Raw genomic sequence first — 53960 nt, forward strand, 5'->3', positions numbered from 1 at the left:
CAGCCCGCATCCTGCCCGACGCATGGCGGGTGCGGTGTATGTCAGCTGCGCGGGGCGCGGCGGCCCGCACTTTGGCGGGCCCAGTGCCGAGCTGCAAATCGTGCGTCGTGCCTTGGGCGATGTGCCGCTGGTGGGCTTTTTTGCCGGCGGCGAAATTGCGCACCAAAACCTGTATGGCTACACCGGTGTGTTGACGGTGTTCACCACCGAGGCTTGATCTGCTTGCGGCTCAAATACCGCGTGCCCGGTCTTGTTTGAACTTGGTGCGAAACGCGCCAAACTGACCCGTCTCCAAGGCCTCACGCACTTCGCGCATCAGGTTCAAGTAGTAGTGCAGGTTGTGGATGGTGGTGAGCATGGGGCCGAGCATTTCGCCGCAACGGTCGAGGTGGTGCAAGTAAGCGCGGCTGAAGCCGCCGCTCAGACTGCCATCGGCCCGTGTGTGGCCATGGCAGGTGTAGCAGGTGCAGGTGCTGTCGAGCGGGCCGTGGTCGGCCTTGTGGCGGGCGTTGCGAATTTTCAGGTCGCCAAAGCGGGTGAACATGGTGCCGTTGCGGGCGTTGCGGGTGGGCATGACGCAGTCGAACATGTCCACGCCGTCTGCCACGCCTTGCACCAAGTCTTCGGGTGTGCCCACGCCCATCAGGTAGCGCGGCTTGTGGGCGGGCAGGCGGTGTGGGGTGTGGGCCATGATCTCCAGCATCTGTTCTTTGGGCTCGCCCACGCTCACGCCACCAATGGCGTAGCCCGGAAAATTCATCTCCACCAAGGCGTCGAGCGACTCTTGGCGCAGGTTGGTGAACATACCGCCTTGCACAATGCCAAACAAGGCGTTGGGATTTTCCAAGCGTGCAAATTCAGCCTTGCTGCGTACCGCCCAGCGACGGCTCATTTCCATGGATTTACGGGCTTCGGCTTGCGTTGTGAGGTGGCCTTTGGTTTCATAAGGCGTGCACTCGTCGAGCTGCATCACGATGTCGCTGTTGAGGGTGGTTTGAATTTGCATGCTCACCTCTGGCGACATGAACAGCTTGTCGCCGTTCACGGGCGACGCAAAGGTCACCCCTTCTTCGGTGATCTTGCGCATGGCACCGAGTGACCACACCTGAAAGCCGCCGCTGTCAGTGAGGATGGGTTTGTTCCAACGCTCAAAGCCATGCAAGCCGCCAAAGCTTTGCATCACGTCTAGACCGGGGCGCATCCACAAATGGAAGGTGTTGCCCAAGATGATTTGGGCGCCCATGTCTTCCAGGCTGCGTGGCATCACACCTTTGACAGTGCCGTAGGTGCCCACAGGCATGAAGATGGGGGTTTGCACCACGCCATGGTTGAGCGTGAGCTGGCCTCGGCGTGCATGGGTCCCTAAGTAAGACCCGTCGGCAGAAGGGGGGTCGGTGGCAAGGACATCAAACGTCAGCATGGGGTGTCTTTCTTTCTGAATTTTTCTCGAGCAGCATGGCGTCGCCGTAGCTGAAAAAACGGTAGTTCTGCGCAATCGCATGGCGGTACAGCGCATGCATGTGGTCGAAGCCGGTAAATGCGCTGACCAGCATCAGCAGGGTGCTTTTGGGCAAATGAAAGTTGGTGATGAGCACGTCCACCACCCGAAAGTCAAAGCCTGGTGTGATGAAGATTTGGGTGTCACCTTGTGTCTGCCCACTGCGCGCCCAGCTCTCTAAGGTGCGCACGCTGGTGGTGCCCACGGCCACCACACGACCGCCGTGTGCTTGGGTATGCGCAATCGCTTCCACGGTGGCGGCGGGAATGTTGTACCACTCGCTGTGCATGCGGTGTTCCGCCAGGTTCTCGGTCTTGACGGGCTGAAATGTGCCGGCGCCTACGTGCAGGGTGACGCTGGCGGTGTTGACGCCGCGAGCAGCCAAGCCGTCGAGCACGCCCTGGTCAAAGTGCAAGGCTGCGGTGGGCGCAGCAGCAGCGCCTGGGTGTTTGGCGAACACGGTTTGGTAGCGCGTTTCGTCTTCGGCTTTGTCCGCGGCACTTTCGTGCTGCGGATCGGCGGTGTTCTGGTGGCGCTCAATGTAGGGCGGTAGCGGCATGTGACCGTGTTGCTGCATCAGCATGTGCGGCTCATCGCTGAACTTGAAGCGAAACAGTTGCCCCTCTTCATCTGGCCAACGCCCGAGCAGGGTGGCGCTGAAGCCGCCGGTCATGTGCAGCACGGTGCCCACGGGCGGCTTTTTACTCACCTTCATGTGCGCCACCACCTCGTGGTTGGTTAGCACCCGCTCGACCAAGAGCTCCAACTTGCCGCCAGTGGGTTTTTCGCCAAACAGGCGAGCTTTGACCACCTCGGTGTCGTTGAATACCAGCAAGTCGCCCGCGCGCAGCAGGCTGGGCAAATCTTTGAATGTGCGGTCGATGAAGGGGCTGCTGCGGCCATCGAGCAAGCGCGAGGCGCTGCGTTCAGGGGCGGGGTGCTGGGCAATCAGGGCTTCGGGGAGGTGAAAGTCGAAGTCGCTGAGCGTGTAGGTCTGGGGCATGTGCTTGAGGGCCGGACGGGCCCGTTCCAAGTGAAAAGAGCCACGATTTTGGCACGGCTGTTTGATACGAACCGATTCAGTGAAAGTCTTCTTCGCGCTGGTGCCGGATGGCCAACACGGTGACGGTGGTGGCATCGTCAATTTCAAACAAGGCCACATAACCCGTCGCCCCAAATGACATGACGAGTTCCCTCAGCCTGGGGCCGTGCGCGCCGTTGGCGGCTTTGCGGCAGGTGAACGGGAACTGCTCTAAGAGTTGGAAGCTGTCTTCGATGGCTTGGCGAGCACCCAAGGCCACATCGAGGTCGAATTGCAGCAAAAAGTCGAACAACCGAAGCAAGTCTTCTTGCGCTTCTTCTGTGAAGCGCAGGGCATAACGCGTCATTTGCGTTTGGCCGTGGCGATGCGTTCGTCGAGTTTGGCCAGCACATCGGAGGCGCTGACATAGCGGTTGGTTTGGCGTGCCGTGTCTGCGGCACGCAGGCCACGCGCAATGAAGTCATCTTCTGCGGCGCGGTGTGCGATGAAACTTTCTAGTGACGACTCCATTAGTTTGGACAAGGTTTCGTTGGGACGCAAAGCGCGCTCCGCGGCTTCGCGCAGCTCAGGTTTGACGCGCAGCGCTGGCAGCGTGGAAGTTTTCAAGGTGAGACTCCAAAAAACGTGTGATGCAATTGTAATGCGCGCGTGCTCGGGTTGCGCGCGGGCACAATCTGGCGCCATGCCACCCGCTTCCAAGTCTGCCGTTGCGCCGCAAGCCAAGACGGCTTCTATCCCTCTTTCCGCACCTCAAAAAGCGTTGCGCAAACTCGGGCTGGATCGCGACATCGATTTGGCACTGCACTTGCCGTTGCGCTACGAGGACGAGACGCGCTTAGGACGCCTGGCGGATACCCGCGATGGCGACTCGGTGCAGGTGGAGGCCACGGTGGTGTCGTGCGAGATCACTTACAAGCCGCGGCGTCAATTGCTGGTGGTGGTGGACGATGGGTCTGACACGTGCACCTTGCGTTTCTTCAGTTTTTACCCGGTGCAGCAAAAAGCCTTGGCGGTTGGCAACCGTGTGCGTGTGCGCGGGGAGGTGCGAGGCGGGGGCTTCATGGGGCGCACCATGATGCATCCGCACTTCCAGGCCGCAGGCACGCCGTTGCCGCAAGCGTTGACGCCGGTCTATCCCACCTCGGCGGGTTTGGCTCAGGCGTATTTGCGCCGTGCGGTGCACAGTGGCTTGGTGCATGCGGGTCGCAAAGGCGCGTTTTCAGAAACCATTCCGGCCCAACACCTGCCCCCGCACAGCTGGGCGCTCGAAGCGTCGTTGCATTTTTTGCATCACCCTGCACCCAATGTGTCGTTGACCCAGTTGGAGGATCGCACGCATCCGGCCTGGCAACGGCTCAAGGCCGAAGAGTTGCTGGCGCAGCAACTTTCGCAATTGCAGGCCAAGCGTGAGCGTGATGAATTACGGGCACCAGCCTTGACACTCAAAGCGGGCGGCTTGCATGAGCAATTGCTGGGAGCGCTGCCCTTTGGGTTGACCGGCGCACAGCGGCGCGTGGGCGAAGAAATTGCCCGCGACTTGATGCGCCAAGTGCCCATGCACCGTTTGTTGCAGGGCGATGTGGGTTCGGGCAAAACGGTCGTGGCGGCCTTGGCCGCTGCGGTGGCCATGGACAGTGGCTGGCAATGCGCATTGATGGCACCCACAGAAATTTTGGCCGAGCAACACTTTCGCAAACTCATTGGTTGGTTGGAGCCTTTGCTGACCCCGCTGGGCAAACGTGTGGCGTGGTTGACGGGCAGTCAAAAGAAAAAAGAGCGCACCGAAATGCTGGGCCTGATCGCCAGCGGTGAAGCGGCGCTGGTGGTGGGCACGCATGCGGTGATTCAAGAGCTGGTGGTGTTCAAGAACTTGGCCTTGGCCATCATCGATGAGCAGCATCGCTTTGGCGTGGCGCAGCGTCTGGCGCTGCGCGAAAAAATGCAAACCCAGACCCAGACCCAGACGTTGCCGGGGGAGGGGGAGGGGCCAGATTTGGCGACATTAAAAGCGCAGCGCGGAGCCGAATCTGGCCCCTACCCCTCCCCCGGCACACAACAAGAGCCCCATATGCTCATGATGAGCGCCACCCCCATTCCGCGCACGCTGGCCATGAGTTACTACGCCGACTTGGATGTGTCCACGCTCGACGAGCTGCCGCCTGGGCGCACACCCGTGGTGACCAAGTTGGTGTCTGAGAACCGCCGCGACGAATTGATTGAACGCATCCGTCACCAGTTGGCGCAAGGCCGTCAGGTGTATTGGGTCTGCCCGCTGATTGAAGAGAGCGAGGCCTTGGACTTGACCAACGCCACAGAAACACATGCCTTGCTGAGCGAGGCCTTGCAAGCGCGTGATGGGCAGCCGGCGGTGCGGGTGGGCTTGCTGCACTCGCGCATGGCGCCGGTGGACAAAAAAGCAGAGATGGCGCTGTTTGAGAGTGGCCAAATGGGCGTGTTGGTGAGCACCACGGTGATTGAGGTGGGTGTCGATGTGCCGAACGCTTCGCTGATGGTGATTGAGCATGCCGAGCGGTTTGGCTTGAGCCAACTGCACCAGTTGCGTGGGCGTGTGGGGCGGGGTGCTGCGGCATCGGCTTGTGTGCTGATGTATTCCACCGGCGAGCACGGGCGTTTGAGTGAAACCGCACGCGAGCGCTTGCGTGCCATGGTGGAGACGTCAGACGGGTTTGAGATTGCGCGCCGTGACTTAGAGATTCGTGGGCCCGGTGAGTTCTTAGGGGCCCGTCAGTCCGGCGCGCCTTTGTTGCGCTTTGCCGATCTGGTGGAAGACGTGGCTTTGCTCGATTGGGCGCGCGCGTTGGCGCCCAAGATGCTCGATCAGTACCCCGAGCTGGCCGAGCGTCATGTGGCGCGCTGGTTGGGTGGAAAATCAGATTTCTTGAAAGCATGAACCCATGACCCTGACCGAACTCAAATACATCGTGGCTGTGGCGCGTGAAAAGCACTTTGGCCGCGCGGCTGACGCGTGTTTTGTGTCGCAGCCCACGCTGTCGGTGGCCATCAAAAAACTCGAAGAAGAGTTGGATGTGAAGTTGTTCGAGCGCAGCGCCAACGAGGTGACGGTCACCACCTTGGGTGAGGAGATCGTGCGTCAAGCGCAAAGCGTGTTGGAGCAAGCGGCCAACATCAAAGAAATTGCCAAGCGCGGCAAAGACCCACTGGGCGGACCTTTGAAGCTGGGTGTGATCTACACCATTGGTCCTTATTTGTTGCCGAGCTTGGTGCGTCAGGCCATTGCCAAGACACCGCAAATGCCGCTGATGTTGCAAGAGAATTTCACGGTCAAGTTGCTGGAGATGTTGCGTACCGGCGAGATCGATTGCGCCATCATGGCCGAGCCTTTTCCGGACACGGGCTTGGCCACCGCAGCGCTTTATGACGAACCATTCATGGCCGCGGTGCCGAGCAACCATCCCTTTGCCAGCCTCAAGCGCGTGAGTGCCGAACAACTCAAGAGCGAGACCATGCTGTTGCTGGGCAATGGCCACTGTTTCCGAGACCACGTGTTGGAGGTGTGCCCTGAGTTTGCACGCTTCTCGAGCAGCACCGAGGGCATCCGCAAGAGTTTTGAAGGCTCGTCTTTGGAAACCATCAAACACATGGTGGCCGCAGGCATGGGTGTGACGTTGGTGCCACGCCTGAGCGTGCCCAAAGAGGCGCTGGACAGCCAGGCCAAGCGCAAAAAAAGCGAAGAGACTTATGTGCGCTACGTGCCTATTGCCGATGCTGACGGAGGCGAGCCGCCGATGCGTCGCGTGGTCTTGGCATGGCGGCGCAGTTTCACCCGCTACGAGGCGATTGCTGCGTTGCGCAATGCCATTTACGCCTGCGAGTTGCCAGGTGTGAAGCGTTTGTCTTGAGGGGGCACGCATGCGCGAGCGTCTGGCCCTTTATTTGGATTTGATCCGCTGGAACCGGCCCGCAGGATGGCTGCTGTTGCTGTGGCCATCGCTGTCGGCGTTGTGGGTGGCTGCACAGGGCTGGCCCGGGTGGCATTTGCTGGGGGTGTTCGTGCTGGGCACGATCTTGATGCGCAGCGCAGGTTGCTGCATCAACGATGTGGCGGATCGTGAGTTTGACCGACACGTCAAGCGCACTGCCAACCGTCCTGTGACTCGCGGCGCGGTGTCAGTGCGCGAGGCTTTAGGGGTGGGGGCTGTGCTGGCACTGCTCGCGTTTGGATTGGTGCTGACCACCAGTGTGACGGCGGTGCTGTGGTCTTTTGCGGCGCTGGCGGTGACCTTGGTGTATCCCTATGCCAAACGCCATGTCTCGATGCCGCAGGCGGTGTTGGGGGTGGCGTTCAGCTTTGGCATACCGATGGCGTTTGCGGTGGTGCAGGGGCAAGGCCTGTCCTGGCGTGATCTTGACGGGGCTGCTTTATGGGGGGCGGTGCCAGGCTTTGCTTGGGCCATGCTGGCGGTGAATTTGTTTTGGGTGTTGGCGTATGACACCGAGTACGCCATGGTCGATCGCGATGACGACTTGCGCATTGGCATGAAGACTTCAGCCATTACCCTGGGGCGTTGGGATGTGGCGACCGTCATGTCGTTTTACGCCTTGCATGTGGCCGGCTGGGGGGTGTTGCTGTACGACCAAGGGTTGGCATGGCCCTGGTATGCGGCACTGGTCTTGGCCGCGGTTCAGGCGGGCTGGCACTATCGGTTGATCAAAGACCGTACACGCGAAGGCTGCTTCCAAGCCTTTCGTTTGAACCATTGGTTGGGGGCGACGCTATTTGCAGGGGTTGCTGTGAGCTACGCTTTGCGGTGATTCATTTGCCCAAATAAAAAAGAGCTTGGCATGCCAAGCTCTTTTTGTTTCAGCCGTGAGCCAATCACTTGGCTTTGTGCTTTTTCGATTTTTTCTTGAGTTTCTTTTTCTTGGCCTTGTTGTCTGCCTTGGCGGGCGTGGTTGCAGTGTCGGCAGGTGCAACAGCTGGGGCTGCCTGGACTGCTGGCGCGACAGGCGGAGCGACTGGGGCTGCGGTTTGAGCCGAAACAGCCATAGAGAAGGCCATGGTGGCCGCAGACAACAAAGAGATCAGTAGTTTGTTCATGAAAAAGTCTTTCGAAAGCGTGACATCAAGATTGTCTCACCAAGTGATGGCCGGTTCAGCCGCCAAATGCATCGCCGAGTTCGTGCGCACGTGCCCGGGCGGCCTCTAGCGCGGCTTGGAACAGGGCTTGCACCTTGCTTTCTTGCATGGCCGTGATGGCGGCATAGGTGGTGCCTCCTTTGGAGGTGACGCGTTCACGCAAGACGGCGGGTGACTCGCTGGCGCTTCGGGCAAGTTCGGAGGCGCCGACAAATGTCCCCACCGCGAGTTGGTGGGCTTGCGCTTGTGTCAACCCCATCTTCACACCTGCTTCGACCATGGCTTCAATGAAGAAGAAGACGTAGGCAGGGCCTGATCCTGATATAGCCGTGACTGCATCGAGTAATGCCTCTTCTTGGACCCACAGGTATTGGCCTGTGGTAGCGACCACCTGCTCAATCCACGCTTGGTCGGCGGCGCTCACGCTGGGGCGGGCAAACAAGCCGGTCTGCCCCAGGCCCACCAAGGCGGGGGTGTTGGGCATGGCGCGCACCACGCGCTGCGTACCTAGCCAAGCGGCAATGCTGTCGCTGCGGATGCCTGCCGCGACACTCAGGTGCAAAGCGTGTTTGCAAAATGCCTGTGCGGTCTGCGCGGCTTCTTTGAAGACCTGGGGTTTGACGGCCCAAACCACCAGCCCTGCTTCTTCGAGGGCCGTGCTGGCTTGAGGGAGTGTGCGAATTTGAAATTTAGCTTCCAGTTGTTGCCGTGTTGCTTCAAAAGGTTCCACCGCCACGATGTGTTGGACTGGGGTGCCTTGTTGAATCAGTCCGCCAATGATGGCGCTGGCCATGTTGCCGCCGCCAATAAAAGCCAGGGTTTGGGAGGGGGTGTGGTGTGTCGACATGGGGGGCATTGTCGGGCCAGTCAGATCGGTTTGAAAAAATATTTGCCAAGTGATCCAAAGCTGTGGCATAATTTGTGGCTCCGCTGAAAAAGCGGGGTTTATCTGCCCCAAGTTGAAGCGTCGCGAGTGGTTCGTGGCGTGGATGACGGGCCCAAGACTGATCGACTCTTTGTGTGGCTTTGCTGCATGGAGATTTGGTGCAAGTTGGGAATATTTGAAATGATCCAAACTGAATCTCGGTTAGATGTGGCCGACAACACCGGTGCGAAATCCGTTTTGTGCATCAAGGTGCTCGGCGGTTCTAAGCGTCGCTATGCAAGTGTTGGCGACATTATCAAGGTGAGCATTAAAGAAGCCGCTCCGCGTGGCCGCGTCAAAAAAGGCGAGGTCTACAGTGCTGTGGTGGTTCGTACTGCCAAGGGCATTCGTCGTGGCGACGGTTCGCTCGTTAAATTCGATGGCAACGCAGCTGTGTTGCTCAACGCCAAGTTGGAGCCTATTGGCACCCGCATCTTCGGCCCAGTGACGCGTGAGTTGCGCACTGAGAAGTTCATGAAGATCGTGTCTTTGGCTCCTGAAGTTCTGTAAGGTCAGACCATGAACAAGATTCGCAAAGGCGACCAAGTCATCGTCCTCGCTGGGCGTGACAAAGGCAAGCGTGGCGTTGTGTCGCTGCGCAAAGATGACGCACACCTGGTGGTGGACGGCATCAACTTGGTGAAAAAGCACACCAAGCCCAACCCCATGGCTGGCACGCAGGGTGGCATCGTTGAAAAGACCATGCCTATCCATCAGTCCAACGTGGCGATTTACAACGCGGCGACCGGCAAGGCTGATCGCGTTGGTATCAAGACCCTGGCAGACGGCAGCAAAGTGCGTGTCTTCAAGTCCAGCGGCGAAGAAATCAAGGCGGCATAAGCATGGCACGACTGCAACAACACTATCGCGAAAAAGTGGTCCCTGAGTTGACCGCTAAGTTCGGTTACAAGTCTCCAATGGAAGTCCCCCGTCTGACCAAGATCACCTTGAACATGGGTGTGAGCGAAGCGGTTGCCGATAAAAAGGTGATGGACAACGCCGTGGGTGATTTGACCAAGATCGCAGGCCAAAAGCCCGTGGTGACCAAGGCTAAGAAAGCTATCGCTGGTTTCAAGATTCGCGAGCAGCAGCCGATTGGTTGCATGGTCACTTTGCGTGGCGTGCAAATGTATGAATTCCTGGATCGTTTCGTGACTATCGCTTTGCCGCGTGTGCGTGACTTCCGTGGTATTTCTGGTCGCGCTTTCGATGGCCGTGGTAACTACAACATCGGCGTGAAAGAGCAGATCATTTTCCCTGAGATTGAGTACGACAAAGTCGACGCACTGCGCGGCCTCAATATCAGCATCACCACGACGGCCAAGACCGACGACGAGTGCAAAGCGCTCCTCGCAGGCTTCCGTTTCCCGTTCAAGAACTGAGGTGGCACGTGGCTAAAGTAGCTTTGATCGAGCGAGAGCTCAAGCGAGACAGGCTGGTGGCTAAGTACGCAGCTAAGCATGCGGAACTGAAGGCTATCGCTAATGACTTCAAGCGTAGCGACGAAGAGCGCGCAGCTGCCCGTTTGGGTCTGCAAAAGCTTCCCCGTAACGCGAACCCTACGCGTCAACGCAACCGTTGCGAAATCACCGGTCGTCCCCGCGGCACATTCCGCCAATTTGGCCTCGGCCGCGCCAAGATCCGTGAACTTGCCTTCCAAGGCAATATTCCCGGCATCACCAAGGCCAGCTGGTAATCGGGCAGGAGATATTCAATGAGCATGAGTGACCCAATCGCCGATTTGCTGACCCGTATTCGCAATGCGCAAATGGTGGCTAAACCTACTGTTTTGGTGCCTTCTTCCAAAGTGAAGATCGCCATCGCGCAAGTGTTGAAAGACGAAGGCTATATCGACGGTTTTCAAATCAAAAAAGACGCTGGCAAGACTGAGCTTGAGATTTCTCTCAAGTACTACGCAGGTCGTCCAGTGATCGAACGTATCGAGCGCGTGAGCCGTCCAGGCCTGCGTGTGTACAAAGGCTGCGGCGCCATCCCCCAAGTCATGAATGGCATGGGTGTGGCAATCGTGACCACGCCTAAGGGCGTGATGACAGATCGCAAAGCACGCGCTACCGGTGTCGGTGGCGAAGTGTTGTGCTACGTCGCTTAAACGCCGACTAAAGGAAAGACTGAAATGTCCCGAGTTGGAAAAATGCCTGTGATCGTCCCCCAAGGTGTGGACGTGTCAATTAACAGTGCCAACATCAATGTCAAAGGTACCGGCGGTTCGCTGTCGGTGGCTTCTCATGCGCTGGTGAAGGTTGTCAACGACGCTGGTAAGGTGACTTTCACCCCAGTAGATGAGTCGCGTGAAGCGAATGCCATGAGCGGCACATTGCGCCAGTTGGTGAACAACATGGTGTTGGGTGTCTCGAAGGGTTTCGAGAAGAAGTTGACTTTGGTCGGCGTGGGCTACAAGGCCCAAGCACAAGGCTCTAAGCTCAATCTCGCGGTGGGTTTTTCTCACCCCGTGAACAAAGACATGCCTGAGGGCATCAAGGTTGAAACGCCTGCGCCAACGGAAATCATCATCAAAGGTGCTGACCGTCAACGCGTGGGACAAGTGGCCGCTGAGATTCGTGCAATTCGTCCTCCTGAGCCTTACAAAGGCAAGGGCATCCGTTATTCGGATGAGAAGATCACGATCAAAGAGACCAAGAAGAAATAAGGAGCTGCAACATGTTGACCAAAAAAGAGCAGCGTCTTCGCCGGGCCCGTCAGACACGTATCCGTATCGCCAATCAAGGCGTTGCGCGTCTGATGGTGAACCGTACCAATTTGCACATTTACGCCAGCGTGATTTCTGGTTGCGGCACCAAGGTGTTGGCAGCCGCATCTACGGCCGAAGCCGATGTGCGCAAAGAGCTTGGCGCGACTGGCAAAGGCGGCAACGTCAATGCAGCCCAAGTGATTGGCAAGCGCATTGCTGAGAAAGCAAAAGCAGCTGGCGTTGAGAAGGTGGCGTTTGATCGCTCCGGCTTCGCCTACCACGGCCGTGTCAAAGCACTCGCTGATGCCGCTCGTGAAGCTGGCTTGCAGTTCTAATCGAATTGGATATTACAAATGGCTAAATTACAGGCAAATACCAAGAGTGACGGTCCTGAAGACGGTCTGAAAGAGAAGATGATCGCGGTGAACCGCGTCACCAAGGTCGTCAAGGGCGGCCGTATTCTCGGTTTCGCCGCACTCACCGTGGTGGGTGACGATGATGGTCGCGTTGGCATGGGCAAGGGCAAGTCAAAAGAAGTGCCTGCTGCTGTGCAAAAAGCGATGGAAGAAGCCCGTCGCAACATGATCAAAGTGTCTCTGAAGAACGGCACCATTCACCACAAGGTGCATGGCAGCCACGGCGCAGCCAATGTGATGATGATTCCAGCCCCAAAGGGTACCGGCATCATTGCAGGCGGTCCAATGCGCGCTGTTTTCGAAGTGATGGGCATCACCGATATCGTGGCGAAAAGCCATGGCACGTCGAACCCTTACAACATGGTTCGCGCCACGTTGGATGCTTTGAAGAACTGCACCACCCCTTCGGAAGTGGCTGCTAAGCGCGGCAAAAATATCGAAGACATCTTCGCTTGATCTCGGAGCATTCGATGAGCAATACACAAACTGTCAAAGTCCAACTGGTTCGCAGCCCGATTGGTACCAAAGAATCGCACCGTGCCACCGTTCGTGGCTTGGGTCTGCGCAAACTCAACTCTGTGAGCGAGTTGCAAGACACGCCCGCAGTGCGCGGCATGATCAACAAGATCAGCTACCTGGTCAAAGTGCTGTAAAGGTTGAAGATGGAACTCAATAACATCAAACACGCCGATGGCGCCAAGCACGCAAAGCGTCGCGTGGGCCGTGGCATTGGCTCAGGCCTGGGTAAAACCGCAGGTCGTGGCCACAAAGGTCAAAAATCACGTTCGGGTGGTTACCACAAAGTGGGTTTTGAAGGCGGTCAAATGCCTTTGCAACGCCGCTTGCCCAAGCGCGGCTTCAAGTCCACCACGTTGAAATACAACGCGGAAGTGACGCTGGCTGCTCTGGAGCAATTCGGTGCTGCTGAAGTGGACATGAACTCCCTCAAGGCCGCTGGTCTGGTGGCTCATATTGCTCGCGTGGTCAAAGTGATCAAGACGGGTGAGATCACCAAAGCGGTGAAGCTCAACGGCATTGGTGCGACAGCCGCTGCAAAGGCTGCCATTGAAGCCGCTGGCGGCTCGGTCGCCTAAGGTCTGACTGTTTAGGAATAGCACCTCGTGGCAACGAAACCTTCATCGATGGGTAACAACGACAAGTTCGGCGATTTGCGTCGTCGCTTGATCTTCTTGCTGCTCGCCTTGGTTGTTTACCGCGTGGGTGCGCACATTCCTGTGCCTGGCATTGATCCCAATCAGCTGCAGCAGCTGTTCAAGGGTCAGCAAGGCGGAATTTTGAGCTTGTTCAACATGTTCTCTGGTGGCGCCTTGTCGCGTTTCACCGTGTTCGCGTTAGGCATCATGCCGTACATCTCCGCATCGATCATCATGCAACTGATGACCTATGTGTTGCCAGCGCTTGAGCAGCTCAAGAAAGAGGGCGAAGCAGGTCGCCGCAAGATCACGCAGTACACCCGCTATGGCACCTTGGGTCTGGCCTTGTTCCAATCGATGGGCATCGCTTTGGCGCTGGAGGCTTCTGCTGGTTTGGTGAATGCACCGGGCTTTGGCTTTCGCATGACAGCCATGATTACCTTGACATCGGGCACGATGTTCTTGATGTGGCTGGGTGAGCAGATCACCGAACGTGGGCTGGGTAACGGTATTTCGATTCTGATTTTTGCTGGTATTGCGGCAGGTTTGCCCAATTCAGTCGGTGGCTTGTTGGAGCTGGTGCGCACAGGTGCCATGAGCATTTTGGTTGCTCTGGTGATTGTGGTGGTGGTTGCCTTGGTGACCTACTTTGTGGTGTTTGTCGAGCGTGGCCAACGCAAAATTTTGGTGAACTATGCGCGTCGCCAAGTGGGCAACAAAGTGTATGGGGGTCAATCCTCACATTTGCCACTGAAATTGAATATGGCAGGTGTGATTCCTCCCATCTTCGCGTCGTCCATCATTTTGTTGCCAGCAACCGTGGTGAGCTGGTTCAGCTCTGGCGATAGCATGTTGTGGTTGAAAGATATTTCTGCGGCATTGGCACCTGGACAGCCCGTCTATGTGATGTTGTATGCCGCTGCGATTGTGTTTTTCTGTTTCTTCTACACGGCACTGGTTTTCAACAGCCGTGAGACCGCAGACAACCTGAAGAAAAGCGGTGCGTTTGTTCCTGGTATTCGTCCAGGAGATCAAACCGCCAAATACATTGACAAGATTTTGGTTCGACTGACATTGGCGGGTGCGGTGTACATCACATTCGTTTGTTTGTTACCTGAGTTTCTGATTTTGAAATACAACGTGCCTTTCTACTTCGGTGGTACCTCGTTGCTGATCATTGTGGTGGTGACCATGGATTTCATGGCCCAAGTACAAAACTACATGATGAGTCAGCAGTACGAGTCGCTGTTAAAGAAGGCAAGTTTCAAAACAACGCTGGGTTGATAGCCCGGCGATCGAGAAACAAAGAGTCGCGTTCGGTGCCTAGGTTGGTGCCGGATAAAATGAGTTTTAGGAGAGTGAAATGAGAGTTTCGGCTTCGGTCAAAAAAATTTGCCGCAACTGCAAAATCATCCGCCGCAAGGGCGTGGTTCGTGTGATCTGTACAGATCCACGCCACAAACAGCGTCAAGGCTGATTGAACTGGTTTAAAGAGGACGCACATGGCACGTATCGCTGGCATTAACATTCCGCCGCACAAACACGCAGAGATTGGCTTGACAGCTATTTTCGGCATTGGTCGCACACGCGCTCGCAAAATTTGCGAAGCTTGTGGCATTGAATATTCAAAGAAGATCAAAGATCTGACGGACGGAGATCTCGAAAAGATCCGCGACCAGATCGCTGTCTTCACCATTGAAGGTGACTTGCGTCGCGAGACGACCATGAACATCAAGCGTTTGATGGACATCGGTTGCTACCGTGGTTTCCGTCATCGCCGTGGCTTGCCCATGCGTGGTCAGCGTACGCGTACCAACGCACGTACGCGCAAGGGCCCACGTAAAGCAGCCCAGGCATTGAAGAAATAATCGGATTGAGGCACAACAATGGCTAAATCACCTTCCAACAGCGCCGCACAACGTGTCCGCAAAAAAGTTCGCAAGAACATTGCTGACGGTATCGCGCACGTGCACGCTTCGTTTAACAACACCATCATCACCATTACCGATCGCCAAGGCAACGCTTTGTCATGGGCCTCGTCGGGTGGTCAAGGTTTCAAAGGCTCACGCAAATCCACACCTTTCGCTGCCCAGGTGGCATCGGAAGTCGCGGGTCGTGCTGCTGTTGACCAAGGCATCAAGAACCTGGACGTCGAAATCAAAGGCCCAGGTCCTGGTCGTGAATCTTCGGTGCGCGCCTTGGCCGCATTGGGCATTCGCATCAACTCGATTGCTGACGTGACACCGGTGCCCCACAACGGTTGCCGTCCACAAAAGCGTCGTCGTATCTAAGCGTTTTCGCTTTTTACTGTTAACCACAAGCCCACCGCCGCTGGTATTGCACCAGCGGCTCCTCACTTTCAGTGAGCAGATGATCAAAGAAGGAAATTCAAGTGGCACGTTACCTAGGCCCCAAGGCTAAACTCTCCCGCCGCGAAGGCACAGACTTGTTCTTGAAGAGCGCGCGCCGCTCGATTGCAGACAAGTCTAAATTTGATACCAAGCCTGGCCAACATGGCCGCACCTCGGGTCAGCGCACGTCTGACTTCGGCTTGCAATTGCGCGAAAAGCAAAAGGTCAAACGCATGTACGGCGTGTTGGAGCGTCAGTTCCGTCGTTACTTTGCTGCTGCTGACCGCCAAAAAGGCAACACAGGTTCCAACCTGCTGACCATTTTGGAAACGCGTTTGGACAACGTGGTGTACCGCATGGGCTTTGGCTCTACACGCGCTGAAGCACGTCAGTTGGTGTCTCACAAAGCCATCACTGTGAACGGTCACCCAGTCAATATTCCGTCTTATTTGGTGAAAGCCGGTGACGTGATTGCTGTGCGTGAAAAGTCTAAGAAACAAGGCCGCATTTTGGAAGCCTTGGAGTTGGCCAAACAAGTTGGCATGCCAGCTTGGGTGGAAGTCAACGCAGACAAAGCCGAAGGCACTTTCAAGAAGTCGCCCGACCGCGACGAATTCGCGGCTGACATCAACGAATCGTTGATCGTCGAACTGTATTCGCGTTAATCCTGGTTGAGTTTCAACCGAACGCACCCCACGCTGCCTGCTCGCGCAGCGTGGTCCAGACAGCCTGCCTTACCGGTGTAACGAGCCGGGGGTATTGAGAGGAAATCTGAATGCAAACTAATTTGCTGAAACCAAAAAATATTCACGTCGAGCAAGTGGGCCACAACAAGGCCAAGGTCACTTTGGAACCTTTTGAGCGTGGCTATGGTCACACGCTGGGCAACGCACTGCGTCGCGTTTTGCTGTCTTCCATGGTGGGTTATGCCGTGACAGAAGTCACCATCGCCGGCGTGGTGCATGAATACTCGTCCATTGATGGCGTGCAAGAAGATGTGGTCAACATTTTGTTGAACCTCAAAGGTGTGGTTTTCAAGTTGCACAACCGTGATGAAGTCACCCTGAGCTTGCGCAAAGACGGTGAAGGCGCTGTGACGGCTGCTGACATCCAAACGCCTCACGACGTTGAAATCATCAACCCTGAGCACGTGATTGCCAATTTGTCGCAAGGCGGCAAGATTGATATCCAACTCAAGGTGGAAACGGGCCGTGGCTATGTGCCCGGTACTGTGCGTCGCTACGGTGAAGAGCCAAGCAAGTCGATTGGCCGCATTGTGTTGGATGCATCTTTCTCGCCCGTTAGCCGAGTGAGCTACAGCGTTGAAAACGCCCGTGTGGAACAGCGTACCGATTTGGACCGTTTGGTCATGGAAATCGAAACCAACGGTGCCATCACCGCTGAAGATGCTGTGCGTGCTTCTTCCAGAATTCTGGTTGAACAACTGGCCGTGTTTGCACAACTGGAAGGCGATGTGTTCAGCGCCGTTGGCGGTGCACATACACCCGCTGGCAGCTCGCAACAGTTTGACCCCTTGTTGTTGCGCCCTGTGGACGAGCTCGAGCTCACCGTTCGTTCCGCCAACTGCTTGAAAGCAGAAAACATTTACTACATCGGTGACCTGATTCAGCGCACCGAAAACGAGTTGCTCAAGACACCTAACCTGGGTCGCAAGTCACTCAACGAAATCAAAGAAGTTCTGGCTTCACGTGGTTTGACCTTGGGCATGAAGCTCGAGAGCTGGCCACCTGCTGGTCTAGAGCGTCGTTGAATTTAAAATAACTAACCCGACTCAACAGTCCCCTGGCCGTACCTGATACGGCGGCCGGCAAAACATCAAAGGAAATCACCATGCGTCACGGACACGGACTACGTAAACTTAATCGCACCACATCACACCGTTTGGCGATGTTGCGCAACATGATGAACTCGCTCATTGAGCACGAAGCCATCAAAACCACTTTGCCAAAAGCCAAAGAGTTGCGCCGCGTCATCGAACCGATGATCACTTTGGCGAAAGAGCCCACCGTGGCCAATCGTCGTTTGGCATTTGATCGCTTGCGTGATCGTGACAGCGTGGTCAAGCTCTTCAATGAATTGGGCCCACGTTTCAAAACCCGTCCAGGCGGCTATACACGCATCTTGAAAATGGGTTTCCGTGTTGGAGACAATGCACCGATGGCTTTTGTTGAACTGGTGGATCGTCCTGAAATTAAAGATGCTGATCAAGAGCAAGCAAGCGCTTAATCAGCTACAATAACCCTCTTACCGCGCGATGGAGCAGCCTGGTAGCTCGTTGGGCTCATAACCCAAAGGTCGCAAGTTCAAATCTTGCTCGCGCAACCAGATCAAAAAGCCCGCTGAATTTTCAGCGGGCTTTTTTCTTGGTGTTTTATGACACGCACAGAAAACGTTTTAGAGCGATCACAACGCATCATCCAAACCCACACCTGGGGCGATGTGGTTTGGCATGTCTGGGGGGCAGCACAGTTGCACCAGCAAACGCCCTTGGTGCTGCTGCACGGGGGATCGGGCAGTTGGACTCATTGGGTTCGTAATGTGGTTCATTTGTCGTCGGACAGGCCTGTTTGGGCACTCGACTTGCCAGGTTTTGGAGACTCGGCGTTGCCTCCCGAGGTTCGCGATGCAGACAGCCTTGCGCCTTATGTCGGGGAGGTGCTGCAGGCTGCTTTCCATGGCCAGGCGGTGGATGTGATGGGGTTTTCGTTTGGTGGCCTTACTGCTGGATTGTTGGCGGCTGCTCGGCCCGAATTGGTCGCCCGTTTGCTGTTGGTGGGCGTGCCTGGGCTTGGCTTGATGCGTGAATCTTTGCCCATGCGCGGCATGCTGGCTGACATGACACCCGCACAACAACGTGACGTGCATCGACACAATCTGCGCGTGATGATGCTGAGTGACGATGCGGTGATCACCGACGAAGTGATTGACATGCAAGAGGCCAATGTGGCGCGTGATCGCATGCGTCGTCGGCGTATTGCACGAACCGATGTGTTGGCTCGGGTGCAAAGCCAATGGCAGTGTCCGGTGCACGGTATCTGGGGCGCGAAAGATGCGCTGTATCAGAGCAATTTGCACCGTGTGCCAGAAATACTGCATCGGCTCAACAGCTTTGATGTGATTGCCCACGCAGGCCATTGGGTCGCCTATGAACAAGCGGATGCTTTCCACCGCGTGTTGGGCCAAATCCTGTGAGACAGAGTCAATAAAACTGGTGATTGCCAACACATCGGCGCACAATGAAACCATGTTGTACAAATTCAAATCCAAAGCGACCGGCGACTTGATCATGCTTGAGCCACAAGGCCGACAAATTTTGCAAATCATGGGCAAAGAGCCGAGTGCAAAAGGCATCGTGTTGGCGTCTGAAATGCCCCAAGCCATCAAAGCCTTGCAAGAGGCGGTGGTTCGTGAAGAGGCCGAGCTAGAAGCTGCGCAACAGGCCACGCAAGATCAAGCGGCACAAGAGACAGCGCACAAATCAAGCGCACACCACATCAGCTTGCGCCAACGTGTGGTGCCGTTCATCGACATGTTGCAGCGCGCGCATGCCGAAAACGTCGACGTGGTCTGGGGTGTTTGAAGCGTCGCGTGTGCCGCACGCCTTTGAAACCCTGACCCCTGATGTGGTGCTTGATGCGCTGTCTGATTTAGATTTGGCAGTAGACGGCCGACTCACCGCATTGAGTTCGTACGAAAACCGCGTCTACCAAGTCATGCTCGATGATGACCAAGCCTTGGTGGCCAAGTTCTACCGGCCCGAGCGCTGGAGCGATGCGCAAATTCTGGAAGAGCATGCGTTTGCCGCCGAATTGATGGCGCAAGAAATTCCCATGGTCGGCCCCCTGATGTTGCATGGCAATACCTTGCACCATGCCCATGGTTTCGCCTTCAGCGTGAGCCCGCGACGTGGTGGCCGGCCTCCTGAGTTGGATGATCCCGAGGTGCTGGAATGGATTGGACGCTTCATCGCCCGCCTGCACAACGTGGGGGCACGCCGACCGTTTGAGACACGTCCAACGTTGGATGTCACCACCTTTGGTGAAGACTCACGTGATTGGTTGTTGGGCCAGCAGATGATTCCTATGGACCAACAACATGCATGGTTGGATGTGTGCAACCAGGCTTTGGAGATGGTGCGCCAAGCCATGCAAAACACGCCAGTGCAAAGCCTGCGTTTGCATGGCGACTGCCATCCCGGCAACATTTTGTGGACCCCCACTGACTTGCCCCAGGGCGGCCCACATTTTGTCGACCTAGATGATGCCCGCATGGGGCCCGCCATCCAAGACCTGTGGATGTTGCTCAGCGGCGACCGTGCGCAACGCACACGCCAGCTTGGCGTCTTGGTTGATGGCTATGAGGAAATGCGCGAGCTAGATCGCCGGGAGTTGGCTTTGATCGAGCCTTTGCGAACCTTGCGCTTGATTCACTACAGCGCCTGGTTGGCGCGGCGTCGTGATGACCCCGCATTCATCCAGAACTTTTCTTGGTTTGGCACCTCGGACTACTGGGCCGGACAAGTCCATATGCTGGTCGAACAGTGTGAGGCCATGCAAGAGCCCCCTCTCATCGTTTGAGTGGCACCAGCGTATTCAGCGCAACATTTTCATCAACAGCCCAGGAGATCTGCCAGGGCCATCAAGTCACGCGCATGCACGTCATTGCCGGCTTGGGGTGACACATCTTTGATCTGCGACGCACCGAACTCCATGGGACGTTCAATGTAGGCCGTGTGCAAGCCGCAACTGCGTGCTGCGGCCAAGTCGTCGTGGTGCGCCGCACACAACATCACCTCATGGGGAGACAGGTCGAACACCTGTGCCACGCCAAGGTAGGTGGCAGGGTCAGGCTTGTAAGCGCGAAACACCTCTGCCGACAACACACAGTCCCACGGGAGTCCAGCCCGCTTGGCCATGTTCGTCAGCAACCCCAGGTTGCCGTTAGAGAGCGAGCAAATGGTGAAGCGTTGCTTGAGGCGCGTCAGCCCCGCCACGCTGTCGGGCCAAGCGTCGAGTCGGTGCCAGACGCGGTTCAAGTGCACGCGCTCAGCCTCGCTCAAATGCGTCAATCCAAACTGAGGCAACAGACCGTCCAGGATCAAGCGGTGCAGCTCATCGATGCGAGTCCAGCCGAGCTCGCCTGAGCGCACCCGTGCCATGGCGGGTTGGTAACCGGCGCGCCAAGCCAGTGCAAACGCGTTGGCGTCCACATGCGGGTAGAGCGCCTGTACTTCACGCACGATGCTGCCATGCCAGTCGACGACGGTGCCAAAAATATCGAAGGCCAACACTTTCGTGTCGGCCTTCACGCGATTGAGAGTGTCCATGTTATGCATGGACCGTGTTTTACACCAACAAGGCGTTGACGCGTTTCACATAGGCGGCAGGGTCTTCCGGCAAGCCACCTTCTGCCAGCAAGGCCTGGTCAAACAAGATGTGCGCCAGATCGTTGAAGTGCGGGTTGGCATCTGCGCCCAGTTTTTTCACCAAACTGTGTTCTGCGTTCACTTCCAAGATTGGTTTGACCACGGGCACAGCCTGACCCGCTTGCTTGAGCATGCGTGCCAGCTGTGTGGACATGCCGTGGTCTTGCACCACCAAACATGCAGGTGAATCCACCAAGCGGCTGGTCACGCGCACGTCTTCGGCCTTGTCTTTGAGTGCTTCCTTAAGCTTGGCCAACACAGGTTTGAAGGCTTCAGCAGCGTCTTCGGCTGCTTTCTTCTCTGTTTCGTCTTGCAGCTTGCCCAAATCCACCGCGCCCTTAGCGACCGACTGCAAAGGTGTGCCATCGAACTCGTGGAGGAAGTTCAGCGCCCACTCGTCCACACGGTCAGTCATCAGCAACACCTCAATGCCTTTCTTGCGGAACACCTCCAGTTGCGGGCTGTTCTTGGCGGCTGCCAGTGTGTCGGCGGTGATGTAGTAGATGGCCTCTTGGCCTTCTTTCATGCGCGCCTTGTAGTCGGCAAACGACACGCTCACCGTGTCGCTGCTGGTGCTGGCAAAGCGCAGCAGCTTGGCCAGCTTGTCTTTGTTGGCCATGTCCTCGCCCAAGCCTTCTTTCAGCACGGCGCCAAATTCGCCATAGAACTTGGTGAACTTGCCAGCGTCTTGTTTGTCTTCTTCACTCGCGTCGGCTGCGGGCACATCGCGCTTGGCCAAGTCTTCCAGCACCGCCAGCACCCGGCGAGTGTTGCCTTCACGAATGGCTTTGACGTCGCGGCTTTCTTGCAGCAACTCGCGGCTCACGTTCAGCGGCAAATCGGCCGAATCCACCACGCCTTTGACAAAGCGCAAATAAGTAGGCATCAGGGCCTCAGCGTCGTCCATGATGAACACGCGTTTCACGTACAGCTTCAAGCCGGATTTGGTGTCTCGGTTGAACAAGTCCATCGGCGCTTTGCCGGGGATGTAAAGCAGCTGGGTGTACTCGGTGCTGCCTTCTACGCGGTTATGCGTCCATGCCAGGGGTGCCTCAAAGTCGTGGCTGATGTGTTTGTAGAACTCTTCGTACTGCTCTTGGGTGACATCTTTCTTGGCCCGCGCCCACAGTGCGTTGGCTTGGTTGACGGTTTCCCATTCATCCGTGAGCACCATCTCACCGGGTTGATCGTTTTCACCTTCCTTCCACTCTTCTTTGCGCATGCGAATGGGCAAAGAAATGTGGTCGGAGTATTTGTTGATCACCGACTTGAGTTTCCATGCGCTCAAATATTCTTCGGCATCGTCACGCAGGTGCAAGATGATCTTGGTGCCGCGTTCGGCTTGCGTGATGGTCTCGACTTCAAAGTCGCCCGTGCCCGTGCTGCTCCAGCGCACGCCTTCTTCGGCTTTCAGTCCCGCGCGACGGGACTCCACCGTGATGCGGTCGGCCACGATGTAGCCCGAATAAAAGCCCACGCCAAATTGACCAATCAAGGCGCCTTGGTCTTTGGCGCTGCTTTGTTGGTCGCCGCTGAGCTTGCCCATGAATTCACGGGTGCCGCTCTTGGCAATCGTGCCCAGGTGTGCAATGGCCTCTTGCTCGCTCATGCCAATGCCGTTGTCGGCAATCGTCAAGGTACGGGCGGTTTTGTCAAAGCTCACCCGAACTTCCAGCTCGGACGATCCTTCGTACAAGGCGTCGTTGTTCAAGGCTTCGTAGCGCAGTTTGTCGCAGGCGTCCGATGCGTTGGACACCAGTTCGCGCAAGAAAATTTCTTTGTTGGAGTACAGCGAATGCGTCACGAGGTGCAGCAGTTGTGACACTTCGGCTTGGAATGAATGGGTGTGTTTGGTCATGGTGGCTAAAAATCAAAGAAGTCAAAACAAAAAGAACGCCCCGAGATGTGGGGCGTCTGGCGGTATTTCAAGTCCGGTTAAAAACGTTCGTGGGCACCCAGGTAGCGCCATTGGCCAACGGGCAAATTGCCCAACACCACGCGGCCCATGCGGATGCGTTTCAAGCCCACCACCAACAAGCCGACTTGCTCGCACATGCGGCGGATTTGGCGTTTTTTGCCCTCGGTCAGCACAAAGCGCAGCTGCTCGGGGTTTTGCCATTCCACTTGGGCGGGTTTTAAAGGCTTGCCGTCTAGACTCAAGCCGTGGCGCAGGCGTGCGAGCTGTTCACGCGGAAACACCTTTTGCACATTCAGCGCTTCACCTTGGTAAGTGACGCGCACCAAATACTCTTTTTCCATGTGGCTGTCTTCGCCAATCAGCTGACGGGCCACACGCCCATCTTGGGTTAGCACCAGCAGGCCCACCGAGTCAATGTCTAGCCGACCCGCTGGGGCCAAGCCGCGCAGTTGGCTGGGCTGGATGCGGTTCTTCGAGGTGTCTTCACGCCAGTGGTTGCGCCCGTGAATCAGCGTGATGGCTGGCTCATGACCGTCTTCGGCTTGGCCACTCACATAGCCCATGGGCTTGTGCAAAAGAATCGTCACTTGTGTGCTTTGGTGGCCTTTGGCGCGGGGGTCGATTTCGACCCGATCCGAGTGGCGCACCTTCACACCCATGGGGGCAGGTTGGCCATTGACCAGCACCCAGCCTTGCTCAATCCAGGCATCGGCTTCGCGGCGGGAGCATAAGCCGAGTTCGGCCATGCGTTTGTTCAGGCGAACGAGGCCTGTGGATGCGTCAGGTAGGGGTTGGTCAGGCATAGAGCAGGGGAGTTTAGCCAGTCGTGCCGTACGCACGCAGCGCGGGCAGGTTGAGCACACGCATGCCGCCGTATTCGATGCGGATAGCGCCCTGTTGCTCCAAGGTGTTGAGTGCCACATTCACACGCTGGCGCGACAAGCCCACCAAGTACGCCAGCTCTTGTTGCGTGATGCGCAGCATCTCGCCTACGCCAGGAAACAAGGCCGGGTTGAACAGCGCTGCCAGGTTGCGCGCCACCCGCACATCGGGGTCGTTCGAGCGGTCAATTTCGCGCGCTTCAATGAATTGCGCCAAGCGCTCGTTGAGCTGGTTCATCACAAAGCGGTTGAAGCCAATCGAGTGGTCCAGCAGCCAATGGAAGTCGTCAATCGGCAAGCCGGCCACCACGCTGCGACGCAGGGCCATGATGTTGTAGCGGTAGGGCTCGCGCTTGATGGCTGTGCCTTCTCCGAACCAGCCGCCTGGCGGCACCCCGGTGTAGGTGATGGTGCGTCCGCTGGCGCTGTCGGTGCTCATCTTGAGCAAGCCGTCAATCACGCCAAACCAAAACGTCACCGGACGCCCCATGCGGCACACGTGATCTCCAGGTAAGGGGTCGCTCACCACAAGTTGCGGCAGGATGCGCGTGCGTGCGTCTTCTGCAAGTAAATTCAGCCAGGGAATTTGCGCCAACTCAGAGGGGCTGGGCGCCCGACGGCGCTGATAAACACTGGATTGTTGGGTCATGCAAGAGCGCCCACGTGGTCAAAAAAATTCGGGTAAGTCCTGTCAAGGGTCTTCCCTCAATTGTCGTTGAAACGACAACTTGACGTCAAACCTAATCCTACGATGCCCATCAAGATGACAACTTGCCTTCCTGTGAAGGTAGGTTTCAAGCGACACAGCACGTTCACGCAAGGACTCGGCAATGCAGACCACGTTTCCCCGACTGTTACTGAAACACGCCAGCGAGCGCCCGCACGCACCCGCCATGCGCGAGAAGGAATATGGCATTTGGCAAACCATCCATTGGGCCGAGCTGGCGCAGATGGTCGAGCACATGGCCTGTGGATTGCACCAAGCCGGACTGACACGGGGTGAACACTTGGTGGTGATTGGCTCCAACCGTCCTCGCCTGTACGCCACTATGTTGGCGGCGCAATCGTTGGGCGCGATTCCTGTGCCGCTGTACCAAGATGCGGTGGGGGCCGAATGTGTCTTTCCACTCAACAATGCCGAGGTGCGCTTTTGTGTGGTCGAAGACCAAGAGCAAGTTGACAAACTGCTGGAAATCCGTGCGCAGTGTCCGCAAATCAGCCACATCTACTACGACGATCCACGGGGTCTGCGCAAATATGACGAACCTGGCTTGGGTTCTCTTGAAGGGTTGCTAGCGGCAGGAGCGGTTTTTGCCAAGCAGCACCCCGAGTTCTTCCGCGCCGAAATTGCCAAGGCTCACACCGACGACGTGGGTGCCATGTTCTTCACCTCGGGCACCACGGGCAACCCCAAGGGTGTGGTGCACACCCACAACTCACTCATCAACCGTGCAGAAGCGGGCGCCCAGTTTGACCACCTCACCGCCAGCGAAGACGTGTTGGCCTATTTGCCGCCGGCCTGGATTGGTCAAAACATTTTCAGCTACGCCCAGTGGCTCTACTGTGGCTACGTGGTGAATTGCCCCGAATCGGCAGCCACCGTCACCATCGACTTGAAAGAGGTCGGCCCCACCTACTACTTTGCGCCGCCCCGCGTGTTTGAGGGCTTGCTCACCAGCGTGATGATTCGCATGGAAGACGCAGGCAGCTTCAAGCGCCACATGTTCCATTACTTCATGGACGTGGCGCGCCAATACGGCCCCACCAAGATGGATGGCAAATCCATTGGCCTGGTCGGCGGTTTGCTCTACACCGTAGGCAACTTCTTGGTGTATGGCCCCTTGCGCAACAACTTAGGCATGAGCCGCGTGCGTGTGGCCTACACCGCAGGCGAAGCCATTGGCCCTGACTTGTTCAGCTTCTACCGCGCCATTGGCGTGAACTTGAAGCAGCTCTATGGCTCCACGGAAACCGCGGTGTTCGTCTGCTTGCAACCCGACCACGAGGCCCGTGCAGATACCGTGGGCGTGCCCTGTGCGGGGGTGGAAATCAAAGTGGCCGACAACGGTGAAATCTTGGTCAAGTCCGCAGGCCTGCTCAAGGGCTATTACAAAAACCCAGAAGCCACCGCCGAGGTGCTCACCGCCGACGGCTGGTACCACACCAGCGACGCCGGGTTCTTGGACGCGCACGGTCACTTGAAAATCATCGACCGCGTCAAAGACGTGGGCCGTATCAAAGGCGGTGCCAACGATGGCGCCATGTTTGCGCCCAAGTACGTGGAGAACAAACTCAAGTTTTTTCCGCACATCAAGGAAGTGGTGGCTTATGGGGACCAGCGCGACAAGGTTTGCGTGATGGTCAACATCGACTTCGATGCGGTGGGCAACTGGGCGGAGCGCAAAAACTTGCCCTACGCCGGCTACACCGATTTGGCGCAAAAGCCCGAGGTCTATGGCCTCATCCAAGAGTGCGTGGAAAAAGTCAACGCCGATTTGGCCGCCGACGCGCTGCTGGCGGGCAGCCAAGTCAGCCGCTTCTTGGTGCTGCACAAAGAGCTGGATGCCGACGATGGCGAGTTGACCCGAACCAACAAAGTACGCCGTGGCTTCATCGCTGAAAAATACGACGCCTTGGTCACCGCCTTGTACGGCGGTGCCACCGAGCAGTTCATTGAAACCCAAGTCAAATTTGAAGATGGCCGTACCGGCAGCGTGAGCGCCACGCTCAAGATTTCGGACGCCAAAACCTTCGCCCCCGTGGGGAAAGCCGCATGACTAAAAAAATTGGTGACGTCATCCTCGATGTCAAAAACATCAGCCTGCGTTTTGGCGGCGTCAAAGCGCTGACCGACATTTCGTTCAATGTGCGCGAGCACGAAGTGCGCGCCATCATTGGCCCCAACGGTGCGGGCAAAAGCTCGATGCTCAACTGCATCAATGGCGTGTACACCCCTTCAGAAGGCGCCATCACCTTCCGTGGTCAAACCTTTGCCCACATGGACAGCCGTCAAGTGGCCGAGATGGGCATTGCGCGTACCTTCCAAAACTTGGCCTTGTTCAAGGGCATGAGCGTGATCGACAACATCATGACCGGACGCAACCTGCGCATCAAAAGCAATCTGTTCATGCAGGCCTTGCGCATTGGGCCCGCACAACGTGAAGAAGAAGCGCACCGCGAATTTGTCGAACACATCATCGACTTCCTGGAAATTCAAGCCCACCGCAAAACGCCTGTGGGGCAGCTGCCTTATGGCTTGCAAAAGCGTGTGGACCTGGGCCGTGCCTTGGCCATGGAGCCACAGGTGCTGCTGCTTGACGAGCCGATGGCGGGCATGAACGTGGAAGAGAAACAAGACATGTGCCGTTTCATCTTGGACGTGAACGAAGAGTTTGGCACCACGATCGTCTTGATCGAACACGACATGGGCGTGGTGATGGACATCTCCGACCGCGTGGTGGTGCTCGATTACGGCAAGAAGATTGGCGACGGCGCTCCCGACGAGGTGCGCAACAACGAGGAGGTCATCCGCGCCTACCTCGGCACTTCACACTGAGGACAAGAACATGGCGTTTTTTCTGGAAGCTTTATTTGGTGGCCTGATGGCCGGCATGTTGTATTCCCTGGTGGCACTTGGCTTTGTGCTGATCTTCAAAGCCTCGGGGGTGTTCAACTTTGCCCAAGGCGCGATGGTCTTGTTTGCGGCCTTGGCCATGGCACGTTTCTCCGAGTGGATTCCTGGCTGGTTGGGCACGGACAGCAAACTGCTGGCCAATGTGCTGGCTTTTGTCATCGCCGGTGCATGCATGTTTGTGCTGGCTTGGGTGATTGAACGCTTGGTGTTGCGCCACCTAGTGAACCAAGAGGGGGTGACCTTGCTGATGGCCACACTGGGCATCACGTACTTCTTGGATGGATTGGGTCAAACTATTTTTGGCAGCGACATCTACAAGATCGATGTGGGCATGCCCAAAGACCCGGTCTTCTTGTTTGATTCCGTTTTTCAAGGCGGCGTGATGATCAACCTTGAGGACGTCTATGCCGCCTGCGTGGCTGCTTTGTTGGTGGTGGTGTTGTCTTTGTTCTTTCAAAAGACCAGCACCGGACGTGCCCTGCGCGCGGTGGCTGATGACCATCAGGCCGCGCAGTCGATTGGCATTCCACTCAACCGTATTTGGGTGATCGTGTGGTTTGTGGCCGGTGTCACTGCATTGGTGGCCGGCATCATCTGGGGCTCCAAGATGGGTGTGCAGTTCTCACTGACCACCGTGGCTTTGCGTGCCTTGCCTGTGATTATTTTGGGTGGACTCACCTCGGTGCCAGGCGCCATCATCGGTGGCTTGATCATCGGTGTCGGGGAAAAGCTGTCAGAGGTGTACGTCGGCCCCATGGTGGGCGGTGGAATTGAAATTTGGTTTGCCTACGTGCTGGCCTTGGTGTTCTTGCTGTTTCGTCCGCAAGGTTTGTTTGGCGAGAAGATCATCGACCGCGTGTAAGAGGAATAAAAAATGTTTTACAGAGAAAACGGTCAATTCAAAACCTCCTACCGCAAAGATCAGCAGATCTTTCCGATCACCCAAGACCGCTGGATGATTCTGGCCTTGGTTGCTTTTGCATTCATCGGCATCCCGGCCCTGGTCGACGAGTACCTGTACCGCGCCATCCTGATTCCCTTTTTGATTTTGTCGCTGGCTGCTTTGGGCGTGAACATCTTGGTCGGTTACTGCGGTCAGATCTCTTTGGGATCAGGCGCTTTCATGGCGGTGGGTGCCTACATGGCCTACAACACCTACATCCGCATCGATGGCGTGCCGTTGGTCGTGGCCTTGCTGTCGGGCGGGTTCTTTGCCACCTTGGTGGGCATTCTGTTTGGCATTCCTAGTCTGCGTGTGAAAGGCTTGTATCTGGCGGTGGCCACACTGGCGGCACAGTTCTTTTGCGATTGGGCTTTTCTGCGCTTGGGCTGGTTCACCAACTACAACGCTTCAGGCTCGGTGTCGGTGTCCAACCTCAACGTCATGGGCTTGCCCATTGGCACCCCGGTTGAAAAGTATTTGTTCTGCCTGTGCTTTTTGGTGGTCTTTGGCTTGCTGGCGAAGAACCTGGTGCGCTCAGCCATTGGCCGCGAATGGATGGCCATTCGCGACATGGACGTGGCCGCCGCCGTGATCGGCATCCGCCCCGTCTACGCCAAGCTCAGTGCCTTTGCCGTCAGCTCTTTCATCGTCGGCGTGGCGGGTGGGCTTTGGGGCTTCATCCACCTGGGTTCTTGGGAGCCTGCTGCGTTCTCGATTGACCGCAGCTTTCAATTGCTGTTCATGGTCATCATCGGTGGCATGGGTTCCATCATGGGCAGCTTTTTTGGCGCGGCCTTCATTGTGGTTTTGCCTATCTTTTTGAACCAGTTTTTGCCCGCACTTGGCGACATGGTGGGCGTCACCATCTCGACGGCGACTGTCGCGCACGTGGAGTCCATGATTTTTGGCGCATTGATTGTCTGGTTCTTGATCGTTGAGCCACACGGCTTGGCCAAGCTGTGGTCGATTGCCAAACAAAAACTTCGTCTGTGGCCTTTCCCACACTGAGTTCCTTGACCTTTCAAACTTTTAACAGGAGACAACCCATGAAGTTTCGTCACATCACAACGGCAGTGACCTTGGTCGCAGCAGCCATCACCGGCAGCGTTGTCAGCACCCAGGCGGCTGCACAAGCCAAAGAACAATTCTTCCCGGCCCTGGTGTACCGCACCGGCGCTTATGCACCCAATGGCGTGCCCTTTGCCAACGGGTTCATTGACTACCTCAAACTGACCAACGCACGTGGGGGCATCAACGGCGTGAAGGTGATTTATGAAGAATGCGAAACCGCCTATGCCACCGACCGCGGCGTGGAATGCTACGAGCGCCTGAAAGGCAAGCACGGCGGCGCCACCGTGTTCCAACCACTGTCCACCGGCATCACCTTTGCGCTGACAGAAAAAGCCCCTATCGACAAAATTCCCGTGCTCACCCCGGGCCTGGGCCGCAGCGAATCGCAAGACGGTGGCGTCTTCAAATGGAACTTTCCCCTGGCTGGCACCTACTGGGTGGCCGCTGACACCATCATCCAAGACATTGGCAAAAAAGAAGGTGGCTTGGACAAACTCAAAGGCAAGAAGATCGCCTTGATGTACCACGACAGCCCCTTCGGCAAAGAAGCCATTCCCATGTTGCAAGAACGCGCTGCGCTGCACGGTTTTCAGCTGAGCCTGCTGCCCGTCACCCACCCCGGCGTGGAGCAAAAGTCCACCTGGTTGCAGATTCGTCAAAACCGCCCCGACTACGTCATCAACTGGGGCTGGGGCGTGATGAACTCCACCGCTTTGAAAGAAGCCCAAGCAACAGGCTACCCACGCGAGAAGATGTATGGCGTGTGGTGGGCCGGTGCTGAGCCCGACGTCAAAGACGTGGGCCAAGGTGCCAAGGGCTACAACGCGGTCATGATGCAGCACGGCGCTGAGAAGAACGCGGACGTGGTCAAAGAAATTTTGTCCAAGTTGCACAGCAAAGGCCAAGGCACAGGCCCACAAGAAGAAGTGGGCGACGTGCTCTACATGCGTGGTGTGCAAGCTGCGATGTATGGCATTGAAGGGGTGCGCGCCGCACAAGAGCGTTTTGGCAAAGGCAAAGTCATGACCGGCGAGCAAGCGCGTTGGGGCTATGAGAACTTGAACCTGACCCAGGCCAAGCTCGACTCGTTGGGCTTCAAAGGCGTGTTGCGTCCCTTGTCGACCAGCTGCCAAGACCACATGGGGGCCGCCTGGACACGCATGCACACCTGGGATGGTGTGCGTTTCAACTGGTCTTCTGACTGGTACCAGGCGGATGAGCAAATCATCAAGCCCATGGTCAAAGCAGCTGCTGACAAATACGCCGCTGAGAAAAAAGTCACGCGTCGCTCACCTGCCGACTGCCAGTCCTGATGACGTGTCAGATCAGCCGCACGCAGCGTGTCGGTTGATTGTTTGGCGGCTCTTTCTGAGCCGCCAAACCTCAAACCTACAAGTGCTTGTGGTTTGAGGTTTGGTCAAACCCGCAATGTTTTTTAGCAAGGTCAATCATGAGCGCCAACAACATCGTTCTCAACGTCAACGGCATCGAGGTCATCTACAACCATGTGATCCTGGTGCTCAAAGGCGTGTCGCTGCAAGTGCCAGAAGGCGGCATTGTGGCCATCTTGGGTGGCAACGGCGCGGGCAAAACTACCACCTTGCGCGCCATCTCCAACTTGTTGCAAGGCGAGCGTGGGGCTGTCACCAAAGGCAGTATTGAGTTTCGTGGCGAACGCATTGAAAACCTCACACCTGCTGACCTCGTCAAGCGCGGTGTGGTGCAGGTGATGGAAGGGCGTCATTGCTTTGCCCACCTGACCATCGAAGAAAACCTGCTCACCGGCAGCTACACCCGTTCCGACAAAGGCGAGGTGGCTGCGAATTTGGAGAAGGTCTATAACTACTTCCCTCGTCTCAAAACCCGCCGCACCTCGCAAGCCGCGTACACCTCAGGCGGCGAGCAGCAAATGTGCGCCATTGGCCGCGCCTTGATGTCCAACCCCAACATGGTCTTGTTGGATGAACCCTCGATGGGGCTGGCGCCGCAAATCGTGGAAGAGGTGTTCAACATCGTCAAAGACTTGAACGACAAAGAAAAAGTTACCTTCTTGCTAGCCGAACAAAACACCAACATGGCCCTGAAATATGCCGACTATGGCTACATCATGGAGTCGGGCCGCGTGGTGATGGACGGTGCTGCATCTGACCTGGCCAACAACGAAGACGTGAAAGAGTTTTACCTGGGTGTGGGCGGCGGTGAGCGCAAGAGCTTCAAAGAAGCCAAGAGCTACAAGCGTCGCAAACGTTGGTTGGCTTGAACCCTGTGGTGCCGCTCCTTATTGAATGAACCTTATGTCTGAACACCTTCACCACGATGCGCTTGAAACACGCAGCCCCGCCTCGCGCGAGGTCGCTTTGATGGCCGCCTTGCCTGCGCAAGTGGCCCATGCGCAAAAAAACTCTTCCGCGTTTGCAGCTTCATTGGCAGGCATTGACGCCCGGCAAATCAACACGCGCGCTGCACTGGCCAAGCTGCCTGTGATCCGCAAGTACGAACTGCTGGCGCAACAACAAGCACAGCGTGCCGTCAACGTCTTCGGTGGCTTTGCCGCCATTGGGTTTGGCAAAGCCATGCCCCGTGTGTTTGCCAGTCCTGGCACCATTTACGAACCCGAAGGTGCACGTGCCGATTACTGGCGCATGGCCCGTGCCATGTATGCCGCAGGCTTTCGCGAAGGCGAGCTGATTCACAACTGCTTCAGCTACCACTTCACGCCTGCTGGCTCGATGATGGAAACCGGCGCACACGCCATTGGGTGTACCGTGTTTGCAGGCGGCACAGGCCAAACCGAACAGCAAGTGCAAGCCATGGCCGAGCTCAAGCCTGCGGGCTATATCGGCACGCCAAGCTTCTTGAAAATCATTGTTGAAAAAGCTGTCGAGATGGGCGTGGCCTTGCCCAGTGTGCGCAAGGCCTTGGTGTCGGGCGAGGCGTTCCCCCCTAGCCTGCGCGATTGGTTGGCCGAGCGCGGCATCGCGGGCTACCAGTGCTACGCCACAGCCGATTTAGGTCTGATCGCCTACGAGACGTCTGCCCGCGAAGGCTTGGTGTTGGACGAAGGTGTGATTGTGGAAATCGTGCGCCCGGGCACGGGCGACCCGGTGGCCGAAGGCGAGGTGGGGGAACTCGTGGTCACCAGTTTGAACCCTGACTATCCTTTGATCCGTTTTGGCACGGGTGACTTGTCGGCTGTGTTGCCCGGTACATGCCCTACGGGTCGCACCAACACCCGCATCAAAGGCTGGATGGGCCGTGCGGACCAAACCACCAAGGTGCGTGGCATGTTTGTGCACCCTGGCCAAGTGGCCGAGGTGGTGAAACGCTTCCCCGAAATTGCGCGTGCGCGTTTGGTGGTCTCGGGCGAGATGGCGAACGACCAAATGGGTTTGCAAGTTGAAGCGCAGCCCGCCGATGGGTTGGCGCAAAAAATTGGTGAAGCCGTTCGTGAGATCACCAAACTTCGAGCCGAGGTGGCGTTCGTGGCGCCCGGCAGTTTGCCCAATGATGGCAAGGTCATTGAAGACGCGCGCACCTATCAGTGAGTGTGATCAGGGTAAGCTATAGCCCGCCTACGTGATGACCGTAGCCTTTTTAGAGCGTGTGTCATTTACGATGACTTTTATTTAGGAGACCTCATGAAAAAACTGTTTTCACTCAGCCTGTTGGCGTTGGCCGCACTGACCGGAGGTGCGCAAGCCGCCGACTTCCCCATCAAAGACAAGCCCATCACCATCATCGTGCCCTTTGCCGCTGGTGGACCCACCGACCGTGTGGCGCGCGACTTGGCCGAATCCATGCGCAAGCCCTTGGGCGGCGTGGTCGTACTGATTGACAACGCAGCCGGGGCGGGTGGCACGATTGCTTCGAACAAAGTTGCCAAGGCAGTGCCCGATGGTCACACCTTGTTCTTGCATCACATTGGCATGGCCACGTCGCCTGCGCTGTACCGCAAGTTGCCTTATGACACCTTGGAAGATTTTGAGTATTTGGGCATGGTCAACGAAGTGCCCATGACCTTGATCGCACGCCCCAATATCCCTGCCAACAACTTCAAAGAGTTGTCGGCTTGGATTGCCCAAAACAAAGGCAACGTCAACTTGGGCAATGCAGGTTTGGGTGCTGCGTCCCACCTGTGCGGTTTGTTGTTCCAAAGCGCCATGAAGATCGACATGACCACGGTGCCCTACAAAGGCACGGCGCCTGCCATGACCGATCTGATGGGCGGTCAAATCGATTTGCTGTGCGACCAAACCACCAACACCACCAGCCAGATCGAAGGTAAGAAAGTCAAAGCCTTTGCGGTGACCACCACCAAGCGTTTGACCACACCGGCTCTGAAAGACTTGCCCACCTTGCAAGAGGCTGGCTTGAAAGATTTTGAAGTCACCATTTGGCACGGTTTGTACGCACCCAAAGGCACGCCTGCGGATGTGCTCACCAAAATCAACAATGCCCTCAAGGTGGCGCTCAAAGACCCAGAGTTCATCAAGAAGGAAGAAGCTTTGGGTGCTGTGGTGGTGAATGACAAGCGCGTCTCCCCCGCCGACCACAAAAAGTTTGTCGCTGCTGAAATTGCCAAGTGGGGTCCGATCATCAAGGCCGCTGGCATCTACGCCGACTGATGAACACACCCGGACAAGCCACCTTCGGGTGGCTTTTTTATTCGACCTAGGCCGCAGCGCCTGGGCTATTCGATGAGGAGACCGACATGATGATTCGTCGCACCGTTTTCAAAACCGCCGCGCAAGTGGCTCTGTTGGCCGTTGCTGCCGTGTGTGGTTTGCACGCCAGCGCCCAAAGCTGGCCCACCAAGCCTGTGCGCATCGTGGTGCCGTTTGCACCGGGTGGCACCACCGACATCTTGGCGCGCGCCGTCGCGCCTGAGCTGACCAAGGCCTTTGGCCAGCCCTTCTTTGTGGACAACAAAGGAGGCGCTGGGGGCAACCTGGGGGCCGAAATCGTGGCCAAGTCCCCGGCAGATGGTTACACCTTGCTCATGGGCACGGTGGGCACGCACGGCATCAACCGCGCCTTGTACGACAAACTGCCCTACGACCCGATCAAAGACTTTGTGCCCATCACCTTGGTGGCGGGCGTGCCCAACGTGATGGTGGTCAATGCCGAGCGCGCCAAAGAGCGCAACATCCACACCGTGGCCGATTTCCTGGCCTATGCCAAAGCCCATCCGGCACAACTGAACATGGCATCCAGCGGCAACGGAACCTCGATCCACCTTGCGGGTGAGTTGTTCAAGAGCATGAGCGGCACTTTCATGGTCCACTTTCCTTATCGCGGTTCTGGCCCGGCCTTGCTCGATCTGGTGGGGGGCTCGACCGATGTGATGTTTGACAACTTGCCCTCGTCGATGCCGCTCATCAAAGCAGGCAAGCTCAAGGCCTTGGGCGTGACCAGCGCCCAGCGCTCTGCCGCCTTGCCCGATGTGCCAACGGTGGAGCAAGCGGGCGGCCCGAGCCTGAAAGGCTATGAGGCCAGTTCATGGTTTGGTTTGTTGGCTCCTGCTGGCACGCCGGTGGATGTGGTCAACCGCATCCAGCAAGAAGTCACCAAGTCTTTGAGTACACCAGCCATCAAAGAAAAGCTGTTGGCCCAAGGCGCTATTCCTGGCGGCAACACCTCCGCCGAGTTCGCGAAATTCATTGACGCCGAACACAAAAAATGGGCCCAGGTGGTCAAGACCTCTGGCGCCAAAGTGGACTGATGCACCGGTGTTGCGTCGGTGATGCCGACGCAACGCGTGCACAGAGGTTTATCCGGCTTGTACGGGCAAGGCCTCGAAGGCAGAGAACGGCAGGCTTTGCTTGACCAAGATCACGGTGCAAGGCGCGTCCATCGCCACCTTGATCGGCACGGTGGCGACGAAGCGTTGCATCTGCAAACCGTGGGTGGCTGCCCCCATCACAATCATGCTCACTTGGTTGCCTTCGGCGTAGCGCACCAAGGCGTTGGCCACATCGCTTGCTTCTAGCACGTGGTAAGAGGTTTGGTGGCCTTCCAAATTCAGTGGTCGTGCCCACTGCCGCAGCAGGGTCAGGTATTGGCGGTGCAGCGAGGTTTCGCTGCTGGCGCTCTCGGTGCTGCTGGTTTGGTTGGGCGAAATCACCGTCACCACCGCCAACCTTGCACCCGGGCGCAAACCCAATGAACGTGCCACCGCTTGCCGCAACGAATACAGCGTGGCGTCGCTCGCCTCGTGGTGGGGCACGGCCACCATCAAAATTGGCACTTCTTCAATTTGCTGCGACGGCAAGGGGCTGGGCTGGTACTGCATGCCCGCTGCGCGCACCCACCGTTTGAGGTGGGTGAAGAACGAGGTGCCTTTGAGTTGTTGGCCGCGTGCGGTGATCTTGACTTGTTCGGGGTTCTCCAAATCAAACGCCAAATGCGATGCCGATGGGTAGCGTTGCGCCGCCACGGGCTCCAAGCAGCGCAGCACCACCTCTTGCAACCACTCTGGCGTTTCGGGTCGCAAGCGACGTGGCGGCGCTGGGTCCATCCACAAACGCTGACGCATGCCGCCGTCTGTGGCCGGGTTGCCAAACGGCAGCTCGCCGGTCGCCAGTTCGTAGAGCATCACGCCAATGGCAAAGATGTCACTGCGTGGGTCGCCGCGCACCCCCACCACTTGCTCTGGCGCAATCCAGGCGGGCGAGCCCACGGCTTTGCGCAGCTCTTCGGCCAACAAGTCGGGGTAGTGCGCGTGGCATGACAAACCGAAGTCCAGCAACACGGCGTGGCCGTCGGGGTGCATCAGCACATTGGCGGGTTTGAGGTCGAGGTGGCAGGTGTTTTGTTGGTGCAAGCTGTGGGCAGCGCGTGCCACGGCAGCACCCAGTTGGGCGATCTCTTGAGGTGATGGGTGGGTGCGCTGCTCGGTGTGTGCATCAAGCAGGTGCTGCAAGGTTTGCCCCGGCACATGCTCCATCACCAAGTAGGGCAGCGTCACCAAATCGCCTGCGGCGACAAAACGTGGCACATGGCGACTATGCAGCACTTGCAAGAGTTGATGTTCTACCTCAAAGCCCACAATGTTCTCGGCGCCATCGCCTGCCGTCATGCGCGGCACCTTCATCACCATGGGGAACGGGGCCTGGCGCTGGTCGGCGTAGCGCACCTCATAGATGTGAGCCATGCCACCGGCGTGCAAGCAATTGCCAATGCAAAAACCGTCCAACTCAGTGCCTGGCTCAAGACGCTTCATCGGCCGGTCTCCAGCCGCTCGGCAAAAAACTCAGGCAAGCCTGCTTCACGCACGCAACGCGCAGCGGCCATGTGGTCGTAGGCCACGCGGTGAAACGTCAGCTTGGCTGCGCTGCTGTCAAACAAGGCGTACATGGCGCGCGGGTTGCCGTCACGCGGCTGGCCCACCGAGCCCACGGTGGCAATCCAGTGACGGTGTTTCGGGGTCGGAATGGCCACACCCGGTGAGGGCTCAAAGCGCATCAGCTGCCGCCCCGTGCCCCGGTAGAACAAGGATTGGTGGTGCACATGACCCCCAAACACATAACGCACAGCGGGGTCTTGCATGGCCGCATCCAAACTCAGGCTGGCCGTGCGCTCGTCTTCTACATAGCGCCACCGCTCGGGGGCATCGGCACTGGCGTGCACCAACAGCACGCTGTCCTCACAGGCGGTGAGGGGCAAAATTTCCAACCAAAAGCGTTGTGCCGGCGACAGCTGGTCGTGGGTCCAGTGTGCGGTTTGACTGCCTAATGACAAATTGGCACTGGCGTCGTTGAGGTTGTGGCTTTGAATCAGTTCTTCGTGGTTGCCACGCAGCACGATGCCGCCCTGCGCTTGAATGTCTTGGCAGCGTGTCACCACCTCTGCCGGAAACGCGCCGTAACCCACCAAGTCGCCCAGCACGGCAATGCGCTCTGCGCCCTGTGCTTTGGCATGCGCCAAGCACGCCTCGAACGCGTGCAAGTTGCCATGGATGTCAGACAGCAGGGCGTACTTCATGGCTCAGCCTCAGGTGTTCAGTACACGTACACGCCGCGTCCCGTCTTGCGGCCCAGGTGCCCCGCCGCCACCATTTCTTTGAGCAGCGGGCAAGGGCGGTATTTGCTGTCACCAAACTCGTTCAAATAGACCTCCATCACGGCCAAGCACACGTCCAGGCCAATCATGTCAGCCAAAGCCAGCGGACCAATCGGTTGGTTGCAACCGAGCTTCATGCCCGCGTCAATGTCTTCGGGCGTGGCCAAGCCTTCGGCCAGCACAAACAGGGCTTCGTTGATCATGGGCACCAAGATGCGGTTGACCACAAAGCCGGGGGCGTTCTTCACGGTGATGGGGCTCTTGCCCAGTCGGGTGGCCAGGTCGTGCACGGCATCGTGGGTGGCGTCGCTGGTTTGCAAACCACGGATGATTTCGACCAAGGCCATCATGGGCACGGGGTTGAAAAAGTGCATGCCAATGAAGCGGTCGGCGCGTTGTGTCACCGCGGCCAGTTTGGTGATCGAGATCGACGAGGTGTTCGATGCCACGATCACCTCGGCTCCGAGCAGCGCATCGACTTGCTTCAAGATCTTGACTTTGAGCTCGTAGTTCTCGGTGGCGGCTTCGATCACCAGTTGTGCGGTTTTGAGGTCGTCGTAGTTCGTGCTGCCTTGGATGCGTGACAAGGCGGCTGCCTTGTCGGCCTCGGTGATTTTTTCTTTCTTGATCAGGCGGTCCAAACTGCCCGCGACGGTGGCGATGCCTTTGGCCACCGAGGCCTCCGAGATGTCGACCATGACCACGTTCACGCCTGATACGGCACATGCCTGCGCGATGCCATTGCCCATGGTGCCCGCACCAATGATGCCTACGGTTTGAATGCTCATTGAAATTTCCCTTGTTGCTTGGATGGAATAGAAGAATATTAGCGGGTGAAGGGTTGCGCTTGGCTGACTTGGCTCAAGCCTTGAAGCGCTTTTGCGTCAGGTGCAGCGCTATGCGCCAGGCCACCACGGTGTACAGCGCCAACACGCCCAAATGCAACAGGGGTTGCGCGGGCCACTGGTCCAAGAACAGCGGGCGCACCAAGGCAATGGCTTGGGTCAGGGGCAGCCAGGCGGACACCTCGCGCACCAGATATGGCAACTGGTCACGCGGAAAGAACACGCCGCTCAAGAACATCATGGGCGTGAGAAACAACGTGAAGTAGTAGGTGAAAAAGTCATAGCCCTTGGCCAGCGCATTGAAGATCAGCGCAATGCAACTGAAGGTGATGCCCACGCACAAGAGGATGGGCCAAGCCGCCAGCAGCTTCCAGCTGTGGGTGATGCCCAGACCCATCATCACGCCCAAGATGGCGGTGATGGTGAACAAAGCCTTGAACGCAGCCCACAGCATTTCGGCCAGCAGCACATCGTCCAAGCGCATGGGGGCGTTCAAGATGCCGTCCCAGGTCTTTTGTACATGCATGCGCGAGAAGGCGGAGTACAGCGCTTCAAACGTGGCCGCGTTCATGGCGCTCATGCAAATCGAGCCGCTGGCTAAAAACAAAATGTAGGGTACGCGTTGGCCGTCCAAATTGACTTCACCTACCAATGCGCCCATGCCGTAACCAAAGGCCACCAGCCACATCAAGGGTTCGGCGATGTTGGCCACCAGGCTGGGAATGGCAAGCTTGCGCCACACCAATAAATTGCGCAAAAACACGGGCCAAAAACGAAAGTAGGTGTGCATGGTGTCAGCCCTCTTCCCGGATCTGGCGCCCGGTTAATTTCAAAAACAAATCTTCTAAATTGGCCGGTCGGTGCAGGGTGCGCAGACCGCTGTGTGTGGCCAAGGCCTGCAACAAGGGGCCTGCTTGGTGGGTGTAAAAAAACACGGTCTCGCCGCTGGTCTCGACCCGTTGTGCCAAGTCTTTGAGCGGGCTGTGCACCAAGCCCAAGGCGCCATTGCCGTACACCTCCACCACATCAGGTTCTAGGTGTTGGGCAATCAAATCGCGTGGTGCGCCTTCGGCAATTTTTTTGCCGTGGTCGAGCACCAGCAGCCGATGACACAAGCGTTCGGCTTCGTCCATGAAGTGGGTGGTCAGCAGAATCGACTTGCCTTGTTGCAACAGTTGCTGCAAACGCTCCCACATCAGGTGGCGCGCTTGGGGGTCGAGGCCAGTGGTGGGCTCGTCGAGCAGCAGCAAGTCAGGGTTGTTGATGAGGGCGCGCGCCAGACTCAGGCGTCGCTTCATGCCGCCCGACAACTCGCCTGGCTTGGCATCGGCTTTGTGGGTCAAGGCGGCAAAGCGCAGCAACTCAGGAATGCGCGCCTGAATGTCAGCTTTCTTCAAACCAAAGTAACGGCCAAACACCATCAGGTTTTCGGCGCAGGTGAAATCTGGGTCGAGGGTGTCAAACTGACTCACCACGCCCAGGCGGGCCTTGATGGCCAAGTCATGCTCAGGCATGGCCAGACCAAATGCGTTCACGCTGCCGCTGTCCGGTGTGGCCAGCCCCAAGCACATGCGCAGTGTGGTGGTTTTGCCTGCCCCGTTGGGGCCAATCACGCCGAGGCATTCGCCGGGGGCGATGCGAAACGACACATCGTTGACCACGGTGTTGTCGCCGTAGCGTTTCATCAAGTGCTGACATTCAAACAGAGGTTTCATGACAAACATTGTGCCGTGCATGGTGGCACTTTCAGGTGCTTGGCTGCTTTTCAGAGCCGTCTTGGCCGCCACCTAAAATCCGAACGATGAACGAAACCCTCACCGTGCTCTTGCAGTACCTGCTGCCCAAACAAGCCTTGACCGTGTTTGCGGGCACTGTGGCCCGTGCCCAAGGCGGACGTTTCACCCACGCTTTGATTCGTTGGTTTGTGCGGCGCTACCACGTCAACATGGACGAGGCTGCACAGCCCGACATCACGCACTACGCCAGCTTCAACGATTTCTTCACCCGCGCCCTGAAACCCGGCGCTCGCCCTTTGGCCAACGCAGACTTCGTGTGTCCCGTGGATGGCGCCATCAGCCAGCTCGGGCACATCGAGGGCGACCAAATTTTTCAAGCCAAGGGGCATCACTACAGCACCCAGGCTTTGGTGGGGGGCGACGCAGCATTGGCCGCGCAGTTTGCGGATGGCGAGTTCGCCACCATCTACCTCAGCCCCAAGGACTACCACCGCATCCACATGCCCAGTGCAGGGCGCTTGCGCCGCATGATCCATGTGCCGGGCGATTTGTTCTCGGTCAACCCGGCCACCGCACGCGGTGTGCCTGGCTTGTTCGCACGCAACGAGCGCGTGGTGTGTGTGTTTGACATGCCGGCTGCCCTGGGTGCCAAGCCACAGCAGTATGTGTTGGTACTGGTAGGAGCCACCATCGTGGGCAGCATGGCCACGCCTTGGCATGGGGTGGTCAACCCGCCACGCTCAGGCAAAGTCCGCGATTGGAGCTACAACGACCAAGACATCCACTTGCGTCAAGGCGAAGAAATGGGCCGCTTTTTGTTAGGCTCCACCGTTGTCTTGCTCTGGCCCAAGAACACCATGGCGCTCAACCCCGACTGGCAAGCTGCACGCCCTGTGCGTTTGGGCGAGAAGATGGGCGACGCGGCCGCTTATTGAAACGCCACTTCTGCAAAGCTGCGCAACTTGCGGCTGTGCAGTTGTGCCGGGCCTTGCTCGCGCAGCAGCTCAATGGCGCGCATGCCAATGCGCAGGTGCTGGTCCACACGCTCGCGGTAAAAGTGGTTGGCCATACCGGGTAGCTTGATCTCGCCGTGCAAGGGCTTGTCACTCACGCACAGCAGCGTGCCGTAGGGCACCCGAAACCTGAAACCATTGGCGGCAATGGTGGCGCTTTCCATGTCCAGCGCCACAGCGCGGCTTTGGCTGAAGCGCCGCTGGGGCGTGTTGTTGGGCAGCAGCTCCCAGTTGCGGTTGTCGGTGCTTGCCACCGTGCCGGTGCGCATGATGCGTTTGAGTTCTGCACCTTGGCACTGCGTGACATCGGCCACGGCGCGCTCCAGCGCGACTTGAATCTCGGCCAGCGCAGGAATGGGCACCCACAGGGGCAGCTCTTCGTCCAGCACATGGTCTTCACGCACATAGCCGTGGGCCAACACGTAGTCGCCCAACTGTTGTGTGTTGCGCAGGCCCGCGCAGTGGCCCAACATCAGCCACGCATGGGGGCGCAGCACGGCAATGTGGTCGGTGATGTTTTTGGCGTTGGCAGGCCCCACCCCAATGTTGACCATGGTGATGCCCGCGTGGCCTGGGCGCACCAAGTGGTAAGCCGGCATTTGCGGCAAGCGCGGGGGAACTTTGCCGAGTGCATCGTTCGCTTCGACAGACATACCCACACGCCGTGTCACCACATTGCCGGGTTCCACAAAGGCCACGTAGTCGCTGTTGGGGTCTTGCATGGCGGCGTGACCCAGGCGCACAAATTCGTCAATGTAAAACTGGTAGTTGGTGAACAGCACGTAGTTTTGAAAGTGCTCGGGGCTGGTGCCGCTGTAGTGGCGCAGGCGTTGCAGCGAATAGTCCATGCGTGCTGCGGTGAACAAGGCCAGGGGCTGGTGCTCGCCCGCAGCGGCTTCAAACGTGCCGTTGGCAATGCCGTCGTCCATGGCGGTGAGGTCGGGCAAGTCAAACACCTCGCGCATTTGCTGGCGCCGTTCAGCACTCATCTCACCTTCGATGTGGTCATTCTCAGCAAACGAAAAATGCACGGGGATTGGCTGGTGGCTCACCCCCACTTCCAAGGGCACATCGTGGTTTTGCAACAGCAAGCGAAACTGTTCGCGGTAATAGTCGGCAAACAAATCAGGTCGCGTCAGCGTGGTTTCGTAGCGTCCTGGTTCGGCCACAAAGCCGTAACTCAGATGGGCACTGTCACTGCCTTTTTTCAAGGCGCCTTGTTGGGTGTGGATGCGCACAAACGGGTAATAGGCGCGCACCCGCTGTGGGAAATCTTGGCCTGCCACGAACTGCTTCATGGCCAAACGCAAATGGTCTAGGCTGGTTTGGTACAGCGCTTGCACTTGTGCCAGTGCGCTGTCGGCGTCGGTGTGACGGGTGGGGGCGATGAAAGGGGGGCGAATGCTCATGCTCTGATGTTAAAGCTGACATGTGACGACATCGTGGACGACAAGCCGTTTGGCGTGAAGTTGCTCAATCTTTTCTTGTGGCCGAAGGGCCGTTGATTGAACGGCTGAGATACGCAGGGATGGCCAAGGGTGAAATCACCTCCACATGGTTGGCCATCGTCCAACCCTCTTTGACAGGCGCGACCACATAGGCTTTGTCAACGCCGATGTCTTCGCAGGCTTGCCAGAAGCCTTTGCTCACCTTAGGCGCAGAAGAAAATTTAATTTCAAACCCAATGGTTTGGCTGCCGGTTTCGACCACCACGTCAAGTTCTGCCCCAGCAGCTGTTCGATAAAAAGAAACGCTGGCACCGACGGGCAGATGGTTGCAAATTTGCTCGATGCAAAACCCCTCCCAAGAGGCGCCTGTGATTGGGTGACCCATCATGTCATGAGTGTCGCGTATGCCCATGAGGTAATGGAGCAATCCGCTGTCACGCACATAAATTTTGGGTGATTTCACCAGCCTCTTACCGAGGTTGGCATGAAACGGTTCTAGTCGGCGCAACATAAGGCTTTGCACCAAATGGTCAAGGTACCGTGTCGTGGTGGGTGCGGATACGCCAAGCGACGTCGCAATGCTGGATGCATTGAACAACTGGCCATGCAAGTGCGCCACCATGCGCCAAAAGCGTCGCATCAGTTCTGGCTCAACGTTGATTCCGAGCCCTGGTAGGTCTGTGTGCAGAAAGTGTCTGACAAAAGCATCGCGCCAAAGCCAAGATGCCTCATCGCCAGCGGCTGTGTAGCTATTTGGAAACCCTCCGCGCAGCCACAAGGTTTGGATATCTGCAAACTCTTGATGCACTTCACTCAATAGCAAAGGAGCCATGTCGACCAAAGCCAAACGGCCCGCTAACGATTGCGATTGCTGAAGCAGTTTGAACGAAGCCGAGCCAAGAATAAGGAATCGGCCATTCCGGCGGTCCGCATCGATTTCACCGCGCATCGTGCTGAACAATTCTGGGGCGTTTTGAATTTCATCCAAAACAATCAGCCGATGGCGATTGGCTTGAAAAAAAACATCCGCCTGCTCCAGTTTGGCGCGTGCTTGGTGCGTTTCTAAGTCGAGGTAGATGGACTGCGGGAATTCAGTCGCAATTTGCTGTGCCAGTGTGGTTTTGCCGATTTGGCGAGCGCCCAAAATGGCAACTGCTGGACTCCAAGACAGTTGATTGCGAATTTCTTGCGAAGATTTTCGAGTAAACATCCTTGCATATTAAACATGCCACATTTAAAATGCAAGGATAATTTTTCTACATATTGCGCCGGTACTGCCCACCCACCTCAAACAAGGCGTGGGTGATTTGACCGAGTGAGCACACGCGCACCGCGTCCATCATCACTTCAAACACGTTGGCGTTGTCGATCACGGCTTGTTGCAGACGTTGGAGTTGAACCGCAGCCTCTGCTTGGTGACGGCGGTGGAAGTCGTTCAAGCGCTGCAGCTGGCTTTGTTTTTCGTCGTCGGTGGAGCGGGCCAGCTCTAGCTTGTCCATCACTTGTTCGCCATGCGGATTGCGGAAGGTGTTGACGCCAATGATGGGCAGCTCGCCCGTGTGCTTGAGCATTTCATACGTCATCGATTCGTCTTGAATCTTGCCGCGCTGGTAACCCGTCTCCATGGCACCCAACACGCCGCCACGCTCGGCGATCTTCTCAAACTCCGCCAGCACAGCTTCTTCCACCAATTCGGTGAGTTCTTCGATGATGAACGCGCCTTGGTTGGGGTTTTCGTTTTTAGCCAAGCCCCATTCGCGGTTGATGATGAGCTGAATCGCCATGGCGCGACGCACCGAGTCTTCGGTGGGCGTGGTGATGGCTTCGTCAAACGCATTGGTGTGCAAGCTGTTGCAGTTGTCGTAAATCGCAATCAGCGCCTGCAAGGTCGTGCGGATGTCGTTGAACTGGATCTCTTGCGCATGTAAGGAGCGGCCTGAAGTTTGGATGTGGTATTTCAGTTTTTGCGAACGTTCATTGGCGCCGTATTTCTCTTTCATGGCCACCGCCCAGATGCGGCGTGCCACGCGGCCCATCACGGTGTACTCGGGGTCCATGCCGTTGCTGAAGAAAAAGCTCAGGTTGGGTGCAAAGTCATCCACGTGCATGCCACGCGCCAAATAGGCTTCCACAAAAGTGAAGCCGTTGGAGAGGGTGAACGCAAGTTGCGAAATCGGGTTGGCCCCCGCCTCGGCAATGTGATAGCCGCTGATCGACACGCTGTAGAAGTTGCGCACTTGGTTGTGCACAAAGTACTCGGCAATGTCGCCCATCACCTTGAGCGAAAACTCGGTGCTGAACAAACAGGTGTTTTGGCCTTGGTCTTCTTTCAAGATATCGGCTTGCACCGTGCCGCGCACGTTTTGCATCACCCAGGCACGGATCTTGGCGGTCTCGGTGTCGGTGGGCTCACGGCCGTTGTCGAGTTTGAATTTGGCCAGGTGTTGGTCGATGGCGGTGTTCATGAACATCGCCAAGATCGAAGGCGCAGGCCCGTTGATGGTCATCGACACGCTGGTGGTGGGCGAACACAAATCGAACCCGTCGTACAACACCTTCATGTCGTCGAGCGTAGCCACGCTCACGCCCGAGTTGCCCACTTTGCCGTAAATGTCGGGGCGCAAGTCAGGGTCGTTGCCGTACAGCGTGACCGAGTCAAACGCGGTGCTCAAGCGCTTGGCGGGCATGCCCTCGGACAGCAGCTTGAAGCGGCGGTTGGTGCGAAACGGATCACCTTCACCGGCGAACATGCGGGTCGGGTCTTCGCCCTCGCGCTTGAAGGCAAAGGTGCCGGCGGTGTAGGGGTAGCTGCCGGGCACGTTGTCGAGCATCAGCCATTTCAAAATTTCGCCGTGGTCTTCGTACTGCGGCAAGGCCACTTTGCGGATGGCGGTGCCACTCAACGACTTGGTGGTGAGTGCGGTGCGAATTTCCTTGTCGCGGATTTTCACCACGTATTCGTCACCCGCGTAGGCGGCTTGCATGTCGGGCCACTGCGCCAACAGTTTGCGCTCTGTGGTTCCTAAGTTTTCTTCACGCGCAAATGCCAAATCGGTGGCGGCTTCAGACGCTTTGGCACGGCCTGGCTTGCCCTCGGCCAGCATGCGCGCGGCTTCACGCAGTTGCTGAATTTCGCGGGCCAGTTTGGCCTGCGCACGCGCGCGCTTTTTGTAGCCGCGCACGGTGTCGGTGATTTCGGCCAAATAGCGCGTGCGCGCTGCGGGCACCACCGGCGTTTGGTTGGTGCTGTGGCGTACGCCCACCACGGGCAAACGTCCTGGCTTGAAGTTCAGGCCCAAGGCCGAGAGCCGCACCTTCAGGGCTTGGTACAGCGCGGTCACGCCGTCGTCGTTGAAGCGCGCCGCCATGGTGCCAAACACCGGCATTTCTTCGGTGGGGGTGTTCCAGGCCTCCTGGTTGCGTTGCACTTGCTTGGCCACATCGCGCAGGGCATCGCTGGCGCCTTTGCGGTCAAACTTGTTGATGGCCACAAACTCGGCAAAGTCGAGCATGTCAATTTTTTCCAGCTGGCTGGCGGCGCCAAACTCGGGCGTCATCACGTACATGGGCACGTCCACGTGCGGCACGATGGCGGCGTCGCCTTGGCCAATGCCGGAGGTTTCGACAATGATCAAGTCAAAGCCCGCACACTTCGTGGCAGCCAACACATCGGGCAAGGCCGCGCTGATTTCGCTGCCAAAGTCACGCGTGGCTAGGCTGCGCATGAACACGCGTGCGCCGTTGCGCCACGGGCCAATGGCGTTCATGCGGATGCGGTCGCCCAGCAAAGCGCCACCGCTCTTGCGGCGAGACGGGTCGATGGAGATCACCGCAATGCGCAGGCTGTCGTCTTGGTCCAAACGGATGCGCCGCACCAACTCGTCGGTCAACGACGACTTGCCCGCACCACCCGTGCCCGTGATGCCCAACACAGGCACTTTGTGTTGACTGGCTTCTTGCCGCACAGCGTCCAGCAACTTGGCGTCCAGGCTGCCGTTCTCTAGCGCGGTGATCATTTGGGCCAGCGCACGCCAGGCCATTTCGTCATCGCCTTGGATGGCCTTTACCTCGCTGGGTGCGTAGCTCGACAGATCTTGGTCGCAGCGCATGATCATTTCGCCGATCATGCCTTGCAAGCCCATTTTTTGACCGTCTTCAGGGCTGTAAATGCGCGTCACGCCATAGGCTTGCAGCTCGCGAATTTCGGGTGGCACGATCACACCGCCGCCGCCGCCAAACACCTGGATGTGTGCGCCGCCACGGCTTTTGAGCAAATCCACCATGTACTTGAAGTACTCCACATGGCCGCCTTGGTACGAGCTGATGGCAATGCCTTGCACGTCTTCTTGTAGCGCCGCTGTCACCACCTCGTCGACCGAGCGGTTGTGCCCCAGGTGAATCACTTCAGCGCCCATGCCCTGCAAGATGCGGCGCATGATGTTGATGGCGGCGTCGTGCCCGTCAAACAAGCTGGCTGCTGTGACAAAGCGCACTTTGTGCGTGGGCTTGTAGTTGGCCAGGGCTTTGAATTCTGCGGACAGGTCGGTCATAGGGTGTCTCCGTGCTTTACGTTTACGTAAACGTCAATCATAGCGTCGTATCTGAAAAATGCATCCAATGCGGCGCATAAAAAAAGCCGCGCCCTGGGCGCGGCTTGAAAGGTCGGTGCAAGTTATCGGCCGCCGTACAAGTAATTTGGCAACCACAAGGTCAGACCGGGCCAGATGTACATCAAGACCATGCACAAGATCACGATCAACATGTAGGGCATCATGCCCGCGAAGATCTGATTGATGGTCACATGTGGCGGCGACACGCCCTTGAGGTAGAACGCCGACATGGCCACGGGTGGCGACAAGAAGGCTGCTTGCAAGTTCACAAACACCAACACGCCCCACAGCATGGGGTCAATCTGGAAGTGGTTGAGCAGGGGCAAGAAGATAGGCACAAAAATCACAATGATCTCGGTCCACTCCAGCGGCCAACCCAGCACAAAGATGATGGCTTGCGACAGCAGCATGAACTGAATCGGCGACAGGTTCATGGCCATGACCCATTCTTCCACCAAGCGTTGGCCACCCAAGATGGCAAACACCGCAGAAAACAAGGCCGAGCCCACGAACAGCCAGCACACCATGGAGGTGGTCTTGGCGGTCAAGAACACCGCTTCTTTGATGCGCTCAAAGTTCAACGAGCCCGAAGCCCACGCCATCAAGAAAGCGCCTGCCGCTCCCACAGCGGCAGACTCGGTGGCGGTGGTGATGCCCAGCAGAATCACCCCCAGGACCACCAAGGTCAGCACGCCCAAGGGCATGACCGACTTGACCAGCATGTTCAAGATTTCAAACTGTTCGCCATTGAACCCCTTGTAGTACCACGCCAGCAGCAGCACCAGCAGTGCGGCGGCGATCCAGAACCCCGTGTAAAAGCTATCGGGTACGGGTTCGGTCTTAGGCGCGTCTGAGGTGTCGCCGTCGCCCAGGGCTTGCAACGGGGCGTCGGTTTCGGCCTCTGCCGGTGTGTCGGCTTCAGCGCCCGGAGGGGCTTGCACACCGTTATCGCCCGAGGCTTGCGCCACCGACTCACTGCCTGGTGGTTCGGACACACCACCTGTGCTCTTGGGCTCTTGGGCCCCGGGTGGTTCTGCTAAGCCGCCACTCGGTGCGGCCACGCGCTCGGTGGTGGCGACTGTAGGTGCTGCAACTTGGGCCACGCTCGCTTGCGCAGCCGCGTTGTTGTCGGCTTGCGAGTAAATCACCACGTACCACCACACAGCGCCCAAGCTGACGATCACCATGAAGACGGGCACCAGGCTCATCATCAAGCTCTTGAACAACAGTGACCAGCTCACGCGCAACTCAGCCACTTGAATTTGCAACGCACGGCTGGGTGCCAGCGTGGCTTTGATCAAGGTGGGCAACATGCGCTCTGAATACATCCCTGTGAGTTTTTGAATCCAGGGCGACACCGGTGCGTGCAATTGCTCTTCAGGTAACTTGGGTGCGATCTTGGGGTCAATCAGCACCCAGCCAATGACATAGACCAAATACAAGAACGCCAAAAAGAAGCCGGGGAACATGGCCGCTGCGTATAGCTTGACCACCGACTGACCAGCCACTGCGGCGTACACAATGATCATGACCGACGGCGGAATCAAAATGCCCAGCGTGCCACCAGCCGTGATCACGCCTGCTGCCAAGCGCGTGTCATAGCCTGCGTTGAGCATGGGGCGCATGGCAATCACGCCCATGAGCACCACCACGGCGCCTACCAAACCACTGGCAATGCCCCAGAAGGTGCAAATCACCAAGGTGGCCACCGCCAATGAGCCTGGCAAACGGCGGAACGCCAGCTGCACGCTGTGGAACATTTTGTCCACCAGTGCGCCACGCTCCATCACATAGCCCATCAGCACGAACAGCGGAATCGACAGCAAGGTGTCGTTGGTCATCGCTCCGAACGTGCGTTGCACCATCAGGTTGAACACCTTGTTGTCCAGCCATGGTTGGCTGGGGTCGTAAAAAGCGGTGAAGCCAAACACCATGCCCAAACCCATGAGGGTGAAGGCGGTTGGAAAGCCCATCATGATCACCACCACGATGAGGCCCAACATGGTCAGGCCGAGTGCGGGATCGCTCATGGCTGACCTCCAGTCGATGAGCCCCTTTGGTGGGCTTCCTCGTCAATGCTTTTGGCGCGTGCAATGGCGTCGCGCTTGGCATCGTCGTCCACATAAATGCTGTTGGCCAGTTGTTGCTCGACCACGTCAATCTCGTCGGCATCTTTCAAGCGCTCGGGCCATGCGCCGGTGCGCAAGCACACCACGCAGCGCACGATTTCAGCCACGCCTTGCATCAGCACCGTCAAGCCAGCCAAAGGGATGATGGCTTTGAAGGGGTACAGCGGCAGTGGGTCGGCATTGAAGGTGTGTTCGCGAATTGCGACCGAGTCCGCGGCGTAGGTCCAACCTGCCCAGGTCAAGGCGATCACGCCAGGAATGAAGAACAAGATGTACAGAACCAAGTCCAGCGACGCTTGCGTGCGCGGTTTAGCGCTGCCATAAAAGAAGTCGCCACGCACATGGCCATCTTGGCTCAACGTATAGGCACCGCACATCATGAACAGCGTGCCGTACATCATGTTGCTGGCGTCAAAAATCCAAGCGGTGGGGGCATTCAAGGCGTAGCGCTTGAAAACCTCCGCCACCACCAAAAGCATCAAGGCCACGATCAGCCATGAGAAGGCTTTGCCCACCCAGGTGCTGATGTGGTCTGCTGTGTGCAGCAGTTTGAGAGTGTTCATATCAACCGTTCAGAAAAGAAGAAAACCCATCCGGGGTTGCCGAATGGGTTGAGCAGGTGAAGGCCGTGATCAGGCCTTTTTAGCGTTGAAGTAACGGTTGTAGGCCATTTTGAAGTCGACCATGTAGTCGTTCTGCCATTGGCCCGCACGTGCCGCAAACGCGCGCTGCGAGTCCATGACCTTCTTGAACTGGGGGTTCTCGGCAGACTTCTTCTCCACCACCTTGTCCCAAGCATCCAGCTGGGCTTTGAGGATGGCATCAGGTGTCTTGTAGAACTTGATGCCTTGCTTTTTCATCTCTTCGTAGTCTTTGGAGTTGCGTTCAATCGCTTTCCAGCTCATCTCGGCAGAAGACGCCGACACGGCCACATCAATGATGGATTTGAGTTCAGCGGGCAGTGCACTGAGCTTGCCTTTGTTGAACAAGATCTCAAACTGTTCGCCGCTTTGGTGGAAGCTTTGCAGCATGCAGTTTTTAGCCACATCCGGAAAACCCAACACGCGGTCTGACGACGCGTTGTTGAACTCTGCCGCGTCAATCAGGCCGCGGTCGAGGGCCGGCACAATTTCGCCACCCGGCAGTGGGTTCACCGCAGCGCCCAGTTCGGTGAAGATGTCGACCGCCAAGCCCACAGTACGGTACTTCAGACCTTTCAGGTCGGCCACTTTGGCGATAGGCTTTTTGAACCAACCCAGTGGTTGGGTGGGCATGGGGCCGTACACATACGACACCACGTCGATGTTGAGCGACTTGTAAATTTCTTCCAGCAGCTGTTTGCCGCCTCCGTACTGGTGCCATGCCAACACCATGTTGGGATCCATGCCAAAGGCCGGGCCCGAACCCCACAGCGCCAAGGCGGTGCTCTTGCCGTAGTGGTAAGCCAGCACGCCGTGGCCACCGTCGAGCGTGCCCTTGTTGACCGCATCCAGCAACTGGAAAGCTGGCACCACCGCACCAGCGGGCAACACTTCAATTTTCAAACGACCACTGGCCATGTCGTTGACTTTTTTGGCAAAGTCATTGGCGTACTCATGAAAGATGTCTTTGGCTGGCCAGGTGCTTTGGAAGCGCAACGAGGTGGTTTGTGCGCGCGACACCATGGGTGCAGACATGGTGCCTGCTGCGACAGCGGCACCCTTCAGTACGTTACGGCGGGCAGTTGTTTTCTTGCTCTCGGTCATGCAGTTGTCTCCTGATTGTTTGTCTTCAACGTTGAATAGACACTTTCATTTTTGGGCTTTTTCACAAACCTGATAGGCGGGTTTTCACTAGCCAGATTCATCTAATTCATTCGATCTGTCGCCTTGGAGTCTTGTTGCTGGTCTCTATACTTCGTCTCACTCTAAAAAGCATACGTTCGACCATGACCAAAACCGAGCAACCAGGCCTTCACCACGCTGTTCCCGCACAGGGATATGCCGGTGATGTGTCGCCACAACTGGCCCACCAATGGGTGCTGTCGGGCGAGGCTGTGCTGGTGGATGTGCGCACCGACGCAGAACGCGAATGGGTGGGCTTTGTGCCGGGTGCGGTGCCCTTGGCCTGGAAGCAATGGCCGGGCATGGCCATGAACCCGCTGTTCGATGACGGTGTGCGTGCCGCAGCACAAGGCAAAAAAGTGCTGTTGCTGTGTCGCAGTGGCGTGCGTTCTATTGCTGCGGCCAAGCGCGCCACGGAACTTGGGGTGGAGGCCTACAACATTCTGGAAGGCTTCGAGGGCGACCCAGATGCGCACGCCCACCGTGGGCGCATAGGCGGCTGGCGCTTTCGCAACTTGCCCTGGCAGCAAAACTGAGTCGTGCAAACGCCATGACATTTCTCGCACTCGATGTCGGCAACACCCGACTGAAATGGGCCTTGTACGACAACCCGGCACCCGGGGCGCACTTGCTTGGGCACGGTGCCGTATTTTTAGAAAACATTGACCGCTTGTCAGATGAAGATTGGCGGCATTTGCCAGAACCCACCCATATGCTGGGCTGCATCGTGGCAGGTGAAGCCATTCGCCGTCGCGTGGAAGAGCAGTTGGAGTTGTGGGACTTCACGCCCCATTGGGCGGTGTCATCCTCTGCTGAAGCAGGAGTCACCAATGGGTATGACCATCCCACCCGTTTGGGGGCCGACCGGTGGGTGGCCATGATTGGTGCCCGCGCACGCATGTTGCGCCAATACCCTGACGCACCACCTCGACCCTTGGTGGTGGTGATGGTGGGCACGGCGGTGACGGTGGAGGCTATCGATGCCAGCGGCAAATTTTTGGGCGGCATCATTCTGCCCGGGCACGGCATCATGCTGCGTGCGCTGGAGTCGGGCACGGCGGGCTTGCGTGTTCCCACGGGCGATGTGACCGAGTTCCCCACCAACACCAGCGACGCACTCACCAGTGGTGGCACCTTTGCCATTGCGGGGGCGGTGGAACGCATGGTGCAGCATGTTCGTCAACACTGCGGTGCAGAACCGGTTTGTTACATGACGGGGGGCGCAGGCTGGAAAATGGCGCCCAGCATGTCGGTGCAGTTTGAGTTGATCGACAACCTTATTTTTGATGGCTTGCTTGAAATTGCACGCCATCGCTTGGGGCATCACCTCTGAATAGGCAATAGCCCTGCGTGGCAAATGGCTGGACGAGCGGCTAGACTGGCAGCATGAAAGTCCTTGATTCATTGGTCACACAAGCGGCCAGCATCAGCGCTCTGCGCCGCGACATCCACGCCCATCCCGAACTCAGCTTTGAGGAGTTGCGCACTGCCGATGTGGTGGCGCAAAAGCTCACCGAATGGGGCATCCCCATCCACCGTGGCATGGGCAAGACGGGCGTGGTCGGCATCCTCAAAAACGGCAGCAGCGAGCGCGCTATTGGGTTGCGCGCGGACATGGATGCCTTGCCCATGCAAGAGTTCAACCAGTTTGCCCACACCAGCCAGCATCCCGGCAAGATGCACGCCTGCGGCCACGACGGCCACGTGGCCATGCTGTTGGCGGCAGCGCAACATCTGTCGCAACACAAAAACTTTGATGGCACCGTGTATTTCATTTTCCAACCCGCAGAAGAGGGCGGTGGTGGGGCCCGTGAAATGATGCAAGACGGGTTGTTTGACGCATTCCCTATGCAGGCCGTGTTTGGCATGCACAACTGGCCGGGTTTGGCGGTGGGGCAGTTTGCTCTGAGCCCAGGGCCTGTCATGGCCTCCAGCAACGAATTCAAAATCACCATCCACGGCAAAGGCAGCCATGCCGCATTGCCACACAACGGTGTGGACCCGGTGCCTGTTGCGTGCCAAATGGTGCAGGCTTTTCAAACCATCATCAGCCGTAACAAAAAGCCTGTGGATGCGGGCGTGATTTCGGTCACCATGATCCACACCGGCGAAGCCACTAATGTGGTGCCCGACCACTGTGAAATGCAAGGCACCGTGCGCACCTTCAGCCTGGAAGTGCTAGACCTCATTGAGCAACGCATGCGCGACGTGGCCCAGCACACCTGTGCCGCCTTTGGGGCCACTTGCACGTTTGAGTTCGAGCGCAATTACCCGCCCACGGTGAACCATCCTGCGGAAACCGCTTTCGCGCAACAAGTGATGGCCGGCATCGTCGGTGAGTCGGGTGTGCTGGTGCAAGAGCCCACCATGGGGGCTGAAGACTTTTCGTACATGCTGCAAGCTGTGCCTGGCGCTTATTGCTTCATCGGCAATGGCGACGGCGTGCACCGCGAGATGGGCCATGGTGAAGGCCCATGCACCTTGCACAACCCCAACTACGATTTCAACGACGAACTCATCCCACTAGGCGGCACCTACTGGGTACGCCTCGTTGAACAGTGGCTGAGTTAATTGGGGTCAGAACCTAATTAATCTCAATAGGCTGCGAGCAACGCAGTCAAATGCTGCTTGTGCGCACCTGTCGCGTAGGGCAGCAACAAGCCCAGCACATGTTTGGCGCCTCTGAGCAACGACTTCTCTGCACTTTCGGGCTCCAGCGCGTGACGTGGATCGCGCACATATTCGTAGCTCAACCACCACGTGAGCATCACTACCATGTGGGTCGCCGTCACTTCGCGCTCTGACGCGTTCATCGACAGCGCTTTGGCATGCTCAAGGCCGTCCAGCACAGCGCGAAACGCGGTGGTCTTGTGCAGCAGTGCGTCTTTGATGTGCGTTTCTAAGCGTCGGTTTTTGCTGAGTAGGTCGTTCAGATCACGGTACAAAAAGCGGTATTGCCAGACCAATTCAAACAAGGTGTGCATGAAGAACCATGCGTCTTCTACATCGTGCACGCCGGGTGCAGCGCCTAGCAATTCTTGCAACGCTGACTCGTAGCGCATGAACAGCGCATTCACCAACTCCTCTTTGGCGGGGTAGTGGTAATACAGATTGCCGGGGCTGATGTTGAGTTCAGCCGAGATCAACGTGGTGGACACGTTGGGTTCGCCAAACCGGTTGAACAGCT

The 53960-nt window shown here is 57.4% G+C and carries 59 protein-coding genes and 1 tRNA gene (2 of these 60 only partly in view); 38 read left to right on the forward strand and 22 right to left on the reverse strand.

The window, feature by feature from the left end:
- Positions 1-217, forward strand: partial view of an FIST N-terminal domain-containing protein gene (locus B9Z39_RS02940; RefSeq protein ID WP_108300665.1) — the 3' end only. The gene continues 1055 nt to the left of window position 1, outside the view; 217 of the gene's 1272 nt are visible here — the last part of the coding sequence; its start codon lies beyond the left edge, outside the window; its stop codon occupies positions 215-217.
- A gap of 12 nt (positions 218-229) precedes the next feature.
- On the opposite strand, the gene tgt is transcribed toward B9Z39_RS02940, so the two are convergent.
- The 4 genes from tgt to B9Z39_RS02960 all read right to left on the reverse strand — a co-directional run bounded on the left by tgt (position 230) and on the right by B9Z39_RS02960 (position 3146).
- Entirely contained in the window at positions 230-1420 is a 1191-nt protein-coding gene (tgt, locus tag B9Z39_RS02945) for a tRNA guanosine(34) transglycosylase Tgt (protein ID WP_108300666.1), read from the reverse strand.
- The gene (queA, locus tag B9Z39_RS02950) at positions 1407-2501 is read right to left on the reverse strand and encodes a tRNA preQ1(34) S-adenosylmethionine ribosyltransferase-isomerase QueA (RefSeq protein WP_108300667.1); all 1095 of its coding nucleotides are present in this window, start codon (positions 2499-2501) and stop codon (positions 1407-1409) included. The genes tgt and queA overlap by 14 nt, the downstream gene beginning before the upstream one ends.
- Before the next feature lie 76 nt (positions 2502-2577).
- Positions 2578-2886 carry a type II toxin-antitoxin system RelE/ParE family toxin gene (locus tag B9Z39_RS02955; protein WP_108300668.1) on the reverse strand — a complete coding sequence of 103 codons (309 nt, stop codon included), beginning with the start codon at positions 2884-2886 and terminating at the stop codon, positions 2578-2580.
- Positions 2883-3146, reverse strand: a complete 264-nt coding sequence (locus tag B9Z39_RS02960; protein ID WP_100147466.1) for a YlcI/YnfO family protein — start codon at positions 3144-3146, stop codon at positions 2883-2885. The genes B9Z39_RS02955 and B9Z39_RS02960 overlap by 4 nt, the downstream gene beginning before the upstream one ends.
- A 76-nt stretch (positions 3147-3222) precedes the next feature.
- On the opposite strand from B9Z39_RS02960, the gene recG reads away from it, so the two are divergent.
- From recG to B9Z39_RS02975, 3 genes are read left to right on the forward strand one after another with little or no spacing between them, the layout of a single operon-like run.
- The gene (recG, locus tag B9Z39_RS02965; RefSeq protein WP_108300931.1) at positions 3223-5451 is read left to right on the forward strand and encodes an ATP-dependent DNA helicase RecG; all 2229 of its coding nucleotides are present in this window, start codon (positions 3223-3225) and stop codon (positions 5449-5451) included.
- A 4-nt stretch (positions 5452-5455) separates the two neighbouring features.
- The gene (locus tag B9Z39_RS02970) at positions 5456-6421 is read left to right on the forward strand and encodes a hydrogen peroxide-inducible genes activator (RefSeq protein ID WP_100147467.1); all 966 of its coding nucleotides are present in this window, start codon (positions 5456-5458) and stop codon (positions 6419-6421) included.
- Positions 6422-6431: 10 nt separating this feature from the next.
- On the forward strand, positions 6432-7334 hold the full coding sequence (locus B9Z39_RS02975) for a 4-hydroxybenzoate octaprenyltransferase (protein ID WP_100147468.1): 903 nt from the start codon (positions 6432-6434) through the stop codon (positions 7332-7334).
- A gap of 64 nt (positions 7335-7398) precedes the next feature.
- On the opposite strand, the gene B9Z39_RS02980 is transcribed toward B9Z39_RS02975, so the two are convergent.
- A complete protein-coding gene (locus tag B9Z39_RS02980) occupies positions 7399-7620 on the reverse strand; it encodes a hypothetical protein (protein WP_100147469.1) in 222 nt (73 codons plus the stop codon).
- Between the two features lie 55 nt (positions 7621-7675).
- Entirely contained in the window at positions 7676-8515 is an 840-nt protein-coding gene (gene proC, locus B9Z39_RS02985) for a pyrroline-5-carboxylate reductase (protein WP_108300669.1), read from the reverse strand.
- Between the two features lie 210 nt (positions 8516-8725).
- Between proC and rplN the strand changes: the two genes are divergently transcribed.
- From rplN to B9Z39_RS03090, 21 genes are all read left to right on the forward strand, one after another.
- On the forward strand, positions 8726-9094 hold the full coding sequence (gene rplN, locus B9Z39_RS02990; protein WP_025596343.1) for a 50S ribosomal protein L14: 369 nt from the start codon (positions 8726-8728) through the stop codon (positions 9092-9094).
- 9 nt (positions 9095-9103) lie between these two features.
- Entirely contained in the window at positions 9104-9424 is a 321-nt protein-coding gene (gene rplX / locus B9Z39_RS02995; RefSeq protein WP_100147471.1) for a 50S ribosomal protein L24, read from the forward strand.
- Positions 9425-9426: 2 nt separating this feature from the next.
- On the forward strand, positions 9427-9966 hold the full coding sequence (gene rplE / locus B9Z39_RS03000) for a 50S ribosomal protein L5 (RefSeq protein WP_100147472.1): 540 nt from the start codon (positions 9427-9429) through the stop codon (positions 9964-9966).
- 8 nt (positions 9967-9974) lie between these two features.
- The gene (rpsN, locus tag B9Z39_RS03005) at positions 9975-10280 is read left to right on the forward strand and encodes a 30S ribosomal protein S14 (protein ID WP_100147473.1); all 306 of its coding nucleotides are present in this window, start codon (positions 9975-9977) and stop codon (positions 10278-10280) included.
- An 18-nt stretch (positions 10281-10298) separates the two neighbouring features.
- Entirely contained in the window at positions 10299-10694 is a 396-nt protein-coding gene (gene rpsH / locus B9Z39_RS03010) for a 30S ribosomal protein S8 (protein ID WP_100147474.1), read from the forward strand.
- A 24-nt stretch (positions 10695-10718) separates the two neighbouring features.
- The gene (gene rplF, locus B9Z39_RS03015; protein ID WP_100147475.1) at positions 10719-11252 is read left to right on the forward strand and encodes a 50S ribosomal protein L6; all 534 of its coding nucleotides are present in this window, start codon (positions 10719-10721) and stop codon (positions 11250-11252) included.
- An 11-nt stretch (positions 11253-11263) separates the two neighbouring features.
- Positions 11264-11629 carry a 50S ribosomal protein L18 gene (rplR, locus tag B9Z39_RS03020; protein WP_100147476.1) on the forward strand — a complete coding sequence of 122 codons (366 nt, stop codon included), beginning with the start codon at positions 11264-11266 and terminating at the stop codon, positions 11627-11629.
- An 18-nt stretch (positions 11630-11647) separates the two neighbouring features.
- Entirely contained in the window at positions 11648-12166 is a 519-nt protein-coding gene (rpsE, locus tag B9Z39_RS03025) for a 30S ribosomal protein S5 (RefSeq protein WP_100147477.1), read from the forward strand.
- Positions 12167-12180: 14 nt separating this feature from the next.
- Positions 12181-12363: a 50S ribosomal protein L30 gene (gene rpmD, locus B9Z39_RS03030; RefSeq protein WP_100147478.1), complete on the forward strand. Its 183-nt coding sequence runs from the start codon at positions 12181-12183 to the stop codon at positions 12361-12363.
- Between the two features lie 9 nt (positions 12364-12372).
- Positions 12373-12804 (forward strand): 50S ribosomal protein L15, encoded by a 432-nt coding sequence (gene rplO / locus B9Z39_RS03035; RefSeq protein WP_100147479.1) that lies wholly within the window; start codon positions 12373-12375, stop codon positions 12802-12804.
- A gap of 48 nt (positions 12805-12852) precedes the next feature.
- A complete protein-coding gene (gene secY / locus B9Z39_RS03040; RefSeq protein ID WP_100147480.1) occupies positions 12853-14148 on the forward strand; it encodes a preprotein translocase subunit SecY in 1296 nt (431 codons plus the stop codon).
- A 79-nt stretch (positions 14149-14227) separates the two neighbouring features.
- The gene (gene rpmJ / locus B9Z39_RS03045) at positions 14228-14341 is read left to right on the forward strand and encodes a 50S ribosomal protein L36 (RefSeq protein ID WP_011481465.1); all 114 of its coding nucleotides are present in this window, start codon (positions 14228-14230) and stop codon (positions 14339-14341) included.
- A gap of 25 nt (positions 14342-14366) precedes the next feature.
- Entirely contained in the window at positions 14367-14732 is a 366-nt protein-coding gene (rpsM, locus tag B9Z39_RS03050; RefSeq protein ID WP_100147481.1) for a 30S ribosomal protein S13, read from the forward strand.
- 18 nt (positions 14733-14750) lie between these two features.
- Positions 14751-15155, forward strand: coding sequence for a 30S ribosomal protein S11 (rpsK, locus tag B9Z39_RS03055; protein WP_100147482.1), 405 nt, complete (start codon positions 14751-14753; stop codon positions 15153-15155).
- Between the two features lie 101 nt (positions 15156-15256).
- Positions 15257-15880, forward strand: coding sequence for a 30S ribosomal protein S4 (gene rpsD, locus B9Z39_RS03060; RefSeq protein ID WP_100147483.1), 624 nt, complete (start codon positions 15257-15259; stop codon positions 15878-15880).
- A 110-nt stretch (positions 15881-15990) separates the two neighbouring features.
- Positions 15991-16986, forward strand: a complete 996-nt coding sequence (gene rpoA, locus B9Z39_RS03065; protein ID WP_100147484.1) for a DNA-directed RNA polymerase subunit alpha — start codon at positions 15991-15993, stop codon at positions 16984-16986.
- Positions 16987-17066: 80 nt separating this feature from the next.
- The gene (gene rplQ / locus B9Z39_RS03070; protein ID WP_100147485.1) at positions 17067-17462 is read left to right on the forward strand and encodes a 50S ribosomal protein L17; all 396 of its coding nucleotides are present in this window, start codon (positions 17067-17069) and stop codon (positions 17460-17462) included.
- A gap of 22 nt (positions 17463-17484) precedes the next feature.
- Positions 17485-17561: transfer RNA gene (locus B9Z39_RS03075), tRNA-Met, on the forward strand.
- Between the two features lie 48 nt (positions 17562-17609).
- A complete protein-coding gene (locus B9Z39_RS03080) occupies positions 17610-18428 on the forward strand; it encodes an alpha/beta fold hydrolase (protein WP_100147486.1) in 819 nt (272 codons plus the stop codon).
- 52 nt (positions 18429-18480) lie between these two features.
- A complete protein-coding gene (locus B9Z39_RS03085; protein ID WP_100147551.1) occupies positions 18481-18816 on the forward strand; it encodes a DUF1840 domain-containing protein in 336 nt (111 codons plus the stop codon).
- On the forward strand, positions 18782-19813 hold the full coding sequence (locus B9Z39_RS03090; protein WP_100147487.1) for a serine/threonine protein kinase: 1032 nt from the start codon (positions 18782-18784) through the stop codon (positions 19811-19813). Before B9Z39_RS03085 ends, B9Z39_RS03090 begins: the two co-directional genes overlap by 35 nt.
- A gap of 32 nt (positions 19814-19845) precedes the next feature.
- On the opposite strand, the gene B9Z39_RS03095 is transcribed toward B9Z39_RS03090, so the two are convergent.
- The 4 genes from B9Z39_RS03095 to B9Z39_RS03110 form a co-directional block, all read right to left on the reverse strand.
- A complete protein-coding gene (locus B9Z39_RS03095) occupies positions 19846-20562 on the reverse strand; it encodes a haloacid dehalogenase type II (RefSeq protein ID WP_199172993.1) in 717 nt (238 codons plus the stop codon).
- A gap of 19 nt (positions 20563-20581) precedes the next feature.
- Positions 20582-22519 (reverse strand): molecular chaperone HtpG, encoded by a 1938-nt coding sequence (gene htpG, locus B9Z39_RS03100; RefSeq protein WP_108300670.1) that lies wholly within the window; start codon positions 22517-22519, stop codon positions 20582-20584.
- A gap of 77 nt (positions 22520-22596) precedes the next feature.
- Positions 22597-23382: a pseudouridine synthase gene (locus B9Z39_RS03105; RefSeq protein ID WP_233248904.1), complete on the reverse strand. Its 786-nt coding sequence runs from the start codon at positions 23380-23382 to the stop codon at positions 22597-22599.
- Positions 23383-23395: 13 nt separating this feature from the next.
- On the reverse strand, positions 23396-24109 hold the full coding sequence (locus B9Z39_RS03110; protein WP_108300672.1) for a Crp/Fnr family transcriptional regulator: 714 nt from the start codon (positions 24107-24109) through the stop codon (positions 23396-23398).
- A 181-nt stretch (positions 24110-24290) separates the two neighbouring features.
- Between B9Z39_RS03110 and B9Z39_RS03115 the strand changes: the two genes are divergently transcribed.
- The 9 genes from B9Z39_RS03115 to B9Z39_RS03155 all read left to right on the forward strand — a co-directional run bounded on the left by B9Z39_RS03115 (position 24291) and on the right by B9Z39_RS03155 (position 34830).
- Positions 24291-26237, forward strand: coding sequence for a long-chain fatty acid--CoA ligase (locus tag B9Z39_RS03115; RefSeq protein ID WP_108300673.1), 1947 nt, complete (start codon positions 24291-24293; stop codon positions 26235-26237).
- On the forward strand, positions 26234-27016 hold the full coding sequence (locus tag B9Z39_RS03120; protein WP_108300674.1) for an ABC transporter ATP-binding protein: 783 nt from the start codon (positions 26234-26236) through the stop codon (positions 27014-27016). Before B9Z39_RS03115 ends, B9Z39_RS03120 begins: the two co-directional genes overlap by 4 nt.
- Before the next feature lie 10 nt (positions 27017-27026).
- Complete coding sequence (locus tag B9Z39_RS03125; RefSeq protein WP_108300675.1) at positions 27027-27956, forward strand: branched-chain amino acid ABC transporter permease; 930 nt, start codon at positions 27027-27029, stop codon at positions 27954-27956.
- 12 nt (positions 27957-27968) lie between these two features.
- Entirely contained in the window at positions 27969-29045 is a 1077-nt protein-coding gene (locus B9Z39_RS03130; protein ID WP_108300676.1) for a branched-chain amino acid ABC transporter permease, read from the forward strand.
- 38 nt (positions 29046-29083) lie between these two features.
- Positions 29084-30421: an ABC transporter substrate-binding protein gene (locus B9Z39_RS03135; RefSeq protein ID WP_100147496.1), complete on the forward strand. Its 1338-nt coding sequence runs from the start codon at positions 29084-29086 to the stop codon at positions 30419-30421.
- Between the two features lie 137 nt (positions 30422-30558).
- Positions 30559-31368, forward strand: coding sequence for an ABC transporter ATP-binding protein (locus tag B9Z39_RS03140; protein WP_100147497.1), 810 nt, complete (start codon positions 30559-30561; stop codon positions 31366-31368).
- Between the two features lie 34 nt (positions 31369-31402).
- Positions 31403-32653 (forward strand): phenylacetate--CoA ligase family protein, encoded by a 1251-nt coding sequence (locus tag B9Z39_RS03145; protein ID WP_108300677.1) that lies wholly within the window; start codon positions 31403-31405, stop codon positions 32651-32653.
- 93 nt (positions 32654-32746) lie between these two features.
- Positions 32747-33733 carry a tripartite tricarboxylate transporter substrate-binding protein gene (locus B9Z39_RS03150; RefSeq protein WP_108300678.1) on the forward strand — a complete coding sequence of 329 codons (987 nt, stop codon included), beginning with the start codon at positions 32747-32749 and terminating at the stop codon, positions 33731-33733.
- 89 nt (positions 33734-33822) lie between these two features.
- Positions 33823-34830: a tripartite tricarboxylate transporter substrate binding protein gene (locus B9Z39_RS03155; RefSeq protein ID WP_108300932.1), complete on the forward strand. Its 1008-nt coding sequence runs from the start codon at positions 33823-33825 to the stop codon at positions 34828-34830.
- Positions 34831-34878: 48 nt separating this feature from the next.
- Here B9Z39_RS03155 and B9Z39_RS03160 read toward each other — a convergent pair whose 3' ends face one another.
- The 5 genes from B9Z39_RS03160 to B9Z39_RS03180 form a co-directional block, all read right to left on the reverse strand.
- The gene (locus B9Z39_RS03160) at positions 34879-36330 is read right to left on the reverse strand and encodes a bifunctional serine/threonine-protein kinase/universal stress protein (RefSeq protein ID WP_108300679.1); all 1452 of its coding nucleotides are present in this window, start codon (positions 36328-36330) and stop codon (positions 34879-34881) included.
- Positions 36327-37091 carry a metallophosphoesterase gene (locus B9Z39_RS03165; RefSeq protein ID WP_108300680.1) on the reverse strand — a complete coding sequence of 255 codons (765 nt, stop codon included), beginning with the start codon at positions 37089-37091 and terminating at the stop codon, positions 36327-36329. The genes B9Z39_RS03160 and B9Z39_RS03165 overlap by 4 nt, the downstream gene beginning before the upstream one ends.
- Before the next feature lie 17 nt (positions 37092-37108).
- Positions 37109-37957, reverse strand: a complete 849-nt coding sequence (locus B9Z39_RS03170) for a 3-hydroxybutyryl-CoA dehydrogenase (protein ID WP_100147502.1) — start codon at positions 37955-37957, stop codon at positions 37109-37111.
- 73 nt (positions 37958-38030) lie between these two features.
- On the reverse strand, positions 38031-38804 hold the full coding sequence (locus B9Z39_RS03175) for an ABC transporter permease (RefSeq protein ID WP_108300681.1): 774 nt from the start codon (positions 38802-38804) through the stop codon (positions 38031-38033).
- A 4-nt stretch (positions 38805-38808) separates the two neighbouring features.
- Positions 38809-39729 (reverse strand): ATP-binding cassette domain-containing protein, encoded by a 921-nt coding sequence (locus B9Z39_RS03180; RefSeq protein WP_100147553.1) that lies wholly within the window; start codon positions 39727-39729, stop codon positions 38809-38811.
- 86 nt (positions 39730-39815) lie between these two features.
- Here B9Z39_RS03180 and asd point away from each other — a divergent pair, with 86 nt between their 5' ends.
- Positions 39816-40685 (forward strand): archaetidylserine decarboxylase, encoded by an 870-nt coding sequence (gene asd, locus B9Z39_RS03185; protein ID WP_100147504.1) that lies wholly within the window; start codon positions 39816-39818, stop codon positions 40683-40685.
- Here asd and B9Z39_RS03190 read toward each other — a convergent pair.
- From B9Z39_RS03190 to B9Z39_RS03215, 6 genes are all read right to left on the reverse strand, one after another.
- A complete protein-coding gene (locus B9Z39_RS03190; protein ID WP_100147505.1) occupies positions 40679-42172 on the reverse strand; it encodes an AMP nucleosidase in 1494 nt (497 codons plus the stop codon). The genes asd and B9Z39_RS03190 overlap by 7 nt on opposite strands.
- Positions 42173-42236: 64 nt before the next feature.
- Positions 42237-43421, reverse strand: a complete 1185-nt coding sequence (locus B9Z39_RS03195; RefSeq protein ID WP_100147506.1) for an ATP-binding protein — start codon at positions 43419-43421, stop codon at positions 42237-42239.
- A gap of 46 nt (positions 43422-43467) precedes the next feature.
- Positions 43468-46761: a fused isobutyryl-CoA mutase/GTPase IcmF gene (icmF, locus tag B9Z39_RS03200; protein WP_100147507.1), complete on the reverse strand. Its 3294-nt coding sequence runs from the start codon at positions 46759-46761 to the stop codon at positions 43468-43470.
- Positions 46762-46883: 122 nt separating this feature from the next.
- Positions 46884-48851 carry a TRAP transporter large permease subunit gene (locus B9Z39_RS03205; RefSeq protein WP_100147508.1) on the reverse strand — a complete coding sequence of 656 codons (1968 nt, stop codon included), beginning with the start codon at positions 48849-48851 and terminating at the stop codon, positions 46884-46886.
- Positions 48848-49513 (reverse strand): TRAP transporter small permease subunit, encoded by a 666-nt coding sequence (locus B9Z39_RS03210; protein ID WP_100147509.1) that lies wholly within the window; start codon positions 49511-49513, stop codon positions 48848-48850. Before B9Z39_RS03210 ends, B9Z39_RS03205 begins: the two co-directional genes overlap by 4 nt.
- Positions 49514-49582: 69 nt before the next feature.
- Positions 49583-50695: a TRAP transporter substrate-binding protein gene (locus B9Z39_RS03215; protein ID WP_100147510.1), complete on the reverse strand. Its 1113-nt coding sequence runs from the start codon at positions 50693-50695 to the stop codon at positions 49583-49585.
- Positions 50696-50877: 182 nt separating this feature from the next.
- Here B9Z39_RS03215 and B9Z39_RS03220 point away from each other — a divergent pair, with 182 nt between their 5' ends.
- The 3 genes from B9Z39_RS03220 to B9Z39_RS03230 are packed head-to-tail and all read left to right on the forward strand — an operon-like array spanning position 50878 to position 53344.
- Complete coding sequence (locus B9Z39_RS03220) at positions 50878-51309, forward strand: rhodanese-like domain-containing protein (protein ID WP_100147511.1); 432 nt, start codon at positions 50878-50880, stop codon at positions 51307-51309.
- A 14-nt stretch (positions 51310-51323) separates the two neighbouring features.
- Complete coding sequence (locus B9Z39_RS03225) at positions 51324-52106, forward strand: type III pantothenate kinase (RefSeq protein WP_100147512.1); 783 nt, start codon at positions 51324-51326, stop codon at positions 52104-52106.
- A gap of 53 nt (positions 52107-52159) precedes the next feature.
- A complete protein-coding gene (locus B9Z39_RS03230) occupies positions 52160-53344 on the forward strand; it encodes a M20 aminoacylase family protein (protein ID WP_108300682.1) in 1185 nt (394 codons plus the stop codon).
- A 23-nt stretch (positions 53345-53367) separates the two neighbouring features.
- Here B9Z39_RS03230 and B9Z39_RS03235 read toward each other — a convergent pair whose 3' ends face one another.
- Positions 53368-53960, reverse strand: the 3' portion of a protein-coding gene (locus tag B9Z39_RS03235; protein WP_108300683.1) for a TetR/AcrR family transcriptional regulator. Its footprint extends 55 nt past the window's final position; only the last 593 of its 648 coding nucleotides appear in the window; its start codon lies beyond the right edge, outside the window; the stop codon is at positions 53368-53370.

The sequence above is a fragment of the Limnohabitans sp. JirII-29 genome, assembly GCF_003063395.1.
Taxonomy (GTDB): domain Bacteria; phylum Pseudomonadota; class Gammaproteobacteria; order Burkholderiales; family Burkholderiaceae_C; genus Limnohabitans.

Bases quoted from the DNA above. Each gene is read 5' to 3' on its own strand.
- B9Z39_RS03225 (WP_100147512.1), top strand. From the start codon at position 51,324: ATGACATTTCTCGCACTCGATGTCGGCAACACCCGACTGAAATGGGCC.
- B9Z39_RS03175 (WP_108300681.1), bottom strand. From the start codon at position 38,804: ATGCACACCTACTTTCGTTTTTGGCCCGTGTTTTTGCGCAATTTATTG.
- B9Z39_RS03145 (WP_108300677.1), top strand. From the start codon at position 31,403: ATGTCTGAACACCTTCACCACGATGCGCTTGAAACACGCAGCCCCGCC.
- B9Z39_RS03195 (WP_100147506.1), bottom strand. From the start codon at position 43,421: ATGTTTACTCGAAAATCTTCGCAAGAAATTCGCAATCAACTGTCTTGG.
- B9Z39_RS02975 (WP_100147468.1), top strand. From the start codon at position 6,432: ATGCGCGAGCGTCTGGCCCTTTATTTGGATTTGATCCGCTGGAACCGG.
- B9Z39_RS03180 (WP_100147553.1), bottom strand. From the start codon at position 39,729: ATGAAACCTCTGTTTGAATGTCAGCACTTGATGAAACGCTACGGCGAC.
- icmF (WP_100147507.1), bottom strand. From the start codon at position 46,761: ATGACCGACCTGTCCGCAGAATTCAAAGCCCTGGCCAACTACAAGCCC.
- rplR (WP_100147476.1), top strand. From the start codon at position 11,264: ATGTTGACCAAAAAAGAGCAGCGTCTTCGCCGGGCCCGTCAGACACGT.
- rpmJ (WP_011481465.1), top strand. From the start codon at position 14,228: ATGAGAGTTTCGGCTTCGGTCAAAAAAATTTGCCGCAACTGCAAAATC.
- B9Z39_RS03165 (WP_108300680.1), bottom strand. From the start codon at position 37,091: ATGAAGTACGCCCTGCTGTCTGACATCCATGGCAACTTGCACGCGTTC.
- B9Z39_RS03130 (WP_108300676.1), top strand. From the start codon at position 27,969: ATGTTTTACAGAGAAAACGGTCAATTCAAAACCTCCTACCGCAAAGAT.
- queA (WP_108300667.1), bottom strand. From the start codon at position 2,501: ATGCCCCAGACCTACACGCTCAGCGACTTCGACTTTCACCTCCCCGAA.
- rpoA (WP_100147484.1), top strand. From the start codon at position 15,991: ATGCAAACTAATTTGCTGAAACCAAAAAATATTCACGTCGAGCAAGTG.
- B9Z39_RS02955 (WP_108300668.1), bottom strand. From the start codon at position 2,886: ATGACGCGTTATGCCCTGCGCTTCACAGAAGAAGCGCAAGAAGACTTG.
- B9Z39_RS03155 (WP_108300932.1), top strand. From the start codon at position 33,823: ATGATTCGTCGCACCGTTTTCAAAACCGCCGCGCAAGTGGCTCTGTTG.
- rplN (WP_025596343.1), top strand. From the start codon at position 8,726: ATGATCCAAACTGAATCTCGGTTAGATGTGGCCGACAACACCGGTGCG.
- recG (WP_108300931.1), top strand. From the start codon at position 3,223: ATGCCACCCGCTTCCAAGTCTGCCGTTGCGCCGCAAGCCAAGACGGCT.
- proC (WP_108300669.1), bottom strand. From the start codon at position 8,515: ATGCCCCCCATGTCGACACACCACACCCCCTCCCAAACCCTGGCTTTT.
- B9Z39_RS03160 (WP_108300679.1), bottom strand. From the start codon at position 36,330: ATGAAGCGTCTTGAGCCAGGCACTGAGTTGGACGGTTTTTGCATTGGC.
- B9Z39_RS03215 (WP_100147510.1), bottom strand. From the start codon at position 50,695: ATGACCGAGAGCAAGAAAACAACTGCCCGCCGTAACGTACTGAAGGGT.
- B9Z39_RS03230 (WP_108300682.1), top strand. From the start codon at position 52,160: ATGAAAGTCCTTGATTCATTGGTCACACAAGCGGCCAGCATCAGCGCT.
- B9Z39_RS03115 (WP_108300673.1), top strand. From the start codon at position 24,291: ATGCAGACCACGTTTCCCCGACTGTTACTGAAACACGCCAGCGAGCGC.
- tgt (WP_108300666.1), bottom strand. From the start codon at position 1,420: ATGCTGACGTTTGATGTCCTTGCCACCGACCCCCCTTCTGCCGACGGG.
- rpmD (WP_100147478.1), top strand. From the start codon at position 12,181: ATGAGCAATACACAAACTGTCAAAGTCCAACTGGTTCGCAGCCCGATT.
- rplX (WP_100147471.1), top strand. From the start codon at position 9,104: ATGAACAAGATTCGCAAAGGCGACCAAGTCATCGTCCTCGCTGGGCGT.
- B9Z39_RS03220 (WP_100147511.1), top strand. From the start codon at position 50,878: ATGACCAAAACCGAGCAACCAGGCCTTCACCACGCTGTTCCCGCACAG.
- B9Z39_RS03120 (WP_108300674.1), top strand. From the start codon at position 26,234: ATGACTAAAAAAATTGGTGACGTCATCCTCGATGTCAAAAACATCAGC.
- B9Z39_RS03090 (WP_100147487.1), top strand. From the start codon at position 18,782: ATGCCGAAAACGTCGACGTGGTCTGGGGTGTTTGAAGCGTCGCGTGTG.
- rplF (WP_100147475.1), top strand. From the start codon at position 10,719: ATGTCCCGAGTTGGAAAAATGCCTGTGATCGTCCCCCAAGGTGTGGAC.
- rpsE (WP_100147477.1), top strand. From the start codon at position 11,648: ATGGCTAAATTACAGGCAAATACCAAGAGTGACGGTCCTGAAGACGGT.
- B9Z39_RS03190 (WP_100147505.1), bottom strand. From the start codon at position 42,172: ATGAGCATTCGCCCCCCTTTCATCGCCCCCACCCGTCACACCGACGCC.
- B9Z39_RS03095 (WP_199172993.1), bottom strand. From the start codon at position 20,562: ATGGACACTCTCAATCGCGTGAAGGCCGACACGAAAGTGTTGGCCTTC.
- B9Z39_RS03135 (WP_100147496.1), top strand. From the start codon at position 29,084: ATGAAGTTTCGTCACATCACAACGGCAGTGACCTTGGTCGCAGCAGCC.
- rpsH (WP_100147474.1), top strand. From the start codon at position 10,299: ATGAGCATGAGTGACCCAATCGCCGATTTGCTGACCCGTATTCGCAAT.
- rplQ (WP_100147485.1), top strand. From the start codon at position 17,067: ATGCGTCACGGACACGGACTACGTAAACTTAATCGCACCACATCACAC.
- secY (WP_100147480.1), top strand. From the start codon at position 12,853: ATGGGTAACAACGACAAGTTCGGCGATTTGCGTCGTCGCTTGATCTTC.
- B9Z39_RS03170 (WP_100147502.1), bottom strand. From the start codon at position 37,957: ATGAGCATTCAAACCGTAGGCATCATTGGTGCGGGCACCATGGGCAAT.
- B9Z39_RS03210 (WP_100147509.1), bottom strand. From the start codon at position 49,513: ATGAACACTCTCAAACTGCTGCACACAGCAGACCACATCAGCACCTGG.
- B9Z39_RS02970 (WP_100147467.1), top strand. From the start codon at position 5,456: ATGACCCTGACCGAACTCAAATACATCGTGGCTGTGGCGCGTGAAAAG.
- rpsK (WP_100147482.1), top strand. From the start codon at position 14,751: ATGGCTAAATCACCTTCCAACAGCGCCGCACAACGTGTCCGCAAAAAA.
- B9Z39_RS03110 (WP_108300672.1), bottom strand. From the start codon at position 24,109: ATGACCCAACAATCCAGTGTTTATCAGCGCCGTCGGGCGCCCAGCCCC.
- B9Z39_RS03085 (WP_100147551.1), top strand. From the start codon at position 18,481: ATGTTGTACAAATTCAAATCCAAAGCGACCGGCGACTTGATCATGCTT.
- B9Z39_RS03080 (WP_100147486.1), top strand. From the start codon at position 17,610: ATGACACGCACAGAAAACGTTTTAGAGCGATCACAACGCATCATCCAA.
- rplE (WP_100147472.1), top strand. From the start codon at position 9,427: ATGGCACGACTGCAACAACACTATCGCGAAAAAGTGGTCCCTGAGTTG.
- B9Z39_RS02980 (WP_100147469.1), bottom strand. From the start codon at position 7,620: ATGAACAAACTACTGATCTCTTTGTTGTCTGCGGCCACCATGGCCTTC.
- asd (WP_100147504.1), top strand. From the start codon at position 39,816: ATGAACGAAACCCTCACCGTGCTCTTGCAGTACCTGCTGCCCAAACAA.
- B9Z39_RS03205 (WP_100147508.1), bottom strand. From the start codon at position 48,851: ATGAGCGATCCCGCACTCGGCCTGACCATGTTGGGCCTCATCGTGGTG.
- B9Z39_RS03105 (WP_233248904.1), bottom strand. From the start codon at position 23,382: ATGCCTGACCAACCCCTACCTGACGCATCCACAGGCCTCGTTCGCCTG.
- B9Z39_RS03140 (WP_100147497.1), top strand. From the start codon at position 30,559: ATGAGCGCCAACAACATCGTTCTCAACGTCAACGGCATCGAGGTCATC.
- rpsM (WP_100147481.1), top strand. From the start codon at position 14,367: ATGGCACGTATCGCTGGCATTAACATTCCGCCGCACAAACACGCAGAG.
- rplO (WP_100147479.1), top strand. From the start codon at position 12,373: ATGGAACTCAATAACATCAAACACGCCGATGGCGCCAAGCACGCAAAG.
- B9Z39_RS03125 (WP_108300675.1), top strand. From the start codon at position 27,027: ATGGCGTTTTTTCTGGAAGCTTTATTTGGTGGCCTGATGGCCGGCATG.
- B9Z39_RS03150 (WP_108300678.1), top strand. From the start codon at position 32,747: ATGAAAAAACTGTTTTCACTCAGCCTGTTGGCGTTGGCCGCACTGACC.
- htpG (WP_108300670.1), bottom strand. From the start codon at position 22,519: ATGACCAAACACACCCATTCATTCCAAGCCGAAGTGTCACAACTGCTG.